The following is a 56,060-nucleotide window of genomic DNA, read 5'->3' on the forward strand; positions in this document are numbered from 1 at the left end:
GTTATATTTAACCACCTTTATCCCAACAGAGCAACGACCTAGGCTGCCCCCCTCCGCGGCACTGCCGCATGTCATCAGGTCCTCGCCATGAAGCTGCTCCATCTCGATTCCAGCGCCCTGGGTGCCAACTCCATCAGTCGCGAACTCAGTGCTGCCGTGGTGGCGCAGCAGCGCCTGCTTCATCCGAACCTACAGGTGAGCTACCGCGATCTGGACCGGGACCCGATCCCCCATCTCACCGGCCAGTCGCTGGTGCAGGCCGATGCGGCCGAGGCTGCCGCCGCCGAGCAGGTGATGCAGCAATTTCTGGAGGCCGACGTCATCGTGATCGGGGCGCCGATGTACAACTTCAGCATTCCCTCCACGCTGAAGGCGTGGATCGACCGGATCGCGGTGGCCGGGCGCACGTTTCGCTACACCGCCACGGGAGCGGAAGGCTTGGCCGGCGGCAAGCGCGTCATCATCGCCAGCGCGCGTGGTGGCATCTATCCCGAGACGAGCAACGATTTCCAGGAACCGTACCTGCGACAGGTATTCGGCTTTCTGGGCATCGCCGAGGTGAGCTTCGTGCGTGCGGAAGGCGTTGCCTACTCGCCGCAGCATCGCAGCGACGCGCTTGCGCAGGCACTGGCAGCGCTGCGGCAGCCGGAAGAAGTGCTGGCTTGAGCGCGCAGTTTCAAAGCCATCGTCACAGCACTTCGCGCACTGCGCGAATCGCGTGATTCATGTGCGGATGCGCGCCCCTGGGCTGCCCAAGTGGCATCAACCGATCTTTTCCAGCCCACCCATGTACGGACGCAGCACCTGCGGCACGTCGATCGAGCCATCGGCGTTCTGGTAGTTCTCCATCACCGCGATCATGGCGCGGCCCACCGCCGTGCCCGAGCCGTTGAGGGTATGCAGCAGTTCCGGCTTGCCGCTGGCCGGGTTGCGCCAGCGCGCCTGCATGCGCCGCGCCTGGAAATCGCCGCAGTTGGAGCACGAGGAAATTTCGCGATAGGTGTTCTGCGACGGCAGCCAGACTTCCAGGTCGTAGGTCTTGACCGCGGAAAAGCCCATGTCGCCGGTGCACAGCAGCACCTTGCGATACGGCAGGCCGAGCTGTTCCAGCACCACCTCGGCGCAGCGGGTCATGCGCTGGTGTTCGGCATCGCTGTGTTCCGGCGCGCAGGCGGTGACCAGCTCGACCTTCTCGAACTGGTGCTGGCGAATCATGCCGCGGGTATCGCGGCCACCGCTGCCGGCTTCGGCGCGAAAGCATAGCGAATGCGCCGTCATGCGCAGCGGCAGGCGCTCGGCATCGATGATCTCCTCGCGCACGATATTGGTCAGCGGCACTTCGGAGGTGGGGATCAGATAACGCCGCGAGTCGCCCACTTCGGTCTGGAACAGATCCTCTTCGAACTTGGGCAACTGCCCGGTGCCGCGCATCGAATCGGCGTTGACCAGCAGCGGCACATTGGTTTCTTCATAGCCGTGCGCGCCGACGTGCAGGTCGAGCATGAATTGCGCCAGCGCGCGGTGCAGGCGCGCGATCGGCCCGCGCAACACGGTGAAACGTGCGCCCGAGAGCTTGGCGGCGGTTTCGCCATCCAGCCAGCCGTGCGGCGCGCCGAGTTCCACGTGGTCCTTGACCGCAAAGTCGAAGGTGCGCGGGGTGCCCCAGCGCGACTGCTCCACGTTGTCGGCCTCGTCCTTGCCGTGCGGGACATCGTCGGCCGGCAGGTTGGGCAGGCCCAGCGCGATGGTTTCCAGCTTGGCGCGAATCATCTCCAACGCGTCTTCGGAGGCCTTGAGCTCATCGCCGAAACCGGCCACCTCGGCCATCAGCGCAGTGACATCCTCGCCCTTGGCCTTGGCCTGCCCGATCGCTTTGGACTTGGAATTGCGCTGACTCTGCAATTCCTGCGTGCGCACCTGGATGCGCTTGCGCTCGCTCTCCAGCGACTCCAGTTCCGCGGTATCCAGGGAGAAGCCGCGCGTGCTGCGCAGGCGCTCGGCAAGGTCGGCGGGATGTTGGCGAAGCAGGGCCGGATCTAGCATCGGAAGTCTGTGTGTCGGTGGGAGCCTGGGATTATCGCCTGTTCCGCCACCTGCTGCGATCGATTCACCGGGGCTATGCCAGAATTGCGGCGATCCTTCAGGTGAGTCCTATGCCCGCGCCCCGCCCTGCGTCCGATCGCCAGATCGTCCTGCGTCTGCCCCGCCATACCCTGAAAATTGCCGGCATTGCCTTCGGCGCCGGCCTGCTGCTGTTCCTGTTGGTCTGGGCCACCGGCCGCAAGGACGACTTCTACAAGGCGGCGCCGGCGCCGCCGAGCGCCAGCGCGCCGACGGACGCGCAAGCCATCCAACCGCTGCCGGCGCCGTTGCCCGCGCAGGATGGCGCCAGCGATATGCCGCAGGCCAAACCGCCGGAAGACACCCCCGCCCTGGTGGAAACCGCGCCCCCCCCTCCGCCAGCACCGGCCCCGCTGCCCGAAGACGCGGTTGCTGGTGCGCCAGGCACGCCGACCGCCGCGCCGGTGGCCGGCGGCCACCGTCCGGTTCCGATGCAGGGCCAGATGCCGCCACCGCGCTATCCGTCGGCAGCATTGCGGCGCGGCGATGCCGGCGAGGTGGTCGTGCGCGTGGATGTGGACGCAGCCGGTAATCCGGGCGGGGTCACCCTGGTGCAGCGCAGCGGCTCGCGCGACCTGGACCGCGCGGCGATGGAGGCGGTGCGGCACTGGCGTTTCCATCCGGCGCAGAACAGCGGCCAGCCGGTGGCCGGTAGCCTGGATGTCCCGTTCCAGTTCAAGCCGGCGCAGTAAGCTGGGCTAACAGCGCGCGTAGTGCGAGTTCGAAGCCGGCAAGCGTCGGCAACCGATGCTCGGTAAAAGACTGTTAAAACGTGAACTGAAACGGTTACCGCACGCTGCGCCGGGTGTCCCGTTAGCGTCACTAAGCTGAATCCCGACCCCGCTTGCGTGCATCGACACGGCCCTCGCCTTAGCTGCCCCTCAGGCAACGCCGAACAGACTGGCCCGGTCATCCCACCGATGTGCCAGGAGGCCGGCCATGTCCTTCACCTCGAATCCCTCATCGCATCGCCCCGCTTTGCCAAGGGCCGCCACCGCGCGCAGGCAGGAGACGCCCAGTGACGGGGCCTCACCGTGGCTGTGGGCGACCCTGGTCGCGTTGCTGGTGGTGATTCCCAGCTGGTGGTGGGCACGACATGCCGACGAATCGTTCGCCACCGATACCGCCCCTGCGCCGGCGGCCAGCCGTCAGATCCTGCCTAGCGCCGATGGACCCCACGCGATGACCATGGTGCCGCACCAGCCGGCGCGCGCGCCGGTCAGCAGCGGGGAGGCAATTCCGCTACCCGGCAATGCATTGCCAACCTACCCGGCCGAGCTGGCGCGTGCGGGTCTGCAAGGCAGCCGGACTGCGCGGCTGCAGCTGGATGTGCAAGGACGCGTGAATGAGGTGACCATCGTCGAGCGCGCGGGCAGCAACGACCCTCGTCTGGATGCGGCGGTGGTGCGCAGCCTGCAGCAATGGCGTTTCGAGCCCGCCACGCGCGACGGGCATGCGGTGGTCAGCACCGTGCAGGTGCCGGTGGAATTCAGCGCGCAGCGCTGAGTCCGAAACCGGTGCCCTGCGCCAGGGTGTCGAAATCCGGGAACGAGGTGGCCACGTTCGCCACATCGTTGATCTGCACCTTGCCGGTAGACAGCTGCCCGGCAATCGCAAAGGCCATTGCAATGCGATGGTCGCCATGACTGTCGATCACGCCGCTGCCGATGGCCCCGCCATGAATGGTGGCGCCATCGGGCGTTTCGTCCACTTGAATGCCCAGCTTGCGCAGTCCGGTCGCCATCGCGGCCAGACGGTCCGATTCCTTGACCCGCAGTTCGGCCGCGCCGCTGACCACGGTCTGACCGGAGGCTGCGGCCGCTGCCACGAAGAGCGCGGGAAACTCGTCGATCATGTCCGGCACCAGCGCTTCGGGAATCTGCGCGCCATGCAGCGGGGCATAACGTACGCGCAGGTCGGCGACCGGCTCGCCGCCATGTTCGGCATGGTGTTGCTCGCTGATATCCGCGCCCATCAGGCGCAGCGCTGCCAGCAGCCCGGTGCGGCGTGGATTCAGGCCCACCGCACGCAACACCACCTCCGAGCCTGGAACGATGCTGGCGGCGACAATGAAGAACGCCGCCGACGAAAAATCGGCCGGCACCGCGATGTCGGTGGCACGCAGGCGCTGGCCACCGCGCAGGCGCGCCTTGCCGGGCGAAAAGTCGATCTCCACGCCGAACGCCGACAGCATGCGTTCGGTGTAATCGCGCGTGGGATGCGGCTCGCTCACCGAGGTCTCGCCCTGCGCGTACAACCCGGCCAGCAGCACCGCCGATTTGACCTGGGCACTGGCCACCGGCGAGACGAAGTCGATGCCGTGCAATGCCTGCCCGCCCTGCACCTGCAACGGTGGCGTGCCATCGTCCCGGGTCTGGATCTTCGCGCCCATTTGCGCCAGCGGGCCGGTCACTCGCCGCATCGGCCGCTTGGACAGGGACTCGTCGCCCACCAGCACGCTGTCGAAGCGTTGCGCCGCCAGCAGGCCGGCCAGCAGCCGCATGCCGGTGCCGGCATTGCCGCAGTCCAGCGCCTCGAACGGCGGCTGCAAGCCATCCACACCCACGCCATGCACGATGCGCCGCGAGGCCGATGGCGTTTGGATACGCACACCCAGCTTGGCGAAAATGGCTGCCGTTGAACGCGTATCTTCGCCTTCCAGAAAGCCGTCGATCTGCGACACGCCATCGGCGAGTGCGGCGAACATCACCGCCCGATGCGAGACCGACTTGTCGCCGGGAATGGCCAGGGTGCCGCGCAAGGCACTGCCTTGCTGCGCGATCCAGTGTTGGGTGCTGCTGCTCATGCAAATGATCCGAATGCTGCGGCATCGCCGTATAGGGCGATGCGCTTGATAAGAAATGGCGGCGCCGTCATCGCCGAAGCGCCAGCGCGCCGGTGACTGCCCGGAACCGGGCATGCAGGCTCAGGGGATGGCCACCGGATACGAACCCAGCACCTTGATCTGTGCCGAATGCGCTTCCAGCTCGGCCAGCGCCTGCATCATCGCCTCGTCGTCCACATGGCCGACCAGATCGATGAAGAAGCCGTATTCCCACTTGGCCTGATGCGAAGGCCGCGATTCGATGCGGTTCATGCTGATGCCATGCCGCGCGAACGGGCTGAGCACGTCGAACAAGGCGCCTGGCTTGTCGTGGATGAACACCAGCACCGAGGTGCGGTCGTGCCCGGACGAAGGAAAGATCTGCCGGCCGATCACCAGGAAGCGCGTGGTGTTGTCGTCGTCGTCTTCGATCGACTTCATGATGACCTTCTTCAGGCCATACACATGCGCGGCGCTCTCGCCGCCGATCGCCGCCGCGTCTTCGGCGTTACGCGCGCGGCGCGCACCTTCGGCATTGCTGGAGACCGCGATCTTTTCCACCTTGGGCAGGTGCGAACGCAGCCAGCCGGCGGTCTGTGCGAAGGATTGCGAATGCGCGTAGATGCGTTCGATATCGTCCAGCCGGCCGTTGCGCGAGAGCAGGTACTGATGCACGCGCAACTCGACTTCGCCGCAGATCTTGAGGTTGGAGGTCAGGAACATGTCCAGGGTGACCTGGATGGTGCCCTGGCCGGAATTTTCCACCGGCACCACGCCGAAATCGGCGTTGCCGGCTTCCACTTCCTGGAACACTTCTTCGATGGTCGCCATCGGCAAGCCCACCGCCGAGCGCCCGAAGTGCTTGAGCACCGCCTGCTGGCTGAAGGTGCCTTCCGGCCCCAGGTAGCCGATCTTCAACGGCTCCTGCTGGGCCAGGCACGCGGACATGATTTCGCGGTACACGTGCACCAGCACTTCATCGCTGAGCGGGCCTTCGTTGCGGTCCACCACCATGCGCAGCACCTGCGCTTCGCGCTCGGGGCGGTAGTAGTCCACGGCAGCGGCCAGCTTGCCCTTGGCCTTGCCGACCTGATGGGCAAAGTTGGCGCGCTCGGCGATCAGCGCCTGGATGGTGCGGTCGATCTCGTCGATCTTGGCGCGCACATCGGCGAGCACCGGTGCCGCGGTGACGGGCTTGCCGGCCGGCTTGGCCGGCTTGGCCACCGGCGCGCGCGCTGTGGCCTGCCCGGCGGCATCTGCCGACTGACGCTTGCCGCCGGTGGCGGGCCTGGATTTGCTGGATTTGGGTGCCATTGCTGGGCGTTCCTCGAAAAGACGGCGCGTGCGCCTGCGCGGCCTGCGCCGCAGTTGGAAATGGGCTCAGCCGTGACGCTGCCGGAAGTCGTGCATGAAGGTCACCAGCGCCTGCGCGCCGGCCACTGGCATGGCGTTGTAGAGCGAGGCGCGAATACCGCCCACCGCCTTGTGGCCCTTCAATGCGAGCAGGCCGGCGGCCTTGGATTCGCTGACGAACAACGCATCGAGTTGCTCATCGGGCAGAAAGAACGGGATGTTCATGCGCGAGCGCACCGCCGGCTTGACCAGGTTGCGATAGAAGCCGCCGGAACGATCGATGGCGCCATAGACCAACGCGGCTTTTTCCGCATTGCGCCGCGCGAATTCGTCCACCCCGCCCTGCTCCAGCATCCACTTCACGGTCAGCCCGAGCACATACCAGTTCCAGGTTGGCGGCGTGTTGAGCATCGAATCGCGTGCCAGGTGCGAGGCATAGTTGAAGATATCCGCGCGCGGCTGGCCGGCGCGTTCCAGCAGGTCGCGCCGCACGATCACCACCGAGATCCCCACCGGCCCCAGATTCTTCTGCGCGCCGGCATAGATCAGCCCGTAGCGCGAGATCTCCAGTGGCTCGGAGGCGATGGAGGAACTGAAATCGGCGAACAGCGGCAGCGTTCCCACGGCCGGAACGTCGCGGAATTCGACGCCGTGGATGGTCTCGTTGGCGGTGATGTGCACATAGGCCGACTGCGGCGACAGGGTCCAGCTGGCCACCGGCGGAATGTCGATAAAGCCTTCGGCCTGCGCATCGGCGGCGATGCGCGCATCCACGTACGGCGCGGCCTGCTTGATTGCGGTCTTGCCCCAGTGCCCGCTGATGACGTAGTCGGCGGCCTGGCCGGGCGCGGCGAAGTTCAGCGGCAACAGTGCCTGGATGGTGGTGGCGCCCCCGGCGGTGAACAGCACCGCATAGTCATCGGGAATCGACAACAAGCTGCGCAAGTCAGCCTCGGCTGCAGCTGCAACGGCAATGAAATCGGCGCTGCGGTGGCTGATTTCCACGATCGAGGCGCCCACGCCATTCCACTCCATCATCTCCGCCTGCGCCTGGCGCAGGACCGATTCCGGCAATGTCGCAGGGCCGGCACTGAAATTGAACGCGCGAGTCATGGCACACCTTGTCGAGCTAGCCTTCTAGTATGCCGCAGTGCTTCAGGCTTGGCAGCGGCTAAACAAGTTGCAGCTGCATCCTTTTGACCAGGCATGACGTAACGTGATGGTGCGCCGGAGCGAACTTTTGTCCCGGTTGGTTACTCTCACGTTGCAGCCACTGCCGGAGCCTGCCATGTCGTTTCGCGATGCCTTCCAACTGCCCGCCAGCCAGATCACCGATGAGTCCGTCTACCGCGAGCGGCGTCGGCTGCTGCAACTGATGGCGTTGACCCCGGCATTGGGCGTGGCCGGCTGCGCCGACGCCGATCCGCCACCGCCGCCCAAGACCGTGGTGAGCCCGGCGCAGGCGCGCAGCGGCTTCCGCACCGCTGAAGAACTGACCAAGCTGGAGGACGTCACCAGCTACAACAATTTCTACGAGTTCGGCACCGACAAGACCGACCCATCGAAGGCGGCCAAGACGCTCAAGCTGTCACCGTGGTCGGTGAAGGTCAGCGGCGAATGCGAAAAGCCCGGCAGCCTGTCGCTGGATGAGCTGCTCAAGGGCACTGCGTCGGAGGAGCGCATCTACCGGCTGCGCTGCGTGGAAGGCTGGTCGATGGTGATTCCGTGGACCGGCATGCCGCTGGGCGAGGTGCTCAAGCGGTTTGCGCCGACCTCCAAGGCCAAGTACGTGGCCTTCACGACGTTGGCCGATCCGCAGCAGATGCCCGGCGTACGCTACCGCTCGATCAACTGGCCGTATCGCGAAGGCCTGCGCATCGACGAGGCGATGCACCCGCTGACCCTGCTGGCCACCGGCCTGTACGGCAAGCCGCTGCCGCAGCAGAACGGTGCGCCGCTGCGCCTGGTGGTGCCGTGGAAGTACGGCTTCAAGAGCATCAAGTCGATCGTGGAAATCCGCTTCGTCGAGAAGATGCCCGAAACCGCCTGGCACGATCTGCAGCCGTCCGAATATGGGTTCTTTTCCAACGTCAATCCGGCCGTGGATCACCCGCGCTGGAGCCAGAAGACCGAGCGCCGCATTGCCGGCACCGCCAGCAAGCTGTTTGCCGAGCGGATTGCGACCAAGCCCTTCAACGGCTACGCCGATCAGGTGGCGTCGCTGTATGCGGGCATGGATCTGAAGAAGTGGTTCTAGGCAGTCGACCTGTCGTAGGAGCGCACCCGGGCGCGACAGGCATTTCCGGGAAAGCCCTGTCGCGCCCAGGTGCGCTCCTACGCCTCATCTTCTTTTTCGAGATCGCATGGCCAAGACCTCCACACCGCTGATCGCCGCCAAGACCCTGGTGCACGGTGCCGCGCTGCTGCCGATCGCCTTGCTCGCCTGGCAGTTCTGGCAGGTGTGGCAGACCGGCAGCGATGCGCTGGGCGCCGACCCGGTGGCCGAGATCGAGCACCGCACCGGGCTGTGGGCGCTGCGCTTCGTGTTGATGACCCTGGCGATCACCCCACTGCGCCAGCTCACCGGCCATGCGGTATTGGTCCGCTTCCGGCGCATGCTGGGGCTATATGCGTTCTTCTATGCCAGCGTGCATCTGGCGGTGTACCTCAGCCTGGACCTGCGCGGCTTCTGGACGCAGATCCTCGAAGAGATCCTCAAACGCCCCTATATCACGGTGGGCTTTGCCGCGTGGCTGCTGTTGCTGCCGCTGGCGATCACCTCCACCCAGGGATGGATGCGCCGGCTCAAGCGCAACTGGGGCCGGCTGCACCAGCTGATCTACCCGATCGGGGTGCTGGCGGTGCTGCACTTCTGGTGGCTGGTGAAATCCGACATCCGCGAGCCGGCGCTGTATGCCGGCATTCTTGCGGCCCTGCTGGGCTGGCGGGTGTGGAAAAAACTCAGCGCGCGCCGAACCACAGCAAGGCGCTCAGCGCCGCCGCCAGCAGCACCGCGCTGAGCAGCAGCCACGGCCAGCGGGCGACCTTCATCGGCGCACGCGCCGGTTCGGCAGCCACGCGCGGCGACGGTGGTGGCGGTTCGGGATCGGGGAGATCCCAGGTGGTGCCGTGATGGATGCGCGGCACTTCCACCACGAACCGGTGGCGGGCATCGAACACCACCTGGTCGCCGGCCTGCAGCCAGCCATCGCGCACCTGCACGCCATTGATCCAGCTGCCCTCTTCCGAGCCGAGATCGCGAATCAGCACGCGATCGCCATGACGTTCCAGGCGCGCGTGCTGGGCAGCGAAGGCCGGGTCGTCGATGACGATGTCCGCAGCCGGGTCGCTGCCGACCAGGCGCGGGCGATCCAAGGTGAAACTGCGCCCGTGATGGCGCCCACCCAGCCCGCGCAGCAGCAGGCAGACTTCGCTCAAGCCGGCATCGTCGGCCGGCAGATCGTTGGCTGGCGCACTGGACGGCGCACTGCGCAGCAGCATCTCCACGCCATCGGCATAGATCGCATCACCGGGCCGCAACAAGGCCATGCGGCGCACCGGGCGTCCGTTGACGTGGATGCCGCGGATGCCATTGGCCACCTGCAGCCACAGGCCGCGCTGGTCCAGGCAGAACTGCGCCAACAGCAGCGCCCCCTGCGCATCGGCCACCACCCGCACGCTGCCGGAGGCATGCCGTACGATCCGGTGGACGCCGGGCTTGAGGGAATGATCCGGCTGCTGCCGGTGGGTGAAATGAACTTGCAGGTCGCGCACCGGCCGCAGCCTAGCAGGTTTGCCGTTCAGAGCGGCCATCGACCTCACCACACCGGCGCGGCGGTGGCCAGTGCGTGTCGATGATGCGCCGTGCAGGCAGCCATCCCTGAGCCTTGCGACTATTCGAAGCATCCGCTGGCGAGGCGCCATGTACCGCCGCACTTGGAGCCGGGCGCGTGCATGCGCACAATGCGCGCCTACGTTCCGTCTCACCCAGGCCGCTCATGTCCAGCATCGATCTCCGCCACGACCATTCCCTGACGCCGGCACAGGCCCGCGCGGCGATCGACGAGGCGGCGCGCAAGCTCACCGATCGCTACGGCGTGGCCTCGCACTGGGAAGGCGACACCTTGCGTATTTCACGGTCCGGCGTGGAGGGCGCGATCGCCTTGCTGCCGCAGCAGGTGCACGTAACGGCCGAGCTCGGCTTCCCGCTGTCGGCGATGCAGCCGATGGTGGAATCGGAAATCCGTCGGCTATTGTCGGAAAAGCTGGCCTGAGCACGTCGTCGCTGCCGCTGCTTCAGCGCCAAGTCACCCGCCCCTCGCCGGATGGGCGGATGCTTGGATAGGCTTGCCCGCGCCACGTTTCACTTGCCCGATGCAGGGCCGGCACTAGGGTGAACCCAACGTCACTTCGGCAATCGACAGGAGCATCGCATGACGACCGGATACGATCAGAACGGTAACCGCGACACCGCCGCTTCGGGCTTCCAGGCCCAGGCGGAGCAGATTTCGCGCCGGCTCGGCGAATCGGCGCAAACCGTGTGGCTGGCCGGGCTAGGTGCACTCGGGCGCGTGCAAAGCGAGGGCGGCAAGTTGTTCGACTCGCTGGTGCGCGAAGGCGCCGCCTACGAGCGTACCGGCCAGCGCAAGGCAGCCGAGAGCGTGGACGAGCTGCGCGAAGAGGTGGAAACCCAGTTCGAACAGGCCCGCGACACCGCGGTGCGTGGCTGGGACAAGCTGGGCAAGGCCTTCGACGAGCGCGTCAAGGGCGTGCTGCGCACGCTCAATATCCCCGAGCAGGAGGAGCTGGAAAACCTGCGCCGCGAGGTCGAATCGCTGAAGGCCCAGGTGCGCGCCAATACCGCGGCGACCAAGCGGGCCAACCGCACCGCCAACCAGGCCGCGCAGGCCGCCGGTGGTGATTCCGCAGGCAGTGGCCCGGCCGGTCCCAGCGGTGCCTCCACGTCCGGCAATGCGGCGGCTTTCGACGGGGAATAAGGCCTGCTTGGTACCGGAGGCGGTGCGAGCGTTCGCTCCGCCGCCGCGCCTGGAACCGGGCGCGGCGGCGGGTGCTGCCGTCTTCATGGAACAGCGGAGGCAGCGCCACCGCCTTTGATGTTGCAAAGCAACATGGTTTTTTGGACAATCGGGCACGGCCCGCCAGTCCTGCTTCACGAAGTCCGTTTGCTCCCCTCCCCTCACGGCTTCGGACTGGCGGGTCTTTCGCTGCCTGGGTCACGGCGCGTGATATCGCCGCTCGCGATCCATTGACGAATCCCGCCTGAAGGATTCTTCTAAGAGCATCGACTCGTAATACGCGTCATACCTTGATGCTTATGCCTTCCTGGATTCTGGCGCTGATCGCTGCATTGCTGCTCTGGCTGGCGGTGTGCGCCTATGTGTGGTTGGTGCGGCGCCGCGCCGACGAAACCACCGAAGGCATCCGCGCCCTGGCGGCCATGCATTGGCGCGACTTTTCCGCCGTGGTGCTGCGTGTCCTGCAGGACCAGCGCGGCTGGCAGCCGACCCATGTACCGCAGGACGGCCTGCCGACCGCCGACTTCATGATGCAAACCGACCATGGCACCCGCCTGGTGGCCTGCAAGCACGGCCGCGGTTACCGCATTGGCGTGGCCGCGGTGAATGAGCTGGGCGCGATGGCCCGCCTGGCCGGCGCCAGTGGTGGCGTGATGGTGACCGAAGGGCGCATGGAGCGCGAAGGCCTGGCGGCGGCCGAAAAGCAGTCCATCGAAGTGCTGGACGGCACGCGTCTATGGCCCTTGCTCAAGCCTTATCTGCCGGGCGATGTGGAAACCGGCGTGGTGGGCAAGGCCAGGCGCCGCGCCATCCGCCACAGCAGCATCGCCGGTGCCGCACTGGCGATGCTGGCGCTGGCGGCAGTGCTGGGACTACGCGCGCCGCAGCCCACCTCGACAGCGATGCCCAGGGCGGCGGCGGGCAAGACACCACCTGCGCAGGCAGCTGCGCCCACCGCGCAAGCTGTTCCGGCCACACCGGCTCTAACCACCCTGCCGGCAGCGGCCGCCGGCGAACCGGATGCGGCAACGTTGCAAGGCTACCGGCGCGACGTCTCCAGGACGCTGGCGCAGACACCTGGCCTGGTGCGCGGCATCTGGATCACGCAGGCCACGCTGGCGGTGGATCGCACTGTCGAGGACAGCGCGGCCTGGCCACTGATCTGCGAGGAACTCAAGCGTTACCCGTATCTGCGCACCGTGCGCGTGCAGCTCAATCCCCGCGCAGGGGTGGCCGAACCGGTGCGCTGGCGGCAGTGCACGACGATTTGAATCGGGAATCGGGAATCGGGAATCGGTGCAGTCGGACACAGCTGGCGCCAGTGCCTGGTACTGGCCTCAGCGCATTCCCGGCGCGAACCGCGCCACCAGGTCGTAGGAGCCGCCCAGGAACCACTGCCGCACGTAGGTTACCGGCTGTTCGCCGCGCCAGGTGTGGCGGTCGATGACCAGGCAGGCGGCGCCTTCGTCCACCTGCAATTGCCTGGCCTGTTCGGCATCGGCGCCGACGGCGCTGATGCGGTGTTCGGCGCGCGTCCACGGCACGTTGCGCAGCAGCCAGCTGCCTGGCGCCACCTCGGTGAACGGCTGCGCCAGGGCATCGGGCACGGTGGTGATATCGATCACGCGCTGCTCCAGTGCGAACGGGCTGCCATCGGCCAGATGCACGCTTTCCAGCGCCAGCAGCTTGCCGGTGCTGCCCAATGCACGCTCTTGCGGCACGCGCTGGCGCACGCTGCGCAGCCGCCGCGAGAGCAGCGAAAACCGGTAGGCGTGACCGCGCGTGGTCATTTCCACCTCGATGTCCGGGATCGACAGCGCCACCTGTTCCAGATGCGGATGCGGCCGCGCCACGAACGAGCCGGTGCGGCGGCGGCGTTCGATCATGCCGGCGTCGGCCAGCAGGCCGAGCACCTTGTTGACCGTCATGCGCGAGCAGCCGTAGTGCGCCATCAACTCATGCTCCGGCGGAATACGGTGCCCGGGCGGCCAGTCGCCACTGTGAATCCGCTGCTCAAGATCCTGCCGGATGCGTTGGTGCAAGGTGCCGGGCGCGGCGATGGGGATGGCGGTCAAAGCGGAGGTCTCCAGTCAGGCCTGCATTGTGCGCGCATCCGCTTAGAGCAGCTAACAGAACGACGGCGCTCACCGCCAGGCGGGTGCGGCCGGTGCCCGGAATCGGCATTGACCACTCGTAACACTCCGGTTCCTGCGCGCCGTCCGCATCCAGCTGACGACTGCTCGCTACGGTGTGTTAGCCGCGCTCATTGACCCAGCACGGTGCGCAGGATTTGCGCAAAACGCGCGGCGATCCGCGCACGGTCCACATGCCGTCCGTCGCGTACCACAGGCTGGCCGTTGCGCCAGACGTTGCGCACCGCCGTGCCGCGCGCGGCAAACAGCCAACTGTCCAATAGGGCATCGTCACTGCGCGCCAGCAAGGCCGGGTGCGTCAGATCCAGTTCCACCAGATCGGCCGCCGCACCGACCCGTATCCCTTGCTGCGCGACACCCAACGCCTGCGCTGCGCCGTTACCTGCGCGCTCGTACAACCAGCGGCCGCTGGAAACCTCCGCCGGCGCCAGCACATTGCGCGCCTGCAGCGTCAAGCGCTGGCCGTATTCGAGCAGGCGCAGCTCTTCGGCGGCATCGATCAACACGTTCGAATCCGAGCCGACGCCGAAGCGACCACCGGCCGCGGCAAAGGCCTGCATCGGAAAGATCCCGTCGCCCAGGTTGGCCTCGGTGATCGGGCACAGCCCGACCACCGCGCCGCGTTGCGCCATCGCCTGCACCTCGCTGGCGGTGACATGCGTGGCATGCACCAGACACCAGCGCGTATCCACCGGTGCATTGGCCAGCAGCCACTCCACCGGCCGCTGGCCCGACCACGCCAGGCAGGCGTCCACCTCGCGCTGCTGCTCGGCGATATGGATGTGGATCGGCCCATCGGTGAGCGGCATCAACTCCGCCAGTTGCTGCGGCGTGACCGCGCGCAGGCTGTGCGGCGCCAGTCCGAGCACGGCATCCGGTAGCGTCTTGAGGCTGTGGCGGCAGTCGTCGAGCAGGCGCGCGAAACCGTCGATGTCGTGGATCAACCGCCGCTGCGCGACGTTCGGTGCGGCACCGCCGAAGTCCGAATGCGCGTAGAACACCGGCAACAGGGTCAGTCCGATCCCGGTATTGGCGGCGGCCGCTGCGATGCGCCCGGACATTTCCCCGGCCTGCGCGTAGGGCGTGCCGCCGGGGCTGTGGTGCAGGTAATGGAATTCGCCCACCCGGGTGAAGCCGCTCTCCAGCATTTCCACGTAGGCCTGCTCGGCGATCGCCTGCAGGCTGTCCGGGTCCAGCTGGTCGACGAAGCGGTACATCAGCTCGCGCCAGCTCCAGAAACTGTCGCCGCTGCGCCCGCCGACTTCGGTCAGCCCCGCCATGCCACGCTGGAAGGCATGACTGTGCAGGTTGCCCAGGCCGGGCAGCAGCACCTCGCAGCGGAGGTCGGCACCGCCGGGCGCGGCCTCCGGCTGCACCGCGACGATGCGCCCTTGCGCCAGCGTGATCCGCACCTGGCTGGCCCAGCCTTCCGGCAGCAAGGCCCGGGCGGCCCAAAACACCTGCGCATGTGCCTGCTCGTCTGCCACTGGACACCTCCGATCGACGACTCTATTGTATATACATATCAGACACCCTGAGCCTGCGCCATGCATTGCGACGTTCTCTGGCACAACGCGCAACTGATGACCCTGGACGCCGCCGATGGTGGCCTGGGCATCGTGGACGACGGCGTGGTCGCCTGCCAGGACGGTGGCATCGTCTACGCCGGCCCGGCCGCGCAGGCGCCGGCATTGACCGCCGGCATCGCGCACGACTGCCAGCGGCGCTGGATCAGCCCGGGCCTGATCGATTGCCATACCCACCTGGTCCATGCCGGCAACCGCGCCAACGAGTTCGAGCAACGCCTGCGCGGCGCCAGCTATGCGCAGATCGCCGCGGCCGGTGGCGGCATCGTGGCAACCGTGCGCGCCACCCGCGCTGCCGACGATGCGGCGCTGCTCGCATCCAGCCTGCCGCGCCTGGATGCGCTGCTCGCCGAAGGCGTGACCACGCTGGAGATCAAGTCCGGCTACGGGCTCACCCTGGAAGACGAAATCAAACAGCTGCGCGTGGCACGCCAGCTCGCCAGCTTGCGCCGGGTCGAGGTGGTGCCCACCTTTCTGGGTGCGCATGCGGTGCCGCCGGGCAGCGATGCACAGGCATATATCGATGTGGTCTGCACGCAGATGATTCCCGCCGTGGCCGCGCAAGGGCTGGCCGAGGCGGTGGATGTGTTCTGCGAGCATCTGGCGTTCTCGACCACGCAAGCCGAACAGGTGTTCGTCGCCGCGCAGGCGCACGGCCTGCAGGTCAAGATCCACGCCGAACAATTGAGCAACCAGCACGGCGCAGCGCTGGCCGCACGCCATGGCGCCTTGTCGGCTGACCATATCGAATACCTGGACCAGGCCGGCATCGAAGCGATGGCCGCCGCCGGCACGGTCGCGGTGCTGCTGCCGGGCGCGTTCTACTTCACCCGCGATACGCAACTGCCGCCGATCGCCGCGCTGCGTGCGGCCGGCGTGCCGCTGGCCTTGGCCACCGACTGCAACCCGGGAACCTCCCCGCTCACCAGCCCGTTGCTGGCGATGAACATGGCCGCCACCTTGTTCCGCATGACGGTGGACGAATGCATCGCCGGCTTCACCCGCGAAGCGGCGCGCGCGCTCGGCCGCAGTGCGCGGCTGGGACGGCTGCGCGCCGGCATGGACTGCGACCTGGCGATCTGGGACATCGAGGCGCCGGCTGACCTGGTGTATCGCATGGGCTTCAACCCGCTGCATGCCCGCGTCTGGCGCGGGCATTGAACCTGTTTACCTCTGGAGTTGTCATGAGTGCTTCTGTTGTTCTGCACCCCGGCGCTGTCACGCTGGCACAGTGGCGTGCGCTGTATCGCGGCGCCGAGGCGGCGCTGGATCCGGCCTGCGCGGCGGCGGTCTTGCGCAGCGCGCAGACGGTGGAAGCGATCGTCGCGCGCGGCGAACCGGTCTACGGCGTCAACACCGGCTTCGGCAAGCTGGCCAGCGTGCGCATCGAGCGCGACGACCTGGCGACCCTGCAGCGCAATATCGTGCTCTCGCATGCCGCCGGCGTCGGCGAGCCCACGCCGGTGCCGGTGGTGCGGCTGATGATGGCGCTCAAGCTCACCAGCCTGGCCCAGGGCGCCTCGGGTGTGCAGCCGGACACGCTGGCCCTGCTCGAGGCGATGCTGCGCGCCGGGATCACCCCGGTGGTGCCATGCCAGGGCTCGGTGGGCGCATCAGGCGATCTGGCGCCGTTGTCGCATCTGGCTGCGGTGATGATCGGCGTGGGCGAAGCCTTCGTCGGTGGTCAACGGCTGCCGGCGGCCGACGCCCTGGCGCAGGCGCAGCTGCAACCGCGCGTACTCGGCGCCAAGGAAGGCTTGGCATTGCTCAACGGCACCCAGTTCTCCACCGCCTGCGCGCTGGCCGGCCTGTTCGAGATCGAGACCGTGTTGCAGGCGGCACTGGTCACCGGGGCATTGTCGGTGGAAGCGGCCAAGGGTTCGGATACGCCGTTCGATGCGCGCATCCATGCCCTGCGCGGGCAGCCGGGGCAGATCGCCACCGCTGCCGCGCTGCGCGCCCTGATGGCCGATTCGGCCATCCGCGAATCGCACCGGCTTGGCGATGTGCGCGTGCAGGACCCGTACTGCCTGCGCTGCCAACCGCAGGTGATGGGCGCGGCGCTGGATGTGATGCGCCAGGCTGCGCGCACGCTGGAAATCGAAGCCAATGGTGTCTCCGATAATCCGCTGGTCTTCAGCGACACCGGCGAAGCCTTGTCTGGCGGCAACTTCCACGCCGAGCCGGTGGCGTTTGCCGCCGACATGCTGGCAATGGCGGTGTGCGAGATCGGCTCGATCAGCGAACGCCGCACCGCGATGCTGGTGGACCCGGCCTTGTCCGGATTGCCGGCGTTTCTCACCCCGCGCCCGGGCCTGAACTCGGGCTTCATGATTCCGCAGGTCACTGCGGCGGCATTGGTATCGGAAAACAAGCAGCGCGCCTATCCGGCCAGCGTCGATTCGATTCCCACCTCTGCCAACCAGGAAGATCATGTGTCGATGGCCGCGCACGGCGCGCGCCGCCTGCTGGCGATGGCAGAGAACGCCGCGCATGTGATCGGCATCGAGTTGCTGGCTGCCGTGCAGGGCTGCGATTTCCATGCGCCGCTGCGCTCCAGCACCGCGCTGGAAGCCGCACGCGCCCTGCTGCGCGCACAGGTGCCGACGCTGCAGGACGACCGCTACTTCCATCCGGACATGCTGGCCGCCAGCGCCTTGGTGCGTTCCAATGCGCTGGCCTCGGCGGTGGCGGTGGCGGTGGCCTTGCCCGGCGTGGAGCAGGACGCATGAGCCCGCGACGTGCCCCGTGGTTGCCGATCGTCACGCCACGGCATGGCGCGACGTCGGTGGGTGCCGCACGCGCGTGCGTGCCCACAGCAGCTCTTGCTGCCGAATGCCTAGAGCGCGCTGACGGCGCACACGCGCATCGCCGGCGCAGGTCAACCCGCCGTCCCGCACGCAGAGCCCAGCCATGAGCGCCCTGCCCGACTGGCTGGAGATTCACCGTGGGCAGGCGCCGTTGCTCATCAGCTTCCCGCACACCGGCACCGAGCTGCCCGATGACGTGGCCGATCGTTTCGTGTCGCCGTGGCTGGCGCGGCGCGATGCCGATTGGTGGGTGCATCACATGTACGACTTCGCCCAATTGCTGGGCGCCACCACGGTGCGCACCGCGATCTCGCGCTCGGTCATCGACGTCAATCGCGACCCCAGCGGCGCATCGCTGTACCCCGGCCAGAACACCACCGGCCTGTGCCCGCTGACCACCTTCGACAACCAGCCGCTGTATGCCGACGGCCTGGCGCCGGACCAGGCGCAGATCGATCAGCGCCGCGCGCGTTGGTTCGACCCGTATCACGCCGCGCTTGCCGAAGAGATTGCGCGCCTGCGCCAGCTGCACTCCAGCATCGTGGTGTACGACGCGCACTCGATCCGCTCGGTGATTCCGCATCTGTTCGACGGCGAGCTGCCGCAGTTCAACATCGGCAGCAACGACGACCGCAGTTGCGACCCGGTGCTGGTCGAGGCCGTAGAACAGCTCTGCCGCAGCAGCGGCTCCAGCACGGTGCGCAACGGGCGCTTCAAGGGCGGCTGGATCACCCGCCACTACGCGCACCCCGAGCACGGTGTGCACACGCTGCAGATGGAGCTGGCCTGTCGCGGCTACATGCGCGAACCGGACACCCTCACTCCGGACAACTGGCCCACGCCGTGGCAGCCGGTGCACGCGGCCGCATTGCGCGCAGTGCTGCGGCATGTGCTGCTGGCCTGCCTGCAGTTTGCCAACGCGCCCTCACCCGATACCGCGCCACCCGCGGCCCACCGTTGATTGCAAGGAACCCGGCATGACCCGTCACGATGCAACCCGCGTCATCCGCGCCGCCACCGGCAGCACGCTCACCGCCAGGAGCTGGCTGACCGAAGCGCCGTTGCGCATGCTGATGAACAACCTGGACCCGGACGTGGCCGAACGCCCGCAGGAACTGGTGGTCTACGGTGGCATCGGCCGCGCCGCGCGCGACTGGGAATCCTTCGATGCGATCGTCGCCGCACTTACCCGCCTGGAGGACGACCAGACCCTGCTCGTGCAGTCCGGCAAGCCGGTCGGCGTGTTCCGCACCCACGCCGATGCGCCGCGCGTGCTGATCGCCAATTCCAACCTGGTGCCACGCTGGGCCAATTGGGACCACTTCAACGCACTGGATAAGAAGGGCCTGGCGATGTACGGCCAGATGACCGCCGGCAGCTGGATCTACATCGGTGCGCAAGGCATCGTGCAGGGCACCTACGAAACCTTCGTGGAGATGGGCCGCCAGCATTACGGCGGCAACCTGGCCGGCAAGTGGTTGTTCACCGGCGGCCTCGGCGGCATGGGCGGCGCGCAGCCGCTGGCCGCGGTGATGGCCGGTGCGTCCTGCCTGGCGGTGGAATGCCGCCGTTCCAGCATCGACATGCGCCTGCGCACCGGCTACCTGGATACCTGGACCGACTCGCTGGACGAGGCGTTGCGCCTGATCGAGGAGTCATGCACGGCGAAGAAGCCGCTGTCGGTCGGCCTGCTCGGCAATGTGGCCGACGTGCTGGACGAACTGCTGGTGCGCGGGATCAAACCGGACCTGCTGACCGACCAGACCTCCGCGCACGACCCGGTCAACGGCTACCTGCCGCAAGGTTGGAGCGTGGAGCAATGGGACGACAAGCGCGTGAGCGCGCCGCAGGAGGTGGAAGCCGCCGCACGCGAGTCCATGGCCAACCACATCCGCGCCATGCTCACCTTCCACGCGCTCGGCGTGCCCACCGTGGATTACGGCAACAACCTGCGCCAGATGGCACTGGAACACGGCGTCGCCGATGCGTTCGACTTCCCCGGCTTCGTGCCCGCCTACATCCGCCCGCTGTTCTGTCGCGGTATCGGCCCGTTCCGCTGGGTGGCGCTGAGCGGCGATCCGGAAGACATTGCCAAGACCGACGCCAAGGTCAAGGAACTCATTCCCGACGATGCACACCTGCATCGCTGGCTGGACATGGCTGCGGAAAAAATCGCCTTCCAGGGCCTGCCGGCGCGGATCTGCTGGGTCGGGCTGGGCGACCGCCATCGGCTGGGCCTGGCTTTCAACGCGATGGTGCGCAGCGGCGAATTGAAGGCGCCGGTCGTCATCGGCCGCGATCACCTGGACAGCGGCAGCGTGGCCTCGCCCAACCGCGAAACCGAAGCCATGGCCGACGGCTCCGATGCGGTGTCCGACTGGCCGTTGCTCAATGCCCTGCTCAACACCGCATCGGGCGCCACCTGGGTCTCGCTGCATCATGGCGGCGGCGTCGGCATGGGCTTCTCGCAGCACGCCGGCATGGTCATCGTCTGCGACGGCAGCGAAGCGGCCGACAGGCGTCTGGAGCGCGTGCTCTGGAACGATCCGGCCACCGGGGTGATGCGGCACGCCGATGCCGGGTATGCCATTGCCATCGATTGCGCCAGAGCGCAGGCGTTGGATCTGCCGAGCCTCTGAACAACCGCACCCAGTGGCCTGGCGCCTTCCACCGGCCCGACACTACATGACCTCGTCACCCGGGCCGCACTCGGCCCGGTCCATTGCCAGGTGAACACCCACGCCGAGATCGCGCGGCCGCAGCCCTGCCACACCATCCAGTGCGCCGACCAACGACGGCCGGGCCCAGCGTTTCCATCGGTTGCCCTCAAGACTGGCCGCTGCAGGCCGACAAGGTATGCAACGTTTCGGGGAAACCTCCATGGGCATCTTGATCTACCTGGTGCCTGCCTGCGCACTCTGGGCGCTGATCGCCACCACACTGGCGTTCGTGCGCGGCCGGCAACTGCGTGCCGAATCCGGGCAGCTGGCCAGCACCCAGGACAGCCTGAGTCGCTACCAGGCAGCGGTGTCGCAGTTGAAGGCACGCGCAGCGGCCAGCGCGCTGGAGCTGGAATCCTTGCAGCGCAGCTATACCGTGCTCAAGCAATCACTGGAGCAGCACGAACACAACGCCGCCGAGCAGCAGGATGCGGGCAACGGCCAGGTGATTCCCACGGCGATGGTGCAGCAGCTGGATATCGCCAACGAGATCGGCACGCTGTTCACGCATGTGGCACGGGTGGCGCGCAGCCTGCGCCGCTACAGCGCCTACAGCCGCGGACACAACGCGCCCGAGCCCGCCACCGCCCGCTACGACCTGCATTGGCTGGCCGACTGCCTGCACAGCTTCGATCAGGTGGGCCACGCGCTGTTGCGCGGAAACATCGCCGCGCTAATCACCGCCTGCCAGGATCTGCTGTCGATGTACGACCACTATCTGAAGGACGGCTCCGGCTACAACAGCCGCGACACCTTCCAGCGCCTGAGCAGCGATGTCCCGTTGGCCGAAGCCACCGATGCCATCCGCTCGATCATCGTCAAGGCCACCCTGGCGCAGGATGTGCGGGATGCAGTGCAGGACGAGGCGGCGGCGGTGGCGCCGTGATTCGGGATGGGTCACCGTCATTGCGCTGCGGCGGGTACACGGTGCCGTGCTGAGCCGTAACGAACCTGGCAGGCGACCATGAAGAACGCCGGCTTGCGCCGGCGTTCTTGTTCAACGGCAGCGATGACACCGCTTGCTCATTCCTGACTCGGCGGCGGTAGTGCGGAAGCGACGGTAGCGGCCGCGTCCACCATCTCGTCGGCCTCCTCCAGCGAGGCATCCAGGCGTTCGACCGCCTGCAGCTTCTCGCCCTTGGACAGGCGGATCAGCGTCACGCCCTGCGTATTGCGACCCACGCGCGAGATTTCCGAACCGCGTGTACGCACCAGGGTGCCGCCGTCGGAAATCAGCAGCACTTCGTCGGTGGCGCCCAGCAACACCGCACGCACCAGCTTGCCGTTGCGCTCGGTGGTCTGGATGCCGATCACACCCTGCGTGCCGCGCCCCTTGCGCGGGTATTCGGCCAGCGGGGTGCGCTTGCCGTAGCCGTTCTCGGTGGCGGTGAGGATGTAGGCCACCTCGCCATCGTCGGCGACTTCGACCATCTCGGCGCCATCGATGGCCTCCACCACGTCCTCGCCAGTGTCTTCCTCGGCCTCGTCGTCAACGCCGCCGGCACGCTCGGCCACGATCAGGCTGACCACTTCCTCGCCCTTGGTTAGACGGATACCGCGCACGCCGGTGGCGGTACGGCCCATCGAACGCACGGTGGCTTCGCCAAAGCGCACGGTCTTGCCGTTGGAGGCGAACAACAACACGTCGCGGTCGCCATCGGTCAGCGCCACGCCAACCAGTGCATCGCCTTCATCCAGGTTGATCGCGATCTTGCCGCGCGCCAGGCGGAACGCGAACTCGCTCAGCGGTGTCTTCTTGACCGTACCGTTGCGGGTAGCGAAGAACACATAGCGGTTGTCGGCGTATTCGCGCACCGGCAGCACCGCCTGCACGCGCTCGCCGGCTTCCAGCGGAATCCAGTTGATGATCGGGCGGCCACGCGCATTGGAGCCGGCCTCCGGCAGCTGATGCACCGGCAGCCAGAACACCTTGCCGCTGCTGGTGAAGGTCAGCAGCGTGTCGTGGGTGTTGACCAGCCACAGCTGGTCGATGAAATCTTCTTCCTTGGTCGCCGCCGCCGAGCGGCCACGGCCACCACGGCGCTGCGCACGGTAGGCGCTCACCGGCTGACGCTTGGCATAGCCGGCGTGCGACAGCGTCACCACCACGTCTTCGGGTGCGATCAGATCCAGGATATCCAGGTCTTCTTCGCTGTGACGGATCTCGGTGCGACGCGCGTCGCCGTATTCTTCGCGTACGTTCTCCAGCTCGTCGCGGATCACCTTCAACAGCACATCCGGGTTTTCCAGGATGCGGATCAGGCCTTCGATGACGCCGAGCAGCTGCTTGTACTCGTCGGTCAGCTTTTCCTGTTCCAAACCGGTGAGGCGATGCAGACGCATTTCCAGGATCTGCGAGGCCTGTACTTCACTGAGCTGGTAGAACCCGCTGATGAGGCCCACGCCCGGCGGCAAGTCTTCCGGCTTGGACGCTTCGGCACCCGCAGCGCCCAGCAGCGCACCCACCAACCCCGGCTCCCAGGTCTTGGCCAGCATGCGCTCGCGCGCTTCCTGCGGATTGGCCGAGGTCTTGATGAGCTCGATCATCTCGTCGATGTTGGCCAACGCGACGGTCAGGCCTTCCAGCACGTGCGCACGCGCACGCGCCTTGCGCAGTTCATAAATCGTGCGGCGAGTGACCACCTCGCGGCGGTGGCGGATGAACGCCTCCAGCATCTGCTTGAGGTTCATCAACTGCGGGCGGCCGTCGATCAGCGCCACCATGTTGATGCCGAACACCGACTCCATCTGGGTTTGCTGGTACAGGTTGTTGAGCACAACCTCGGCCGACTCGCCGCGCTTGATTTCGATGTAGATGCGCATGCCGTCCTTGTCGGACTCATCGCGCAGCTCGCTGATGCCTTCGAGCTTCTTTTCCTTGACCAGCTCGGCGATCTTTTCGATCAGCCGTGCCTTGTTGACCTGGTACGGGATCTCGGTGACGACGATCGCCTCGCGGCCGTTGTCGGCCACTTCCACATCGGCCTTCGCACGGATGCGCACGCGGCCACGGCCGGTGCGATAACCGGCGGCGATGCCGGCGGTGCCGTTGATGATGCCGGCGGTGGGGAAATCCGGGCCAGGGATGTATTCCATCAGGCCTTCGACATCCAGCTCCGGGGTGTCGATCAGCGCGATGCAGGCATTGATCGCCTCGGTCAGGTTGTGCGGCGGGATGTTGGTGGCCATGCCCACCGCGATACCGGCCGAGCCGTTGACCAACAGGCTCGGGAACCGCGTCGGCATGACCGTCGGTTCCAGTTCCTTTTCGTCGTAATTGGGCTGGAAATCGACGGTTTCCTTGTCAATGTCGGCCATCAATTCATGCGCCAGCCGCGACATGCGCGACTCGGTGTAACGCATCGCCGCGGCAGAGTCGCCGTCGACCGAACCGAAGTTACCCTGGCCGTCCACCATCATGTAGCGCAGCGAGAACGGCTGCGCCATGCGCACCAGCGTGTCGTACACCGACTGGTCGCCGTGCGGGTGGTATTTACCGATGACGTCGCCGACGATACGCGCCGACTTGAAATAGGCCTTGTTGCTGTGTGCGCCCAGCTCGTGCATCGCGAACAACACGCGTCGGTGCACCGGCTTGAGGCCGTCACGGGCATCGGGGAGTGCGCGGCCCACGATCACGCTCATCGCGTAATCGAGATAGCTCTTGCGCATCTCGTCTTCCAGGTTGACCTGGATGATTTCCTTGGCGGTTTCTGCCATTCGGGTTCCGTAAGTGAGGTGGCGGGCGAGCCGGAAAGCCGCGTCGGGGGCGCCCTGGTGACAGGCTGCCGACCCCACGCTCCCGCCGATCGATTCAAGCGCCGGATTGTACCATGAAGGGCCACCCGGATGCCGCCGGTTTAGCGGCCAGAAACAAGCACTTGCGGGACTTTACGCGACGTTTGCGGCGCCCCGCCCCGACGCCGGGCTCAGCGGCCGAACGCGGCCTGCATGCGCCCCTGGTCGGGCTGCTCGATCACCCCGCGCTCGGTGACGATGGCATCGATCAGGCTGCCCGGGGTGACGTCGAACACCGGGTTCCAGGCATGAATGCCCTCGGCCACGGTGAGCACCCCGCCCACGCCGAACAATTCGCCCGGATCGCGCTGCTCGATCTCGATCTGGTCGCCGCTGGCGGTGGCCATGTCCACCGTGGACGAGGGCGCCACCACCATGAACCTGACCCCGTGGTGGCGGGCGGCAATGGCCAGCTGGTAGGTGCCGATCTTGTTGGCGGTATCGCCATTGGCGCAGATCCGGTCGGCACCCACGATCACCCACTGCACCAGGCCGGACTTCATCAGGTGGGCGGCGGCCGAGTCGGCGATCAGGGTGGCATCGATGCCGTCCTGCTGCAGCTCCCACACGGTCAACCGTGCGCCCTGCAGCCACGGCCGGGTTTCGCCGGCAAACACCTTGGCGATGCGCTGCTGCGCCACGCCGGCGCGGATCACGCCCAATGCAGTACCGAAGCCGGCGGTGGCCAGCGAGCCGGTGTTGCAGTGGGTCAGCACGCCGCTGCCCCGCGCGATCAGGCCGGCGCCCAGCGCGCCCATCTGGCGATTGGCGGCCAGGTCTTCATCGGCGATGGCCTGCGCCTCGCGCGCGATCACCTCGCGCCAGTCGGCGCCGGCCGCACCCAGCACCCGGCGCATGCGCATCAATGCCCAGGCCAGGTTCACCGCGGTCGGGCGCGCGGCGTTGAGCCGCAGCAGCGCCGGTTCGAGCTTCTGCAAGGCCGCACTGCCGTCGTCGGCCTGCACATCGCGTGCGGCCAGCAGCACGCCCCACCCGGCCGCAATGCCGATCGCCGGCGCACCGCGCACCGCCAGCGCATGGATGGCCTCGGCCACCGCATCGCTGGTCTGACAACGCAGGTGCTCCACCACGAAGGGCAGCTTGCGTTGATCGAGCAATTCCAGGGCATCGCCGGTCCACAGCAGCGGACGGATATGGTCGTAGCGGGCGTAATCGATGTGGGCGCTGTCGTTCATGCCGCCATTGTAAGGCGCGCGTACCGCGCCTGCGCCGGCACGCAGGCGGCGCGGCGTCAGTCGACGATGAATTCGGCCCGGCAGCCGTCGTTGACCCACACCCCATCGCGGCTCCAGCCCCAGGTCTGGCCTTCCACGCAGGGATTCCTGGAGATCTGCCGGCTCATCCGCACGCTGCGCTCCACCGAGACGCCGCAGGTGCGGCGTGCGCTCTTCTTGGATTCGCAGGTGACCAGCCGCGGCACCGCCACGAAGCCGGAACCATCCTCGGCGCCCACTTCGAATTCACCATCGCAACCGCGCGACACCCAGATCTCGTTGCGGCGCGTGCCCCAGGTAAATCCCTCCTTGCACGGCCACATAGAGCGCTGGCGCAACAGCCGTACCGGCGCACCACGCAGCACCACCGGGCACACCACCTTGCCGCCATTGGAATCGCAGCGCACCACCCGGCGCATCACGGTGGCCGCCGGTGCGGCGGTGGCGAACTCGGCACGGCAGCCCTGCTGGACCCACACGCCATCGTGGTCCACATCCCACTCGCTGCCACGGATGCAGTTGGTCTCGGACAGTTGGCGCACCAGCTGGACGCCATCGGCAGTCTCCATTGCACAATGCATGCGCGCCATGTCCCTGGACTCGCAGCGCACCACGGCAGTGCCGCGCTCGGCGCGCGCGTCGGCGACCATCAGCAGCGGCAAGCACCACAGACCGCAAAAGCCGATCAGCCATTTCATGCCGACAATCCTCACCCCGAAACGATCTAACGTCGCGCCCCCGTGGACGTGAAGATGAGAACATCTTCGATGTGAAGATCGCAATACGGCGGTTATGACAAGGCCATGGCAACCCAGCGTGGCCGGCCTGCTGCATCGCCAGGTATCAACTGCGGTAGGCGTGCGAGGCAACCGTCGCGGCGTGCGCACACTGCGCAGCAGCGCGAGCGTTCGCGCTGACTGCTGCCGGCACGGCTCAGGCGCGGGCGAACTCGAAGGCCAGCACGTCGGCAATCTGCGCGGTGCCGCGCAAGGCCATCAACAACCGATCCACCCCCACCGCCACGCCGGCGCAATCGGGCAGTTGCGACAACACCGCCAGCAACGGTTCGTCCAGCGGCAGCTGCGGCAGGCCGCGTGCGGCACGGACGGTATTGTCGCGCTGGAAACGCGCGCGTTGCTCCTGCGCATCGTTCAACTCGTGGTAGCCGTTGGCCACCTCGTAGGCCCCCAGATACAGCTCGAAGCGCTCGGCCACCGGTGGGCTGTCGTGACGGACCCGCGCCAGCGCGCATTGGCTGGCCGGCCAGTCGTGCACCACCGTCACCGTATCGGCGGCGAAGCCGGGCTGCAGGCAGTGGGTCATCAGCAGGTCCAGCCAATCGTCGCGCGTAAGCCCCTGCGGATCGATGGCGATCGCCTGCAACGGCGCGCGTAGCGTGGCAATCGGGTCCAGCAACGGGTCGATGCCCAGCCGCTGAACGAACAGCTCGCGGTAGCTCAACACCTGCACGCTGGCTTCGCGGTCGACCAGGGCCAGCGCACACTGCACCAGCGCGATGGTTTCCTGCGCCAGCGCACGGTCGTCCCAGCCCACCCGATACCACTCGAGCATGCTGAACTCGGGATTGTGGCGACCACCGGCTTCGCCATTGCGGAACACCCGCCCCAGCTCATAACAATCGCCCAGGCCGGCGGCGAGCAGGCGCTTGAGCGGGTATTCCGGCGAGGTGCGCAACCAGCGCACCGGTGCACCGGCATCCACGTGCCCGCTGAAGCGGGTGCTGAAGCTCTCGATATTTGGCTCGGTGTTGCCGGCCTGCGACAGCACCGGTGTTTCCACTTCCAATACGCCGCGTTCGGCGAAGAACTCGCGGATCGTGGCATTGAGCCGCGCGCGCAGCCGCAATGCCGCCAGATCGATCCGCGCTGCTGTCATGGCTGTTGCCCGTGTTCGCCCAGGAAGGCCAGCAGACGCGCTTCCTCCCAGATTTCCACGCCCAACGACTGCGCCTTGTCCAGCTTGGAACCGGCGTCCTCGCCCGCTACCAGAAACGCGGTCTTCTTCGATACGCTGCCGGCGACCTTGGCACCGAGTGCTTCGAGTCGCTGCTTGGCGCCATCGCGGGTCAATGCCGCCAACGTTCCCGTGATGACCACGGTCTGGCCGTCGAGCGGCCCGGCCTGTACAGCATCGGCCTGTGGCAGACGCGCCAGCAGCGTGTCCATCGCGCATTGCGCAGCAGCCGCCAGGGCGGCATTTTCCGGGCGATCCAGCCATTGCAGCAGCGCAGCCACCACCGGCGCCGGCACGCCGGCCTGCTGCAAGGCATCGGCGCCTGCAGTGCGCAAGGCATCGAACGAGGACACCGCAGCCGCCAATTGCTGCGCGCGCACCGGCGTCACTTTGGGGATGTCCATGTCGTCCAGCACGTTGGCAAAGCTCAGCTCGCCACGTAGCTTCGGCGAGGGCGGATGGGTGTCGCCGATGCGCACCTTGCGCGCCAGCAGATCATCGATGGCCTGCTGATTCCCAGGTTGATCGAAGAAATGGCCGAGCGAGCGCGCCACTTCGCCGCCGATATCGGGCACCCGTTTGAACAGCGGCCACGGCAAGTGGCGAATCAGTTCCAGATCGCCGAACCACGCCGACAAGGCCTTGGCGGTGCTTTCGCCCACATGCTCGATACCCAGTGCGAACAGGAAGCGCTCCAGCGTGGTGTCGCGCGATTTCTCGATCGCCTCGATCAGGTTCTCGGCCCACTTGGTGGCGATCTTGCGGCGGTTCCAGTCGAAGCCAGGCAGCCCTGCGCGTAGCAGATCGGCCTGCCAGGTGGGCGGGGCTTCGCGTTCGCCGGCCAGATCCACACCGATGCTGGCCACGGTGGCTTCCAGCTGCGCATACGCGCCACTGGCCAGATGCTCGCGCGCCTCGCGCAGGAACGCGTACGGACTGTCGGCGGTGCTGATCAGGCGCAACTGCAACAGTTGATCGACAGTGAGCAGATACAGATCGGCCACACCCTGCACCAGTCCGCTATCGACCAGCACCTCGATGAATTTCTCGCCCAGGCCGTCGACATCCATCGCACGCCGCGAGACGAAATGCCGGAACGCCTCCTTGCGCTGCGCCGGGCAGGTCAACTCGCCCGAGCACCGCCACACCGCCTGGCCCTCCTCGCGCACGATCTCCGAACCGCACACCGGGCATTGGGTGGGCATGCGCCATTGCTGCGTGCCCGCCGGGCGCTGCTCGGCCACCACGCCGGCCACCTCCGGAATCACATCGCCGGCCCGCCGTACGATCACCGTGTCGCCCACGCGCACGTCAAGCCGCGCGATCTGGTCGGCGTTGTGCAGGGTCGCGTTGGTGACGATCACCCCGGCCACATGCACTGGCGTGAGACGCGCCACCGGCGTGGCCGCACCGGTCCGGCCGATCTGGATCTCGATCGCCTCTACCGTGGTGGACTGCTCCTGCGCGGGGAACTTGTGCGCAATCGCCCAGCGTGGCGCTCGCGAGACAAAGCCCATTTCGCGCTGACCGGCCAGATCGTCGAGCTTGTAGACCACCCCGTCGATATCGAAGGCCAGCCCGTCGCGCGCGGCGCCGATGCGCTGGTAATACGCCAACAACTCTTCGCTGCCCTGCACCACCTCGACCAGCTGGCTGACCGGAAAGCCCCATTCGCGCAACTGCGCCAGGATGGCCGAATGCGTCTGCGGCAGCGTCCCGTCGCGTACCTCGCCCACGCCGTAGGCGAAGAAGCTCAACGGGCGCTGCGCGGTGATGCGCGCATCCAGCTGACGCAGCGAGCCGGCCGCACCATTGCGCGGATTGGCCAGCACCTTGCCGCCCTGTGCGCGCATCTGCGCGTTGTAGGTTTCAAAGGCCGCGCGCGGCATGTAGACCTCGCCGCGCACCTCCAGCACCTTCGGCCAGCCCTGCCCGCGCAGGCGCAGCGGAATTGCCTTGACCGTGCGCAGATTCGCGCTGACATCCTCACCGGTGGCACCGTCGCCGCGGGTGGCACCCTGCACGAACTCGCCGTCTTCGTAGCGCAGGCTGATGGCCAGGCCGTCGAGCTTGGGCTCGGCGCAGAACACCGGCTGCCTGACCTCCAACCGTTCGCTGATGCGGCGCACGAATTCGCTCACTTCTTCGTCGCTGAAGGCATTGCCCAGCGACAACATCGGCAGCGCATGCCGCACCTCGGCAAAGCGCGATGCGGCCAGGTAGCCCACGCGCTGGGTCGGCGAATCGGCGCTGGCCAGCGCCGGATGCTCGGCCTCCAGCACCTCCAGCTCGCGCATCAGGCGGTCGTAATCCACGTCGGCCATCTGCGGCTCGTCAAGCACGTGATAGCGGTAGTTCGCGTCGTCGATGCGACGGCGCAGGGCATCGATGCGCTGGGCGGGATCCGGGCTGGCAGTCATACGAGGGCGGCAACGGCGTAGGCGGTCGCATAGTCTACCGGCGACGGCCAATCGTGGCCGTGGACGCCGCCCGCGTGCCTCAACCTGCGCGCGCTGGCCGCACGAGACAGTCGTCAGCGCATGTTCCGATAGGCAGACCGGCGCAAACCCGCTAGCGTGGCGCCCTGTTCACCGCGCCCTGCTCTGGAGTTCATCGTGTCGCTGCCCGTTTCGCGCCGTTCGTTTCTTGGTCTTGCCAGCTCCGGGCTGGCGGTGTCCGCACTCGGGTTGAGTTCGCCTGCCGAGGCCGCCCGCAAGCGCGCCGCCGCGCCCGCTGCCCCCGGCGTGGCGCCTGCCGCCGGTACCGTGTACCTCAACTACAACGAACATCCGCTGGGGCCCTCCCCGGCCGCGCTGGACGCGGCCACGCGGTCGCTGGCGCGTGCTGGCCGCTATCAGTTCGAGATGGAGCAGGATCTGCGCAACCTGATGGCCGGCGAATTGCAGCTGCCGAACGATCACATGGCGTTTTTCCCAGGCTCCAGCGACCCGTTGAATCGCACCGGCACCCTGTTCACCTCGCCGCGCGCAGGTCTGGTCATCGCCGACCCGACCTTCGAAGCGCTGGCCGATGTCGCTATCGCACATGGCGCACCGGTACGTCGCGTGCCCTTGCGGGCCGATGGCGCGCACGACGTCAAGGCAATGGCCAAGGCCGATCCGACCGCTGGCCTGATTTACGTGTGCAACCCCAACAATCCCACCGGTTCGATCACGCCGCGCGCAGACATCGAATGGCTGTTGGCAAACAAACCGGCCAGTGCGGTGCTGGTGGTCGACGAGGCCTATATTCAGTACAGCAACGAGACCTCGGTGGTGGACCTGGTGCGCCAACGCCAGGACCTGATCGTGCTGCGCACGTTTTCCAAGTTGTACGGCATGGCCGGGCTGCGACTGGGCGCGGCCATCGCCCCGCCGGGCCTGTTGACCAAGCTCGCCACGCTGGGCGGTAACCCGCTGCCGGTACCCGCCATGGCGGCCGGCATCGCCAGCCTGCGCGATCCCTTGCTGGTACCGACACGTCGCGCCGAGAACGCGCGCGTGCGCGAGGACACCATCGCCTGGCTCAAGGGCAAGGGCTACACCTGCCTGCCATCGCAGGCCAATTGCTTCATGGTGGACATCAAGCGCGATGCCAAGGTGTTTGCCGACTCGATGCAGAAGCAGGGTGTCATGGTTGGCCGCAGCTGGCCGATCTGACCCAAGCGCGTCCGCGTGACCGTGGGCACCGAGGCGGAAATGCTGCGCTTCCGCGAGGCGTTCACCAAAGCCAAACGCTAACTCGCGAAGCGTTCGATAAAGCCGACGCGGACCCTTCTCCCATCGGGACATTGTCCCCCTTTATGGGGGAGAAGGTGCCCCGAAGGGGCGGATGAGGGGGCGCCTCGGGAATCTGCCAGCATCTGTAATGACAAACGCATCGCCACGCGCCGTCAGAATTGAATCACCGACTGCTCCGCTTCCACGCCCCGTACCCTCACCCCAACCCCTGCTCCGTGCCCCGCGCTTGCGGCGCGGGCGCTCCAAGGCCCGCGCGCCTACGGCACGAGAGCCGTGCCTTCTCGCCCCGCAGGGAGAGGGGCTTTCGTGCGCAACGTGCGCCGGATCCACAGATAGCTGATGACGAAGGTCAGCACCATCGAGCCGGCATTCCACAGCAGCAGCTCGCGCAGCATCGGCGCGCCCTGCAAGATGTGGGCGTAATAGCGGGAATCGATCAGCGCGATCGCATGCGGCATGAACACGCTGATGAACGGTGTTGGCACCGGCGCAACCAGCAAGGTGATCGCGACCGCAAAGCCAGCCACCACCCTGGGTGAGTTGCGCGGGCGTGCGCGCAGACGCGCGGCGACCCGTGTAACGATCCACAACAACGGCATCGCCAGGATTGCCCACAGCATCAACAGCAATGCCACCGCCAACATGCCCTGCAGGCTCAGCATGGGCTCAACTCACCAGCGCGGCGGTTTGGTCAGTGGCGGGGCCTGGTGCTGGCGGTCGTAGGCGCGCAGTTCGTCGCGGATATGCGCCACCCGCTGCCGACCCAATGCATTGCGGCTGTCGTCCAGCACCACACCATCCAGCAACTCGGCGATGCGCTGCACGGTGGGCAGCATCTTTTCCCAGGCATCGAGCGCGGTCATCGGCGCCGGCAAGGTCAGGAAGAAAGCGATCGCCGGCGTCTGCATCTCGCGGATGTTGGCCATGTCGAAGCTGCCCGGCTTGAGGATGCTGGCCATGCTGAAGATCGGCCCGCGCTCGGGGTGGCCCTCGACCAGGCGATGGAACACATTCATATGGCCGAATACCAGGCCGGTCTTTTCGGCCGCCACCACCACGTCTTCGCCGCGCAGGATCTGGCCCGCCTTGGCCGCGACGAACAGCGACACGATCTTGTCGAAATCCTGGTTCGGGCGCTTGCCAACATCGCTGCCGCCGGTGCTGTCCTGCGCATCCAGCTCAAGTTCGCTCTGTTCGGCACTGCGCTCGAACACCTCGCCCTGCACATCGGCATCGCCGGAAATCGACGGCTCGCGGCGCTCGCGCGGTTGCCCCTCGTCCTTGTCCACCCGGCGCCCCTGCGGCGACTTTTTCGGGCGGCCGAACAGGAAAATGGCCGCGACCAGCAGCAGCCCGGCGATCAGGATTCCGATCCGGATCATGGCCATGTCGGACATTCAGCGTGCCTCCGCAATAAAGTGACAGGTGTCGTCATTCTGACAAGCATGGCACGTCATGCCGCACCCGCCAAACGGGCGGCCTCTTCCAGGTCCACGCTGACCAGGCGGCTGACGCCCGGCTCGCGCATGGTCACGCCAGACAGCTGCCGCGCGGCTTCCATGGTGGCCTTGTTATGGCTGACGAACAGGAACTGCACCTTCTCGCTCATCTCGCGGACCATGTTGGCCAGCCGGCCGACGTTGGCCTCGTCCAGCGGCGCATCCACCTCGTCCAGCAGGCAGAACGGCGCCGGATTGAGCTGGAAGATCGCAAACACCAGCGCCACCGCAGTCATCGCCTTCTCGCCGCCGGACAGCAGCGAAATGCTGGATACACGCTTGCCGGGCGGACGCGCCATGATGGTCACGCCGGTATCGAGCAGGTCCTCGCCGGTGAGTTCCAGATATGCGTGACCGCCGCCGAACAGGCGCGGATACAGCGCCTGCACACCGGAATTGACGCGATCGAAGGTGTCCTTGAAGCGGCCGCGGGTTTCGCGGTCGATCTTGCGGATGGCTTCTTCCAGCGTTTCCAGCGCGGTATTGAGGTCCAGGTTCTGCGCATCCAGATATTCCGAGCGCTGCGCGGCCTCGCCGTATTCCTGGATCGCGGCCAGGTTCACCGGCTCCAGGCGCCGCATGCGGCCATCGATCTGGTTCACCGCCGCCTCCCACTCGGCGCTATTGGCCGCCTCGGGCAGCCCGTTGACCACGTCCTCGAGCACGAAGCCGGCCTTGACCACGGCAGCAGAAAGTTGCTCGGCGTTGAGCACCAGCGCCTGCTGATCGAGCTTGCGCTGGTTGATGCGCTCGCGCTGCGCCAGCGCCTGCTCGTCGCGCTGCTGGCGGGTCTGCTCGAAGCTGCGCAGCTCGCCGTCGATGCTGTCCAGCAGCGTGCGCGTCTCGCCAAGCACGCGCTCGGTCCGTACGCGCTCGCTCAGCGCGGCCTGGTGTTCGTGCTCCAGCGTTTCCACCGGGGAATCGCCTTCACTGAGCTGGGCCACCAGGTCTTCCAGGCGCGTATCCAGCTGGCCGCGCTGGCTGTCCATGCGCTCCAGGGTCTGGCTGAGCGAAGTGATCTGGGTGCGCTGCGATTCCAGCGTGAGCGCCAGCGCATGCATCGCATCTCGCACGCCGCGTGCAGCATCGCGCGCCTGATCGCGGGCATCGGTGAGCTGGCGGCGCTCGTTTTCCAGCGCCTGCCGCGTGCCCTGCAGGTCGCCCATCAGGGTGATGGCGTCTTCGAGTTTTGCACGTGCCTCGCGGGCTTGTTCGCGGCTGGTGTCCAGGGTTTCCAGCAGCTGCGACAACTCGGTTTCGATGCGCTCGATGCGCGTGCGCGCCGCATCGACCTTGCCCTGCTGGCTCTGCAACTGGCCGGCCAGTTCGGAGACGCTGCGGTGGGCCATGTACAACTGGCGCTGCGCATCTTCGCGCTGCTGCTCGGCCGCCAGCGACTGCTCGCGGAAGCCGGCAAGCCGATGTTCGAGATCGGCCTCGCGCTCCTGCAGGGTTTCGATCTGGGTGCGTAGCTCCTGGATCTCGCGCTCGCGCAGCAGCGCGCCTTGCTTGGCCGCGCCCGAGCGCGACACGCGCACCCAGCCTTCGCCCAGGCGTTCGCCGTTGCGGGTGATGACTGAATCGCCTTCGGGCAGGCTAGGTTGCAACGCGCGCGCGGCGTCCAGATCCTCGGCGGTGTGCAGGCGCGCCAGCAGGCGACGGATCGCCATCGGTCCCTGCACCTTGGCGGCCAGCGAGGTCGGCGCGAAGTGCGCGCCGTCGATAGCATTGGACACCAGCGCGATGCGGCCCTCGCCCAGCTCGCCCAGCGCATCGACCAGTTGCTCGGGCGCGTCCACCAACACGCCTTCGATCAACTGCCCCAGCGCGCTTTCGACCGTGTTTTCCCAGCCGCCTTCCACCGTGATGCGTTCGCCCACGCGCGCCGCCGAATCCAGCCGGCGCGCCTTCAACCATGCCACCGCTGCGCCCTGCTCCTGGCCCAGCGCCGCCTGCTGCAGGGTTTCCAGCGAAGACAGCCGGCCACGCGCGGCCTGGGCCTGCTTGCGCACCTCGGCCAGCTCGCCCTGGCTGGCGCGTTGCTGGTCCTGCAGCGCGGCCAGCGCGTGCTTGCGCGCCTCCACCTGCTCGTTCAATCCGTCCAGCGAGGTCTTCTGCGTTTCATGCCGCAGCTCGATCTGTTCGAACGCCTCGGCCAGCGCGTCCAGATCCAGCCCGGCACGTTCGTTGACCAGCGCTTCGCGGCGGCGCTCGGCCTCCAGCGACTGGCGGTCCAGATAATCGACGCGGGTACGCTCCACTTCGCCGGCACGCGAGGCTTCGCCGGTGTCGCGGTTGTGGGTTTCCCAGCGCTGCTGCCAGTCGGCCAGCCGCGCTTCGGCCTCGCGCAGCGCTTCCTGGCGGAATTCGTGGTCTTCGCGCAATTGCTCCAGTTGCGGTTCGGCATCGGCCACGGCCTCGCGCAGGACGCTCAACTTCGCCGAGTCACCACTGATGTGCTGGGTCAGCTCCTGCAGCTGGCTGTGCGCCTCGTCGCGCGCCTTGTGCAGGCGATGCGAGAGTTCGCGTTGATGCTGGATCTGCTGTTCGATGCGCGCCAGCGCGCTACCCACCTGGTAGACATCGGCCTGCGCCTTGGCCACCGCCTCGGCCGCCTCTTCGCGGCGCACGCGTCCGGTTTCGATGCGCGCTTCGGCATCGCGCTGGTCGGCGATCAGTTGCTGCAGGCGTGTCTCTTCCTGATTCAATTTTTCGCGCAGGCCTTGCAGCTGCCCGTCCAGGCCACGGTATTCCAGCGCCTTCCACTCGGCATCCTTGATCCTGCGCTCTTCCTGCAACGCCTGGTACTGCTCGGCCTGGCGCGCCTGGCGCTGCAGATGCGCCAGCTGCTTGGTGATTTCCTCGCGCAGGTCGCCCAGTCGGTCGAGGTTTTCGCGGGTGTGGCGGATGCGGGTTTCGGTTTCCTTGCGGCGTTCCTTGTACTTGGAGATGCCGGCGGCCTCTTCCAGATACACACGCAGATCTTCCGGGCGCGCCTCGATGATCTGACTAATCATGCCCTGCTCGATGATCGAGTAGCTGCGCGGCCCCAGGCCGGTGCCCAGGAACAGGTCGGTGATGTCGCGGCGGCGGCACTTGGTGCCGTTGAGGTAATAGGCGCTGTTGCCGTCGCGGCTGACCAGGCGCTTGACCGAGATTTCGTTGAACGAGGCGAACTCGCCGCTGATGGTGTGATCGGAGTTGTCGAAGATCAGCTCCACCGTTGCCTGCGACACCGGCTTGCGCGCCGAGGAGCCGGAGAAGATCACGTCGGTCAGCGAGTCACCGCGCAGGCGGCTGGCCGAGCTCTCGCCCATGACCCAGCGCACCGCATCAATGATGTTGGACTTGCCGCAACCATTGGGACCGACGATGCCGGTCATGTTGGTGGGCAGGTGCAAGGTCGTCGGGTCGACGAACGACTTGAAACCGGACAGCTTGATCGTGGACAGGCGCATGGGACGGGCGGGTTCCGGGCACTGCGCGGACACGTCCGGCAGGCGCTTTTCCTGTGAAGCCAGCGCCCAAGCCCTTGATCGACAAGATCTGCGGGCCCTGGAACCGACAATGGGGCATGAGTATAACGGGCGCCGTCGCCGCCCTGCGGCTGGGCTTAAAAGACGAAGGGCGCCTAACCAGGCGCCCTTCGGGTACTGCGTGTTGCGGCAATCAGGCGTCGGATTCGACGATGACCTTGACCGAGGTTTCCACATCGGCGTGCAGGTGCAACACGACGTCGTACTCGCCGACGTTGCGGAATGCGCCTTCGCCCAGGATGACTTCGCTCTTTTCCAGCGGCAGGCCGGCGGCGGTGAAGGCCTCGGCGATGTCGCGCGGGCCAACCGAGCCGTACAGCTTGCCTTCCGTGGATGCATGCGCACCGATGGTGACGCTGGCGCCTTCGAACTTGGTCGCGCGGCCCTGCGCGTCGGCCAGGATGGTGTTGGCCTTGGCTTCGTACTCGGCGCGCTTGGTCTCGAACGCTTCGACGTTGGCAGCGGTGGCCGGCACAGCCTTGCCCTGCGGCACGAGGAAGTTGCGGCCGTAACCCGGCTTGACGCTGACCTTGTCACCCAGGTTGCCCAAGTTGGTCACTTTCTGCAGAAGAATCAGATCCATGGTGGTACTCCGTTATTCGTTAGCGCCGGCACGATGGCGGGCGCAACGGGTGCTGTCCGAAAAGACGGGAATCGGGAATCGGGATTTGGGAATCGTAACAGCACGATCAACACCGCATCTCGAATGACCGACCTCTATCTGTTAACAACCCGCACATGAATGTGCGGGCTCTTCCGAGGGACTCGGATTAAACGTCGTGGTTGTCCGTGTACGGGATCAGCGCCAGGAAACGTGCGCGCTTGACGGCCGTGGCCAGCTGGCGCTGGTACTTGGACTTGGTACCGGTCACGCGGCTCGGCACGATCTTGCCGTTCTCGGTGAGGTACTGACGCAGGGTGTTGAGATCCTTGTAGTCGATCTCCTTGACGCCCTCGGCGGTGAACTTGCAGAACTTGCGACGACGGAAGAACTTGGACATGACAGCGCTCCTTAAGCGGCTTCGGCGTTGTCGCCGTCGGTATCGTTGGCGGCCGGGGTTTCACCCTCTTCGTCATCACGACGACGACGATCGCTACGCTCGGGGCGGTCGCCCTTCTCGTCCTTGCTCTTCATGATGAGCGACTGCTCGGTGTCGGCGCCATCGCGCTTGACGACCAGGTGACGCAGCACCGCATCGTTGAAGCGGAAGCTTTCCACCAGCTCGCTCAGCACGGCCTGGTCCACTTCGATGTTGAGCAGCACGTAGTGCGCCTTCACCAGGTTCTGGATCGGGTAGGCCAGCTGGCGACGGCCCCAGTCTTCCAGACGGTGGATGGTGCCGTTACCGCCTTCGATCAGCGACTTGTAGCGCTCGATCATGGCCGGAACCTGCTCGCTCTGGTCCGGGTGGACCAGGAACACGACTTCGTAATGACGACTCATGTTGTTTTACCTTTCGGATGTGGCCACGTGGGCCGGACAGCTCCCCGGTGGTCCGCGCAAGCGGCCGGTGGAGCAAGGGATCCCACCCGGAATCGGGCAGGAAGCAGGAAAGTATGGCAGTTCAGGGGCTTAGCTGCAACTGGGCCGAGCCTATGAACAGGACATCTGCGCGGCACCGCTTGAGCCCCTCTCCCGCCGGGAGAGGGGTTGGGGTGAGGGTACGGGGCGAAGCCTCTCGCGTCGTTCAACTCCACGAGGCTTCGCCCCGTACCCTCATCCGCCCTTCGGGCACCTTCTCCCGATGGGAGAAGGAATAACGCGCGCCGACCGGCTCAGCGATGCTCTGCTGCAGTCGTGAAGCTCTCCCCGCAACCACACTCGGCGGTCGCGTTGGGGTTATTGAAGGTGAACGTCTCGCTCAGGCCGTGCTTGCCGAAGTCGATGCAGGTGCCATCGACCAGGGGCAAGCTGACCGGGTCGACGAAGATATGCACCCCGCCCTGCTCGAACACCGCATCGTCGTCGCGCTGTTCGCGCGCCAGGTCGGTGATATGGCCCCAGCCGGAGCACCCGGTCTTGGTCACGCCAAAGCGCAGGCCCAGCGCACCCGGGGTCTGCTGCACGAAACGCTGCACGCGCTCCAGCGCGGCGGGGGTGAGACTGATGGCCATGCAGGCACTCCACGATCAATAGCGGCAAGTATACCGACGCAACCATGCGCAATCGGCGTCAATGGCAGATGGGGGTTACCACGCCGTCACACAAGCCAGACCACCTGGCGACCGGCCAGAACGCTCGCACCGGCGCGGCCGCAGCCAGTAAACTCGCAGGTCATCAAGGTCGCAATGGCGGGGAACAGGTATGACGGTGGTCAGCGTTGAACATGCGCTTGCGGGCAAGCTCCCCGAAGGCGGCGAAGTCACGGTACGGGGGTGGGTGCGCACGCTGCGTGGATCTGCCGGACTGGCCTTCATCAACGTGACCGATGGCTCCTGCTTCGCGCCGATCCAGGTGGTGGCCAACGACACCCTGCCCAACTTCGACGAGATCAAGCGGCTGACCAGTGGCTGCTCGCTGATCGCCAAGGGCGTGCTGGTGAAGTCGCAGGGCAAGGGCCAGTCGTTCGAGATCCAGGCCAGCGGCGTGGAGATTGTCGGCTGGGTAGAGGACCCGCTGACCTACCCGATCCAGCCCAAGCCGATGACGCCGGAGTTCCTGCGCGAAGTGGCGCACCTGCGCCCGCGTACCAATCTGTTCGGCGCGGTCACCCGCATCCGCAACTGCCTGGCGCAGGCGGTGCACCGCTTCTTCCACCAGAACGGCTTCAACTGGATCAGCACGCCGATCATCACCACTTCCGATGCCGAAGGCGCCGGGCAGATGTTCCGCGTCTCCACGCTGGACATGGTCAACCTGCCGCGCGATGCCAGCGGCAATGTGGATTTCAGCCGCGACTTCTTCGGCAAGGAAACCTTCCTCACCGTGTCCGGCCAGCTCAACGTGGAGGCGTACTGCCTGGCGCTGAGCAAGGTCTACACCTTCGGGCCGACCTTCCGCGCCGAGAACAGCCACACCACGCGCCACCTGGCCGAGTTCTGGATGATCGAACCGGAGATTGCCTTCGCCGATCTGGCCGAGGACGCGCGCCTGGCCGAACAGTTCCTCAAGTACCTGTTCCGCGCGGTGCTGGACGAACGTGGCGACGACCTGGCGTTCCTGGCCGAGCGCGTGGACAAGAACGCGATCAGCAAGCTGGAAGCCTTCATCAATGCGCCGTTCGAGCAGATCGACTACACCGATGCGGTGAAGCTGCTACAGGCCTCCGGCAAGAAGTTCGACTTCCCGGTCGAATGGGGTCTGGACCTGCAGACCGAGCACGAACGCTGGCTCACCGAGGAACATATCGGCCGCCCGGTGGTGGTCACCAACTACCCAGAGCACATCAAGGCGTTCTACATGCGCCTGAACGACGACGGCAAGACCGTGGCGGCGATGGACGTGCTGGCGCCGGGCATCGGCGAGATCATCGGCGGCAGCCAGCGCGAAGAGCGCCTGGACGTGCTGGACGCGCGCATGGCGCAGTTCGGCCTGGATCAGGAGCATTACAGCTGGTATCGCGATTTCCGCCGCTACGGCTCGGTGCCGCATGCCGGCTTTGGCTTAGGGTTCGAACGCCTGGTGGTGTACGTGTGCGGGCTGAGCAATATCCGCGACGCCATCCCCTACCCGCGCGCGCCCGGCAGCGCGGAATTCTGAGATGCCCGTGCCGGCCGCCGTCCCCATGCTGCAAGCGCTGGCCTTCGGGCTGGCGGCGATCATGGGCGGGCTGACAGCGACACGTAGCGTGTTGCTGGCGCGGCCGGCGTCGCGCCAGCAACACCCGCAACGCTGGTGGCAGACCTACACCGCGCGTGCCGCAATCCGGCATGCCACGGCTCCAATGCGCTGGACCATCGCGGCGTTGCTCCTTGGCATGGCACTCCCCAAACTCGCACTGATGCTGGCGGCCACATGACCTTGTTCTTTGCACTGTGTTTTGTCGGTGTTGCCGTCGCCGGCCTGACCGCGCTCCTGATCTTCTGGCCGCTGACCCTGGTGCACCTGCACGACCGCCATCCGGAGGCGCTGGCCAGCTTTGGCGACCCGGCCTTTATCAGCCCCGTTGCGTTGCGCTGGTTGCTGGCGCGCCGCTACCGCAGCTTCCGCGACAGTGCGCTGTCGGGTCTGGCCACGCCTGCCTGGCTCTCGCTGCTGACCATCTTCTTCGGCCTGGGCATGGCGGCCCTGCTCGGCCTGCTTTCCAAGGTTCTGACATGACGCACGCTGCTCCCGAGACCGACCTCGATCGCGACCAATGGTGGCTGGCCACCATCGGCCTCACCCTGATCTGGGCACGCCTGCGCATCAAGGCCGCCGGCACCGCCGAAGTGCTGGACAGCGACGGCAAGACGCTGCCCTACGACAGCGAAGACAGTGCCCGCGCCGCATTGTTCGATGCGGAATTCGTCGCACTGGACGGGCTGGACGAAGAAGACGCACTGATCCGTGGGTTTTCGCTGCACGAGATTTCACCGCCGCAGGGCGATGACGATGCCGACCTGCGCGAACGCATGGTCATCCGCATGGGCGGCCGCGCCTGAGATGTACGCACCGCGCGCCTTCGCCCAGACCGATCTGGCGCTGTTGGACCGGCTGTTCGCACACGATCCATTCGTCACGCTCATCACCCAGGGCCAGGACGGCCCACCGCTGGTGTCGCATCTGCCAGTACTGTACCGGCGCGACGCGCAGGTGGTGACGATCGAAGGCCATTGGGCACGCCCCAATCCGCAGGCGCGCGGCGCCGGCGATGCGTTGCTGATTGCGCATGGGCCGCATGCCTATGTCTCGCCCAGCTGGTATCCGGACAAGGAGGCTGCTGCGCGCGTACCGACCTGGAACTACGCCGTCGCCCACCTGCACGGCCACTGCGAGAGGATCGACGACGAGCAGGCGCTGGGCGATCTGATCGCCCGAATGAGCCAGCAGTTCGAGCAGGGCGTTGGCAGCGACTGGCAGTTCGAGATGCAACGCGACAGCCATCGCCGCCAGTTGCGCGGGCTGGTGGGGTTTCGCTTCGTGCCCAGCCGCATCGAACTCACCTTCAAGTTGAGCCAGAACCACCCACCTGCCAATCGCCGCAGCGTCAGTCAGGCGCTGGCGCAACAACCGGGCGAGAACGCGCGCGCGGTTGCGGCATGGATGCGCGACACGCAGGACGACCACGGCACGCCTTGACACGGCACCGCAGGCCGGTGGCGATGCATGCGCCATACCGCGCCCGATTGCAGCGCTGCGATGGCGCGCCCCTGCCCGAGCGGCATGGCAGTCAGTCGATGCCGTCGAGCCAATGCGGCTTGCGCCGGAATCCTACGTGGTAGCACACCCACTGCTGCACCACCTGCTCGGTTCCCGCCGCCTGCACAGCGACGTGTTTTTCCACGGCGATGATGCGCCCTTTGGGGCTGTCTGCCAGGCAGCGATTGAGCAGGGCCAGCGCCTGCGCATCCCGCTCGTCGGCAGCCAGCCGGTCGCCGCCGGCATGGCCGACCGCGATTCGCTTGACAAAGGCAATATCGCTCAAGTCGCTCATGGCGTTACCCGTCGCTTGCTGCGTCGATGAGGGCTCCAGGGTCATGACAGTTCCGGGAAACTGGCGATGCGGGTGAGCCATCCTTTCAGAAAACGTTGCAGGAAGGGGCGCGCTGCAACCAACCGGGTGTAGTAATCCACGCAACCCTGCTTGTAGCGCAGGTAGAGCTGGGTCTGGTCCACCTGTTGCAGCGCCGCCAGCGTCTGCGCGGAGAATGTGCCGTCGATGGGAACCTGCTGCCCCATCTCACCCAACAGCGTCTGCAACAGCTTCGCCGCCGCGGAGCCCGCTTCGGTATAGAAATAGAACAGGATGTCGGCCAAGGGTTGCAACTGGATCGCATCGCCCTGCAGCTTGTCCCAGTACAAGGTCTTGTAGAACGTGGCGGCCTGGGCGACCGTCAACTGCTGCAAGGTTTCCAGCGACGGCTGCACACCAAGCGTGGCCTGGGCAGACTGGCTGAACGCCGCCAGGCTGATCCCCATGTTGGTTGCCCCACCGGGGTCGTCGGGCGCATCGACGAATCCGCCCTGGAAGCGCAGGAACGTGGGGAGGAACTGCATGAAGTCGGCCATGGAATGGGATCTGTCCGGGGTTGGCACACTGTACTGCCGCAGCCGTATCCCAACCTCGGCGCCGGTTCCAGTTTCAACCTGGCAAGGCCCTGGCCGCGGCCATGACACCCGCTGCACAGGCTTCTGGGATAATCCAGGCCATGAACGAACTCAACCATTTGCTGGACAACAACCGCGCCTGGTCCGAGCGCATCCGCCGCGAAGATCCGGAATTCTTCTCCAAACTATCGACCCAGCAGACGCCCGAATACTTGTGGATCGGCTGCTCGGATTCGCGCGTGCCGGCCAACCAGATCATCGATATGGCGCCGGGCGAGGTGTTCGTCCACCGCAACATCGCCAACGTGGTGGTGCACACCGATCTGAACTGCCTGTCGGTGATCCAGTTCGCGGTCGACGTGCTCAAGGTCAAGCACGTCCTGGTGGTGGGCCATTACGGGTGCGGTGGCGTGTTCGCCAGCCTTACCCAGAAGCGCATGGGCCTGGTGGACAACTGGATCCGCCACGTCACCGACGTGGCCGACAAGCACGAAACCTGCCTGCACGAGGCCGGCGACCTGCCGGTGCAGCACGCGCGCCTGTGCGAGCTCAACGTGCTGGAACAGGTGGTCAACGTCTGCCGCACCACCATCGTGCGCGATGCCTGGGACCGCGGCCAGCCGCTGTGCGTGCATGGTTGGGTGTACAGCCTGCGCGATGGCCATGCGCACGACCTGGGCATGTCGATCGATCGTCCCGAGGTGTTGCAGGAACGCTACGACGCCGCGCTGGCAAAAATCCAGGCCGACCACGCCGAACGCTGAGTCGCCGCCGCGCGCGCAAGCCACGGCGACGCCCACCGGCGCCGCTGGTTGGCTATGCTGGGCGCCTTATCTGCCAAGGAACGTCGATGCTGGTCCCGCCGATCAATCTGCACGCCTGGATCGCGCAGCACCGCCACCTGCTCAAGCCGCCGGTGGGCAATAAATGCATCCAGCAGGACGGCTTCATCATCATGATCGTCGGCGGCCCGAATGCGCGCACCGACTATCACTACGACGAAGGCCCGGAGTGGTTCTTCCAGCTGGAAGGCGAGATGGTACTGAAGGTGCAGGACGACGGCGTGGCACGTGACATCCCGATCCGCGCCGGCGAGATCTTCCTGCTGCCGCCGAAAGTGCCGCATTCGCCACAGCGCGCCGCCGGCTCGGTCGGCCTGGTGATCGAGCGCGAGCGCCTGCCACACGAACGCGACGGGCTGCAGTGGTATTGCCCGCACTGCAACCACAAGCTGTACGAGGCGCTGTTTCCGCTGCGTAATATCGAAACCGATTTTCCGCCGGTGTTCGATCACTTCTATCGCTCGCTCGCACTGCGCACCTGCACGCAGTGCGGGCAGGTCCATCCGGCGCCCGAACGCTATGCCGCGGCCGGCGACTGAGTGGACGAGGGCATGCGCCGGCTGCAGGCAGGTCTGGCGCGATGCGGTGGGTCGCCCGTGCGCGAGGGCAAGACGCGCAAACGCCATCCCCATGCCGCACGCTGATCCCTGCATGAAGCCACCCAAGCCCGCTCGCCCACCGGCATCATCGCCGACATGCTGCGCACACTGATCGACCTCAAGCCGCGCGACGTGCCGCTGCGCGTTGCCTTGCGCAACACCGCTGCGGTGGTGCTGCCACTGGCGGTGGGCGTGGCCACCGGGCATGTCGCCGCCGGACTGGCGGTGTGCAGCGGCGCGCTCAACACCATGTTTACCGACCAGCCCGGCCCGTACCGCGCGCGTCTGCAGCGCATGCTGATGGCCGCACTGACGGCGGGCCTTGCGGCCTTGCTCGGCATCTGGGTTGGCCAAGACACCCCGGCGTTGGTAATCGCCGGGCTGCTGCTCGGCCTGGGTGGCGGCCTGTTGGTCGCGCTGGGCCCGGTGGCGGCGCGGGTCGGTCTGACCAGCATGATCCTGCTGGTGGTCAGCGCCGACATGCGGTTGCCGGTGGAGCAGGCGCCCGGCGTGGCGGCGTTGATCTTTGCCGGCGGCCTGTTGCAGGTGCTGCTGGCACTGGCGGCGTGGCCGTTGCAACGCTATCGCCCGGAGCGGTTTGCACTGGCCGAGCTGATGCGCCAACTGGCCGGCATCGCCCGGCAACGTCCGGAAGCCAGCGCCGCACCACCGGCCACCCAGGAAGTGCTGGACGCGATGGTGATGCTGCACGGCGAGCATCGCTCGCGCGCGATCGCGGTGCAGAGCTTTCGTATCATCGCCGAGCTCTGCGACCGCGTGCGGCTGGAGCTGCTGTCGCTGTCCGACGCCGACACCCGATTGAGCGATTCCCAGGCGCGCCCGGCGATCGAGCGCGTGCTGGAACGCAGTGCCATCGTGCTGGAACAGCTGGCGCACGCCATGACGGTGGGCGAAGACCCGAACGCAGCCGATGCATCGATGACCGGCTTCGACGATCTGATCGCCGCACTGGCGCAGTTTCAGCACGACAACGCCGACACCCGCGAGCGCCGGCTGGTGCGCGTGGCAGTGGCCCGTGCGCAAGGCCTGGGCGGGCAGTTGCGCGCCCTGGTCCGCAATGCGCACTGGGCCAGCAGCCGCGGCGAGATCCAGGCGCAGCTGGCCGAAGCACGGCTGCCTGCGGCACTGCGACCGGCCGCGACCTGGGCCACCCTGCGTGCGAATCTGGATCTGTCCTCGGTGGCATTCCGGCATGCGTTGCGCTGCGGGGTGTGCCTGGCTCTGGCGATCGCCTTCCAACGTTGGCAGCAGATTCCGCACGGTTTCTGGATCCCGATGACCACCGCCATCGTGCTCAAACCGGATTTCGGCGGCACCTTCAGCTTCGGCGCGCTGCGCGTGGCGGGCACCTTCGTCGGCCTGCTGCTGGCCACCTTGCTGGCGCACCTGGCGATGGATGGCGCCAGCATCCGCCTGGCCCTGCTGGCCCTGTTTTGCCTGGGCTTCCGCTTGCTGACCCAGGTCAACTACGGCATCGGCGTGGCCTTCCTCACCGGCATGCTGGTGCTGCTGCTGTCCTTCGAAGGCGTCACGCCCGGCGAAGCGGTCGGTGCGCGCCTGCAGGCCACCGTGGCCGGCAGCGCCTTGGCGTTGATCGCCTATGCGCTGTGGCCCACGCGCGAACGCCGGCATATCCGCAGCGCGCTGGCGCAATTACTCGGCGCCTACCGCGAGCATCTGCACAACCTGCTGCTTGGGCAGATGGACCGCCTGAGCGACAGCCGCGCTGCGGCGCGCGTGGCGCGCACCAACACCCAGGCCTCGATCGAGCGCCTGCGTGGCGAGCCGCGCAGCCGGCGCAACCTGCAGGAACTCAAACTGGCCGAGTCGCTGCTGGCCAACGGCAACCGACTGATCCGCGCGACCTTGCTGCTGGAAGCGGTATTGCGCGATGGTCACCCCTTGCCCACGCTGGACGCGCTGCCGGCATTTGCCGAACGCGCCGACCAGGCAATGGCCGAGCTCATCACCTGCCTGGCCAACGGCGGCACACCGGCGGCGGCCACCCTGCGCAGTGCCGAGCGCACGCTCTCCGATGCGCTGGCCGCCTTGTCCGACAGCTCGCCGACCACTGCCGCGCTGGCCGACACCATCGACCGCGTCACCGACAGCATCGACACGCTCACCCATCTGCTACGCCCCGCCCGAGCGACCTCGACCGACGCCGCGCTAGCGCATGACGGCGCCCGTGGAGCCGGCGGGTAAACTGGCGCATCGATTCAGACCACTGCGAGCCCGATGACCACCGACTCCCTGTCCCGCTCCCACGCCGCAGCACTGGATGCCGCCGACCCGCTACGCGCGCTGCGCGAGGCCTTCGTGTTCCCGCAGCATGCCGGCGCGGACCAGACCTACTTCGTCGGTAATTCGCTAGGCCTGCAGCCGCGCAGCGCACGCGCGATGGTGAGCGAAGTGCTCGACCAGTGGGGCGCATTGGCGGTGGAGGGCCACTTCACCGGCCCCACCCAGTGGCTGACCTATCACCAGCTGGTACGCGACGGGCTGGCGCGCGTGGTCGGCGCGCAGCCTGGCGAAGTGGTGGCGATGAACACCCTCAGCGTCAACCTGCATCTGATGATGGCGAGCTTCTATCGCCCCACCGCCGAGCGGGGCGCGATCCTGATCGAAGCCGGCGCGTTTCCCTCCGACCGCCATGCGGTGGAGTCGCAGCTGCGGCTGCACGGGCTGGATCCGGCCACCCACTTGATCGAGGTGCAGGCCGACCAGGCCGATGGCACCCTGTCGATGGCCGCCATTGCGCAGGCCATTGCCAGCCATGGTCCACGGCTGGCAATGGTGCTGTGGCCCGGCATCCAGTACCGCTCCGGCCAGGCCTTCGATCTGGCCGAGATCGTGCGGCTGGCGCGTGCGCAAGGCGCGGCGGTGGGCTTCGACCTGGCGCATGCGGTGGGCAACCTCCCGCTGTCCCTGCACGACGATGGCGCCGATTTTGCGGTGTGGTGCCACTACAAATATCTCAACGCCGGCCCCGGTGCGGTGGGTGGCTGCTTCGTGCATGCGCGTCACGCCAGCAGCGATCTGCCACGCATGGCCGGCTGGTGGGGACACGAGCAGCAGACCCGTTTCCGCATGGACCCGCAGTTCGTGCCCTCCCCCGGCGCCGAAGGCTGGCAGCTGAGCAACCCACCGGTGCTGGCGCTGGCGCCGCTGCGCGCGTCGCTGGAGTTGTTCGACCAGGCCGGCATGGCCGCATTGCGCGCCAAGTCCGAACAGCTCACCGGCCATCTGGAACAGCTGATCCACGCGCGCCTGCCGCAAGTGCTGCAAATCGTCACCCCGGCCGAACCGGCGCGGCGCGGCTGCCAGCTGTCGCTGCGGGTGGCCGGCGGGCGCGCACAGGGACGCGCACTGTTCGAACATCTGCGGGCAGCCGGCGTGCTTGGCGACTGGCGCGAACCGGACGTGATCCGCATTGCGCCGGTGCCGCTGTACAACCGCTTCACCGATCTGCATACCTTTGTAGAGCAGGTGGAAGCCTGGGCCGCCACCTGAGCGCGGCAGGCTGACTAAAGCACCACCAGGCCGCGATGCCGGCACGCGGAATCACGGCATGCCCACGTACACTCCGAACCCCGCCCCTGGCTGATGCCAGGGCGGCCGCCATTGCCAGTGGCTGCCTCCCCCTTCTCGCCGGCACTGCGTCCGGCTGCTGCCGGACATTGCATTGAGCCCAGTCTCCCCTCGCTCCCTGACCCTGATCGGCGCCGGACTGGCCGGTAGCCTGCTGGCCATCCTGTTGTCGCAGCGCGGTTGGCAGGTCACCGTCTACGAACGCCGTGGCGACCCGCGCATCAAGGGCTACGAGTCCGGGCGCTCGATCAACCTGGCGCTGGCCGAACGCGGCCGCCACGCGCTGCGCCAGGCCGGTGCCGAAGACGCGGTGATGGCCAAGGCGGTGATGATGCGCGGGCGCATGGTGCACCCGGTCAGCGGACAGCCACAGCTGCAGCGCTACGGCCGCGACGACAGCGAGGTGATCTGGTCGATCCACCGCGCCGCCTTGAACGTTGCGCTGCTGGATCTGGCCGAACAGGCCGGCGCACGCGTGCACTTCTATCGTCGCCTGCACACGGTGGACTTCGATGCCGGCTACGCGCGCTTCATCGACGACCGCGACGACCAGCCGCACGAAATCCATTTCCAGAGCCTGATCGGCAGCGACGGGGCCGGCTCGGCGCTGCGCGCGGCGATGCAGCGCAAATCGCCGCTGGGCGAGCGCATCGAATTCCTGGATCACTCCTACAAGGAGCTGGAAATTCCGCCGCTGCCCGATGGCGGCTTCCGCATCGAACGCAACGCGCTGCACCTCTGGCCGCGCGGGCGCTACATGTGCATCGCGCTGCCCAACGATGGCGGCACCTTTACCGTCACCCTGTTCCTGCCCAACGCCGGCGAGCCCAGCTTCGCCACCACCCGCACCGGCGAAGAAGCGCATGCCCTGTTCGCCCGCGACTTCCCCGATGCGCTGCCGCTGATTCCGCAGCTGGAAGAACACTGGGAAGAACATCCGCCGGGCCTGCTCGGCACCCTGACCCTGGAGCGCTGGCATCTGGACAGCCGCGCATTGCTGATCGGCGATGCTGCGCATGCGATGGTGCCCTTCCACGGCCAGGGCATGAACTGCGCGTTCGAAGATTGCGTGGCGCTGGCCGAGCAGATGGATGCGCACGACGACATCGGCAGCGCGTTCGCTGCGTTCGAGGCCGCGCGCCGCGACGATGCCGCCGCGATCCAGCAGATGGCGCTGGAGAACTACCTGGAAATGCGCGACCGCGTGGGCGATGCCAACTTCCTGCTGCAACGCGCACTCGAACAGCAATTGCAGGCGCGCTGGCCTACTCGCTTCGTGCCGCACTACACCATGGTGACCTTCCTGCGCACGCGTTATTCGATCGCGTTGGCGCGCAGCGAGATCCAGCGCGAAATCCTGGTCGAGGCCACGCGTGGGCACAACGACCTGTCGCGGATCGACTGGGCCGCGCTGGAGACGGTGGTGCATGCACGCCTGCAGCCGCTGGACGGCGCGCACTGAGGCTAGCCGGGAACTGCAAGCCGGCGCGCAGCGACAGCCCGCGCACTGCCGCGCCTCAGCGTGCGGGCACGGCGATGAGGGATACTAGCGGCCACTGGCGGCGCATACGCCGTGCGCCGCGGATCCGGAGATCGCCACCGCATGCCTGACAGCTTTCTCTTCTACGACCTGGAAACCTTCGGCCAGGACCCGCGCCGCACCCGCATTGCGCAGTTCGCGGCCGTGCGTACCGATGCGCAGCTGCGCGTGATCGAAGAGCCGATCAGCTTCTTCGTGCAGCCCGCCGACGACCTGCTGCCCTCGCCCTACGCCACCATGGTCACCGGCATCACGCCGCAGCATGCGCTGCGCGAAGGCGTGACCGAAGCCGAAGCGTTCGCCCGGATCGCCGAGCAGATGAGCCGCCCGCAGACCTGCACGCTGGGCTACAACTCGATCCGCTTCGACGATGAGTTCGTGCGTTGCGGTCTGTTTCGCAATTTCTACGACCCGTACGAGCGCGAGTGGCGCGGCGGCAATTCGCGCTGGGACCTGCTGGATGTGCTGCGCCTGGTGCATGCCTTGCGCCCGGACGGCATCGTCTGGCCGCAGCGCGAGGACGGCGCCACCTCGTTCAGGCTGGAACATCTGGCCAATGCCAACGACGTGCGCCAGGGCGATGCGCATGAAGCCTTATCCGACGTGTACGCCACCATCGGCATGGCGCGCAGGTTCCAGCAGCACCAGCCGAAGTTGTGGGACTACGCGCTGCGCCTGCGCGACAAGCGCTTTGCCGCCACGCTGCTGGATGTGATCGCCATGCAGCCGGTGCTGCACATCTCCCAGCGTTATCCGGCCTCGCGCCTGTGTGCGGCCGTGGTGTTGCCGCTGACCCGCCATCCACGCATCGACAGCCGGGTGATCGTGTTCGATCTGGACGGCGACCCGGAAGTGCTGTTGCGGCTGAGCCCCGACGAGATTGCCGACCGGCTGTATATCCGCGCTGCCGACCTGCCCGAGGGCGAACAACGCATTCCGCTGAAAGAAGTGCATTTGAACAAATCGCCCGCGCTGGTGGCCTGGCAACACCTGCGCGCGGCGGATTTTCAGCGCCTGGGTGTCGATCACGACGCGGTCGTGGCCAAGGCAGCGCGGTTGCGTGAACTTGGCCCGGCGCTGGCCGAGAAAGTGCGCCAGGTCTACGGTAACGAGCGCGCGGCAGCAGCGGCGGTCAACGATGCCGACGCCTCGCTTTACGATGGATTCCTGGCCGAAGGCGACAAGCGTCTATTGGCCCAGGTGCGCGCCAGCGCGCCCGCCGAATTGGGCGCGCTGGAAGCGCGGTTCCGCGACCCGCGCCTGGTCGAGCTGCTGTTCCGCTACCGCGCGCGCAACTGGCCGCAGACGCTGTCGTTCGCCGAACTCGACCGCTGGAATACCTACCGCCGCCAGCGCCTGCTCGAAGACCACGGCCTGGGCGAGGTGACGCTGGCGCAGTACCACGCGCAGATCGCGGATTTACGGCTTGCTCACCCCGACGATGCTACCAAGCAAGCCCTACTCGACCAGCTCGCCGCCTGGGGTTCGGACCTCCAACGCACGCTATGACCAGCTATTTTTCCGACGCCAGTTTCAAGTTCCTGCGCGCCCTGGCCCGCCACAACGACAAGACCTGGTTCAACGACCACCGGCACCAGTACGAGGCGCATGTGCGCCAGCCGTTCCTGCAGCTGATTACGGACCTGCAACCGGCCCTGGCGCAGGTCAGCGACCATTATCGTGCCGACCCCAGGACTCAGGGCGGCTCGCTGTTTCGCATCTACCGCGATGCGCGCTTTTCCAACGACAAATCGCCGTACAAGAACTGGCAGGGCGCGCGGCTGTTCCATGCGCGGCGGCGCGAAGTCCCAGCGCCCTCGTTCTACATCCATCTGCAGCCGGGCGAGAGCTTCGTCGGCGCAGGCCTGTGGCATCCGGAACCGGACACCCAGCGCAAGCTGCGGCAGTTCATCTTCGACAACCCTGGTAGCTGGAAAGCGGCCGCGCACGACCCCAAGCTGCGCCGCAAGTTCGCGCTGGACGACAGCGAAAAGCTGGTGCGCGCACCGCGTGGCTTTCCCAACGATTTCGAGTTCATCGACGATCTCAAGCATCGCAACTGGGCCTATCTGCGCCACCTGGACGACGCCGTCATGACCGGGCCACGCCTGCGCCAGACCATCGAGGCGGACCTGGTGACCCTGGCGCCGTTCGTCGATTACCTGTGTGCGGCGCTGGATCTGGAATTCTGAGGTGGCAGGCGAGACGAACAGTCGCTCGCCTGCACCTGCGACGCGTTATCGGCAACGCCCATCGCGCCCGGGTGCGCTCCTACATCCTCCCGTAGGAGCGCACCCGGGCGCGACCAGGCATTCCCGGTGAGGCAGGATGACCTGCGCGATTCATCCCACGCCAACATCGGCCGGCTGCGCGCTGGCACCTCCCACATGGCAACCGAGTGCGAACGATGAAACAGCGTTGGTGGTTAGTGCCCTTGGCAATGGTGGTCCTGCTGGCCAGCTATGTGGTGGCCGGACCGTATCTGGCCATCCGTGGCATCAGCCAGGCCATTGCCGAGCGCGATGCCGCACAGCTGGACCGCTACGTGGACTTTCCCAGCCTGCGCGTGAACCTCAAGGCGCAGCTGGACGATTACCTGGTGCGCCAGGCCGGTAGCGGGCTGCAAGCGAGCCTGCTCGGCGGCTTCGCTCTGCAACTGGCCAGCGGCATCAGCAGCGCTGGCGTGGATACCCTGGTGACCCCGCTGGGCATCGGCGCACTGCTGCAAGGCCATAGTGTGTGGAATCGCATGATCGGCGAGACCGTCAGCGCCGATACCTATGCGGCGCCGGCACCGGCGCGCCCGCTGCAGGGCGCCAGCCAACGCTTCGAATCCACCCGCCGCTTCACCGCCACCACGCAGACCGCAGCCGGGGCACCGGTCGTGTTCGTGCTGACCCGCCAGGGCCTGCGCTGGCGGCTGACCGATATCCAGCTGCCGCTGACCGACGCCACCTCACCGCCAGCGCGGTGATGCGTGGCGTGACCCGCCGTCACCGGTTGCGCACAAGGCACGCGGCGCAGTGATAGCGGCCCTACAGGCGCATCAACCCGGCGGATCGTTGGCCACGCCATGCGGCACATGACCGGCCGCCACATGCTGATGCTGACGTGCGCTGTCGATGTTGTGCTGCGAATCGTCGAAGAAGATATCCGCGCCGAAGGCTTCCAGGAACGGGCCCTTGTGGCGGCCGCCGAGAAACAGTGCTTCGTCCAGGCGCACGCCCCACTCGCGCAAGGTACGGATCACCCGCTCGTGTGCCGGCGCCGAACGCGCGGTGACCAGCGCGGTGCGGATCGGCGAGGCTTCGCCGGGTGGGAACGCGGCCTGCAGCGTATGCAGTGCCGCGAGAAAATTGCGGAACGGGCCCACCGACAACGGCTCGCGCGCACGTTCGCGCTCATGCCGCCCGAAGGCTTCCACGCCCTGCTCGCGCGAGATGCGTTCGCTCTCGTCGCCAAAGATCACCGCGTCACCGTCGAAAGCGATGCGCAACTGCGTGGACAGCCGGCTTTCGTCGTTGTCCACGATCGCTGCAGCCGCCTCCGCGCGTTCGCCCGGCGCACGCGGCATGATGGTGGCTGCGGCAATGCCATGGGTGAGCGCGCGTCGCACCGAGTCCGGGTTGGCCGACAGGAACAGGTCGGTACCGAACGGTTTGACGTATGGCCAGGTCGGCTCGCCGGAGGTGAAGGTGGCGCGCACGATGCCCAGGTTGTAATGCTGAATCGAATTGAAGATGCGCAAGCCGGTGTCGGCCGAATTGCGCGACAGCAGGATCACCTCCACGCGCGGGGTTTCTTCGGGCACGTCGTGGTTGAGCGCCAGTAGCTTGCGCACCACCGGAAACGCCACGCCCGGCTGCAGGATGTCGTCTTCGTGCTCGCGCTGGAACGCCGAATACGCCTCCACCCCGCTGGATTCGAACAAGGCATGGCCCTCTTCGAGATCGAACAGCGCGCGCGAGGTCACTGCGATGGTCAATAGCCTGGGGGAGTTGTCAGCCATTTTGGTGCCGGGAATGGGGAATGGGGAATGGGGAATCGGTAGAAGCAGTAACGCGAGATCGGGATTGCATCGGACATCCGTGCAGCATCGTAGTGTGTGCGTACACGTCTAACGCGCGCGTGCGGTGCCCGTGCCGTTGCCAATCGCCCATCTCCAGAGCCCCATCCCGGCCCCTCACACTGCAAACTGCTCGCTGAAGATGCGTTCTTCCAGGTTATGTTCCGGGTCGAACAGCAAGGTCACGCGGCGTTGCGTGGATTCGCGGATGGTCACTTCCACCACGTCACGGATCTCGTGCGAATCGGCGGTGACGCTGACCGGGCGCTTGTAGGGATCGAGCACGCGGAAGCGCACTTCGGTATCGGCCTTGAGGATGGCGCCGCGCCAGCGCCGCGGGCGATACGGCGCGATCGGCGTCAGCGCCAGCGTGTGCGAGCCCAACGGCAGGATCGGGCCATGCGCCGAATAGTTGTAGGCGGTGCTGCCAGCCGGGGTGGCCACCATCACGCCGTCGCCGATCAGCTCGGCAATGCGGGTCTGGCCGTTGAGGTCCACGCTCAGGTGCGCGGCCTGGCGGGTCTGCCGCAGCAGCGAGACCTCGTTGTAGGCCAGCGAGCCGGCACTGGTGCCCGATTCGGTCTGCACCTGCATTTCCAGCGGCCGCAGGTGGGCGGGTTCGGCGCGTTGCAGACGGGCCAGTAGATCGTCTTCGTTGTCGCGGTACTGGTTCATCAGGAACCCGACCGACCCCAGCTTCATGCCGAATACCGGTTTGTCGGCCGCACCGTGGCGATGCAGGGTCTGCAGCATGAAGCCGTCCCCGCCCAGGGCGCAGACCACCTCGGCCGTCTCCAGCGGATGATCGCCGTAGCGCTGCACCAGGCGCGCGCGCGCATTGGCTGCGGGCTCGGTCGGGCTGGCCAGGAAAGCGATACGGGGCGGTGCGGTCATCGTCGACTCCAGAACATGCGAATCAGCATACCGCAGCCCCGTGGCGGGCTTGGTGCCGCTGCGCCCTGCCCTCGCCTGCGCGGCCGTGATTGCGTGTTGGCAAACGATGCCGGCCAGCAACCTGCAACAGGCCGCACGACGGGCTGGCCTCGCCTCAGGCCGTCAACCGCCAAGCTCGGTGAATCCGCGCATGCCGCTCGAAATCCGGGTCGATGGTGCGCGGGCTGATCTCCTCGCACTGCGCAAACTCGGCCACGGCCGCCTCGTCCAGCTTGAAACGGCGGAAGTTGTTGGAGAAATACAGCACGCCGCCCGGCGCCAGCCGCGCCACCGCGGCACGCAGCAAGCGCACATGCTCGCGCTGGATATCGAAATCCTCGGCGCGCGCAGAGTTGGAGAAGGTCGGCGGATCGCAAAAGATCACGTCGAAATGCGCACGCTCGGCTTCCAGCCAGGCCAGCGCATCGGCCTGCACCAGCTTGTGCTTGCTGCCGGCCTGGCCGTTCAAGGCCAGATTATCGGCGCACCACTGCAGGTAGGTACCGGACAGATCCACGCTGGTGGTGGCGCTGGCGCCGGCCACCGCCGCTTCCACACTGGCCACGCCGGTGTAGCAGAACAGGTTGAGGAAACGCCGCCCCTTGGACTGCTGCGCCATGGTGCCGCGCAACGGGCGGTGATCCAGAAACAGGCCGGTATCCAGATAATCGAACAGGTTCACCCGCAGCAGCGCGCCGTGCTCGCGCACGTTGACGATTTCGTTGCGCTGCTCGAAGCGGCCGTACTTGCTGCCGCCCTTGCCGCGCTCGCGCGACTTCAGCGCCACCCGCTCGGCCGGCACCTCGAACACCTCGCGCGCCGCCGCCAGCAGTTCGCCCAGACGGCGGCGCACATCCGCCTCGGGAATGGTCGCCGGCGCAGCATATTCCTGCACATGCAGGAAGATGCGCCGGTCGCCATCGGCTTGCTGATACACGTCGATGGCAGCGGAATATTCCGGCAGGTCGGCGTCGTAGACGCGGAAGCACTCGATGCCTTCGCGCGCGCGCCACTTCTTGAACTTCTGCAGATTCTTGCGCAGCCGGTTGGCCACCATCTGCGCGCCTTCGCTGAGCGCGGTCGGCGCCGCCAACGGGGTGCGGCGCGGCACCGCGATCGGGTCGCAGACGATCAGCGCGCATTCGATGGCGCCATTGAACAGCTGGTATTTCTTGCCGGCACGCAATCCGGTGGCATAGGCCAGTTCGGCGTTGCCGCACAGCAGGCTGGCACGCCACTGCGGTACCACCCGTTGCAGGGTGTCGCCAAGCTTGCGATACAAGGCCGCATCGGCAGCCAGGCGCTCGTCGTAGGGCGGGTTGCACACCACCACGCCGGCAGCCTGCGGTGGGGTCTGCAGATCGCCGACCTCGCGCACGCCGAACCAGATCGCTTCGGCCACACCGGCCACCTGCGCATTCTCCTTGGCGGCGCGGATCGCGTGCGGGTCCATATCGCTGCCATGGATCACCTGCTTCAGCGCGGCACGCCCGGCGCTGTCGCGCTCGCGCGCCTGGTTCACCAACTGCTGCCAGCCCTCGCGGTCGAAGCCGCGCCAGCGGCTGGGCACATCGCTGCCATAGCGCTGCAGGCCGGGCGCCACGTCGGCGGCCATCAGCGCAGCTTCGATCAGCAAGGTGCCACTGCCGCACATCGGGTCCAGCAGGCCGCCGCCATCGGCATGGACGCGCGGCCAGCCGGCGCGCAGCAACACCGCCGCAGCCAGGTTTTCCTTCAACGGCGCCTCGTTCTGCGCCATGCGCCAGCCGCGCCGATGCAAGGGGCCGCCGCCCAGGTCCACCGAGATGGTGGCGCGGCCCTTGCGCAGCGACAGGTTCAGGCGCAGGTCCGGGCTTTCCACATCCACCGACGGGCGTTCCAGTCCCTGCCGGC

At 66.9% G+C, this 56,060-nt stretch carries 50 protein-coding genes, 1 other RNA gene and 1 pseudogene (1 of these 52 running past the window's edge); 28 read left to right on the top strand and 24 right to left on the bottom strand.

Features of this window, described 5'->3' with window-relative positions:
- Positions 1-87 precede the first annotated feature (87 nt).
- A complete protein-coding gene (locus XcuCFBP2542_RS00530) occupies positions 88-666 on the top strand; it encodes an FMN-dependent NADH-azoreductase (protein ID WP_104601683.1) in 579 nt (192 codons plus the stop codon).
- A 96-nt stretch (positions 667-762) separates the two neighbouring features.
- Here XcuCFBP2542_RS00530 and serS read toward each other — a convergent pair whose 3' ends face one another.
- A complete protein-coding gene (serS, locus tag XcuCFBP2542_RS00535) occupies positions 763-2,043 on the bottom strand; it encodes a serine--tRNA ligase (protein WP_104601684.1) in 1,281 nt (426 codons plus the stop codon).
- Positions 2,044-2,153: 110 nt separating this feature from the next.
- Here serS and XcuCFBP2542_RS00540 point away from each other — a divergent pair, with 110 nt between their 5' ends.
- Both XcuCFBP2542_RS00540 and XcuCFBP2542_RS00545 read left to right on the top strand, forming a co-directional pair.
- Complete coding sequence (locus XcuCFBP2542_RS00540) at positions 2,154-2,813, top strand: energy transducer TonB (RefSeq protein ID WP_167526852.1); 660 nt, start codon at positions 2,154-2,156, stop codon at positions 2,811-2,813.
- A gap of 247 nt (positions 2,814-3,060) precedes the next feature.
- Positions 3,061-3,627: an energy transducer TonB gene (locus tag XcuCFBP2542_RS00545; protein ID WP_104601685.1), complete on the top strand. Its 567-nt coding sequence runs from the start codon at positions 3,061-3,063 to the stop codon at positions 3,625-3,627.
- Here the strand turns inward: XcuCFBP2542_RS00545 and aroA are convergent.
- From aroA to serC, 3 genes are all read right to left on the bottom strand, one after another.
- Entirely contained in the window at positions 3,611-4,927 is a 1,317-nt protein-coding gene (aroA, locus tag XcuCFBP2542_RS00550; RefSeq protein WP_104601686.1) for a 3-phosphoshikimate 1-carboxyvinyltransferase, read from the bottom strand. The two genes, XcuCFBP2542_RS00545 and aroA, sit on opposite strands and share 17 nt — an antisense overlap.
- A gap of 120 nt (positions 4,928-5,047) precedes the next feature.
- Positions 5,048-6,259 (bottom strand): prephenate dehydratase, encoded by a 1,212-nt coding sequence (gene pheA, locus XcuCFBP2542_RS00555; RefSeq protein WP_104601687.1) that lies wholly within the window; start codon positions 6,257-6,259, stop codon positions 5,048-5,050.
- A 66-nt stretch (positions 6,260-6,325) separates the two neighbouring features.
- Positions 6,326-7,411, bottom strand: a complete 1,086-nt coding sequence (gene serC, locus XcuCFBP2542_RS00560) for a 3-phosphoserine/phosphohydroxythreonine transaminase (RefSeq protein WP_104601688.1) — start codon at positions 7,409-7,411, stop codon at positions 6,326-6,328.
- 175 nt (positions 7,412-7,586) lie between these two features.
- Between serC and msrP the strand changes: the two genes are divergently transcribed.
- Positions 7,587-8,555 carry a protein-methionine-sulfoxide reductase catalytic subunit MsrP gene (gene msrP, locus XcuCFBP2542_RS00565; RefSeq protein ID WP_104601689.1) on the top strand — a complete coding sequence of 323 codons (969 nt, stop codon included), beginning with the start codon at positions 7,587-7,589 and terminating at the stop codon, positions 8,553-8,555.
- A 106-nt stretch (positions 8,556-8,661) separates the two neighbouring features.
- Positions 8,662-9,318: a protein-methionine-sulfoxide reductase heme-binding subunit MsrQ gene (gene msrQ, locus XcuCFBP2542_RS00570; protein ID WP_104601690.1), complete on the top strand. Its 657-nt coding sequence runs from the start codon at positions 8,662-8,664 to the stop codon at positions 9,316-9,318.
- Here msrQ and XcuCFBP2542_RS00575 read toward each other — a convergent pair.
- The gene (locus XcuCFBP2542_RS00575; RefSeq protein WP_104601691.1) at positions 9,260-10,072 is read right to left on the bottom strand and encodes an FHA domain-containing protein; all 813 of its coding nucleotides are present in this window, start codon (positions 10,070-10,072) and stop codon (positions 9,260-9,262) included. The two genes, msrQ and XcuCFBP2542_RS00575, sit on opposite strands and share 59 nt — an antisense overlap.
- 224 nt (positions 10,073-10,296) lie before the next feature.
- Here XcuCFBP2542_RS00575 and XcuCFBP2542_RS00580 point away from each other — a divergent pair, with 224 nt between their 5' ends.
- From XcuCFBP2542_RS00580 to XcuCFBP2542_RS00590, 3 genes are all read left to right on the top strand, one after another.
- A complete protein-coding gene (locus XcuCFBP2542_RS00580; RefSeq protein ID WP_104601692.1) occupies positions 10,297-10,572 on the top strand; it encodes a polyhydroxyalkanoic acid system family protein in 276 nt (91 codons plus the stop codon).
- Positions 10,573-10,731: 159 nt separating this feature from the next.
- On the top strand, positions 10,732-11,295 hold the full coding sequence (locus XcuCFBP2542_RS00585) for a phasin family protein (RefSeq protein ID WP_104601693.1): 564 nt from the start codon (positions 10,732-10,734) through the stop codon (positions 11,293-11,295).
- Between the two features lie 332 nt (positions 11,296-11,627).
- Positions 11,628-12,605: a restriction endonuclease gene (locus tag XcuCFBP2542_RS00590; RefSeq protein WP_104601694.1), complete on the top strand. Its 978-nt coding sequence runs from the start codon at positions 11,628-11,630 to the stop codon at positions 12,603-12,605.
- Between the two features lie 66 nt (positions 12,606-12,671).
- Here XcuCFBP2542_RS00590 and hutC read toward each other — a convergent pair whose 3' ends face one another.
- Positions 12,672-13,424 (bottom strand): histidine utilization transcriptional repressor HutC, encoded by a 753-nt coding sequence (gene hutC, locus XcuCFBP2542_RS00595; RefSeq protein WP_223214445.1) that lies wholly within the window; start codon positions 13,422-13,424, stop codon positions 12,672-12,674.
- A gap of 92 nt (positions 13,425-13,516) precedes the next feature.
- On the opposite strand from hutC, the gene XcuCFBP2542_RS00600 reads away from it, so the two are divergent.
- Positions 13,517-13,593, top strand: a non-coding RNA gene (locus XcuCFBP2542_RS00600) — sX9 sRNA.
- A 4-nt stretch (positions 13,594-13,597) separates the two neighbouring features.
- On the opposite strand, the gene XcuCFBP2542_RS00605 is transcribed toward XcuCFBP2542_RS00600, so the two are convergent.
- The gene (locus tag XcuCFBP2542_RS00605) at positions 13,598-14,974 is read right to left on the bottom strand and encodes a formimidoylglutamate deiminase (RefSeq protein WP_104601695.1); all 1,377 of its coding nucleotides are present in this window, start codon (positions 14,972-14,974) and stop codon (positions 13,598-13,600) included.
- Positions 14,975-15,034: 60 nt separating this feature from the next.
- Between XcuCFBP2542_RS00605 and hutI the strand changes: the two genes are divergently transcribed.
- The 5 genes from hutI to XcuCFBP2542_RS00630 all read left to right on the top strand — a co-directional run bounded on the left by hutI (position 15,035) and on the right by XcuCFBP2542_RS00630 (position 21,489).
- A complete protein-coding gene (hutI, locus tag XcuCFBP2542_RS00610) occupies positions 15,035-16,234 on the top strand; it encodes an imidazolonepropionase (protein ID WP_104601696.1) in 1,200 nt (399 codons plus the stop codon).
- A 23-nt stretch (positions 16,235-16,257) separates the two neighbouring features.
- A complete protein-coding gene (gene hutH / locus XcuCFBP2542_RS00615) occupies positions 16,258-17,805 on the top strand; it encodes a histidine ammonia-lyase (protein ID WP_104601697.1) in 1,548 nt (515 codons plus the stop codon).
- A 181-nt stretch (positions 17,806-17,986) separates the two neighbouring features.
- On the top strand, positions 17,987-18,844 hold the full coding sequence (gene hutG, locus XcuCFBP2542_RS00620) for an N-formylglutamate deformylase (protein ID WP_104601698.1): 858 nt from the start codon (positions 17,987-17,989) through the stop codon (positions 18,842-18,844).
- A 16-nt stretch (positions 18,845-18,860) separates the two neighbouring features.
- Positions 18,861-20,522 carry a urocanate hydratase gene (gene hutU / locus XcuCFBP2542_RS00625; protein ID WP_104601699.1) on the top strand — a complete coding sequence of 554 codons (1,662 nt, stop codon included), beginning with the start codon at positions 18,861-18,863 and terminating at the stop codon, positions 20,520-20,522.
- 241 nt (positions 20,523-20,763) lie between these two features.
- Entirely contained in the window at positions 20,764-21,489 is a 726-nt protein-coding gene (locus tag XcuCFBP2542_RS00630; RefSeq protein WP_104601811.1) for a hypothetical protein, read from the top strand.
- A gap of 137 nt (positions 21,490-21,626) precedes the next feature.
- Here XcuCFBP2542_RS00630 and gyrA read toward each other — a convergent pair whose 3' ends face one another.
- The 5 genes from gyrA to ligA form a co-directional block, all read right to left on the bottom strand.
- Positions 21,627-24,323 (bottom strand): DNA gyrase subunit A, encoded by a 2,697-nt coding sequence (gyrA, locus tag XcuCFBP2542_RS00635; protein ID WP_104601700.1) that lies wholly within the window; start codon positions 24,321-24,323, stop codon positions 21,627-21,629.
- A gap of 209 nt (positions 24,324-24,532) precedes the next feature.
- Positions 24,533-25,597 carry an S-methyl-5-thioribose-1-phosphate isomerase gene (gene mtnA, locus XcuCFBP2542_RS00640; protein ID WP_104601701.1) on the bottom strand — a complete coding sequence of 355 codons (1,065 nt, stop codon included), beginning with the start codon at positions 25,595-25,597 and terminating at the stop codon, positions 24,533-24,535.
- Positions 25,598-25,653: 56 nt separating this feature from the next.
- Positions 25,654-26,334, bottom strand: coding sequence for a DUF3011 domain-containing protein (locus XcuCFBP2542_RS00645; RefSeq protein WP_167526850.1), 681 nt, complete (start codon positions 26,332-26,334; stop codon positions 25,654-25,656).
- A gap of 235 nt (positions 26,335-26,569) precedes the next feature.
- Complete coding sequence (epmA, locus tag XcuCFBP2542_RS00650) at positions 26,570-27,532, bottom strand: EF-P lysine aminoacylase EpmA (protein WP_104601702.1); 963 nt, start codon at positions 27,530-27,532, stop codon at positions 26,570-26,572.
- Positions 27,529-30,030, bottom strand: coding sequence for an NAD-dependent DNA ligase LigA (ligA, locus tag XcuCFBP2542_RS00655; RefSeq protein ID WP_104601703.1), 2,502 nt, complete (start codon positions 30,028-30,030; stop codon positions 27,529-27,531). The genes epmA and ligA overlap by 4 nt, the downstream gene beginning before the upstream one ends.
- A gap of 195 nt (positions 30,031-30,225) precedes the next feature.
- Here ligA and XcuCFBP2542_RS00660 point away from each other — a divergent pair.
- Positions 30,226-31,350: pseudogene (locus XcuCFBP2542_RS00660) on the top strand (pyridoxal phosphate-dependent aminotransferase).
- A 257-nt stretch (positions 31,351-31,607) separates the two neighbouring features.
- Here XcuCFBP2542_RS00660 and XcuCFBP2542_RS00665 read toward each other — a convergent pair.
- From XcuCFBP2542_RS00665 to XcuCFBP2542_RS00695, 7 genes are all read right to left on the bottom strand, one after another.
- On the bottom strand, positions 31,608-32,012 hold the full coding sequence (locus tag XcuCFBP2542_RS00665) for a hypothetical protein (protein ID WP_104601704.1): 405 nt from the start codon (positions 32,010-32,012) through the stop codon (positions 31,608-31,610).
- Between the two features lie 9 nt (positions 32,013-32,021).
- A complete protein-coding gene (zipA, locus tag XcuCFBP2542_RS00670) occupies positions 32,022-32,747 on the bottom strand; it encodes a cell division protein ZipA (protein WP_104601705.1) in 726 nt (241 codons plus the stop codon).
- 56 nt (positions 32,748-32,803) lie between these two features.
- Positions 32,804-36,307 (bottom strand): chromosome segregation protein SMC, encoded by a 3,504-nt coding sequence (gene smc, locus XcuCFBP2542_RS00675; RefSeq protein ID WP_104601706.1) that lies wholly within the window; start codon positions 36,305-36,307, stop codon positions 32,804-32,806.
- A 211-nt stretch (positions 36,308-36,518) separates the two neighbouring features.
- A complete protein-coding gene (gene rplI / locus XcuCFBP2542_RS00680; RefSeq protein ID WP_104601707.1) occupies positions 36,519-36,968 on the bottom strand; it encodes a 50S ribosomal protein L9 in 450 nt (149 codons plus the stop codon).
- Between the two features lie 187 nt (positions 36,969-37,155).
- A complete protein-coding gene (rpsR, locus tag XcuCFBP2542_RS00685; protein WP_002804494.1) occupies positions 37,156-37,386 on the bottom strand; it encodes a 30S ribosomal protein S18 in 231 nt (76 codons plus the stop codon).
- Positions 37,387-37,397: 11 nt separating this feature from the next.
- Positions 37,398-37,829: a 30S ribosomal protein S6 gene (gene rpsF / locus XcuCFBP2542_RS00690; RefSeq protein WP_104587881.1), complete on the bottom strand. Its 432-nt coding sequence runs from the start codon at positions 37,827-37,829 to the stop codon at positions 37,398-37,400.
- A gap of 332 nt (positions 37,830-38,161) precedes the next feature.
- Complete coding sequence (locus XcuCFBP2542_RS00695; RefSeq protein WP_104601708.1) at positions 38,162-38,500, bottom strand: HesB/IscA family protein; 339 nt, start codon at positions 38,498-38,500, stop codon at positions 38,162-38,164.
- A gap of 190 nt (positions 38,501-38,690) precedes the next feature.
- Here XcuCFBP2542_RS00695 and asnS point away from each other — a divergent pair, with 190 nt between their 5' ends.
- From asnS to XcuCFBP2542_RS00720, 5 genes are read left to right on the top strand one after another with little or no spacing between them, the layout of a single operon-like run.
- Complete coding sequence (gene asnS, locus XcuCFBP2542_RS00700; RefSeq protein WP_104601709.1) at positions 38,691-40,085, top strand: asparagine--tRNA ligase; 1,395 nt, start codon at positions 38,691-38,693, stop codon at positions 40,083-40,085.
- A 1-nt stretch (position 40,086) separates the two neighbouring features.
- Entirely contained in the window at positions 40,087-40,344 is a 258-nt protein-coding gene (locus XcuCFBP2542_RS00705; protein ID WP_104601710.1) for a hypothetical protein, read from the top strand.
- On the top strand, positions 40,341-40,646 hold the full coding sequence (locus tag XcuCFBP2542_RS00710) for a hypothetical protein (protein ID WP_104601711.1): 306 nt from the start codon (positions 40,341-40,343) through the stop codon (positions 40,644-40,646). The genes XcuCFBP2542_RS00705 and XcuCFBP2542_RS00710 overlap by 4 nt, the downstream gene beginning before the upstream one ends.
- Positions 40,643-40,969 (top strand): hypothetical protein, encoded by a 327-nt coding sequence (locus XcuCFBP2542_RS00715; protein WP_104601712.1) that lies wholly within the window; start codon positions 40,643-40,645, stop codon positions 40,967-40,969. The genes XcuCFBP2542_RS00710 and XcuCFBP2542_RS00715 overlap by 4 nt, the downstream gene beginning before the upstream one ends.
- Position 40,970: 1 nt before the next feature.
- Entirely contained in the window at positions 40,971-41,606 is a 636-nt protein-coding gene (locus XcuCFBP2542_RS00720; protein ID WP_104601713.1) for an FMN-binding negative transcriptional regulator, read from the top strand.
- Positions 41,607-41,697: 91 nt separating this feature from the next.
- Here XcuCFBP2542_RS00720 and XcuCFBP2542_RS00725 read toward each other — a convergent pair whose 3' ends face one another.
- Together XcuCFBP2542_RS00725 and XcuCFBP2542_RS00730 are read right to left on the bottom strand one after the other, a co-directional pair.
- Entirely contained in the window at positions 41,698-42,006 is a 309-nt protein-coding gene (locus XcuCFBP2542_RS00725; protein ID WP_249027589.1) for a hypothetical protein, read from the bottom strand.
- Complete coding sequence (locus XcuCFBP2542_RS00730) at positions 42,003-42,536, bottom strand: glycoside hydrolase family 108 protein (protein WP_104601715.1); 534 nt, start codon at positions 42,534-42,536, stop codon at positions 42,003-42,005. Before XcuCFBP2542_RS00730 ends, XcuCFBP2542_RS00725 begins: the two co-directional genes overlap by 4 nt.
- 140 nt (positions 42,537-42,676) lie before the next feature.
- On the opposite strand from XcuCFBP2542_RS00730, the gene can reads away from it, so the two are divergent.
- The 8 genes from can (at position 42,677) to XcuCFBP2542_RS00770 (ending at position 52,142) form a co-directional block, all read left to right on the top strand.
- Positions 42,677-43,339: a carbonate dehydratase gene (gene can / locus XcuCFBP2542_RS00735; protein WP_104601716.1), complete on the top strand. Its 663-nt coding sequence runs from the start codon at positions 42,677-42,679 to the stop codon at positions 43,337-43,339.
- Between the two features lie 86 nt (positions 43,340-43,425).
- Complete coding sequence (locus XcuCFBP2542_RS00740) at positions 43,426-43,956, top strand: 3-hydroxyanthranilate 3,4-dioxygenase (protein WP_104601717.1); 531 nt, start codon at positions 43,426-43,428, stop codon at positions 43,954-43,956.
- Positions 43,957-44,112: 156 nt separating this feature from the next.
- Positions 44,113-46,242: an FUSC family protein gene (locus tag XcuCFBP2542_RS00745; protein ID WP_104601718.1), complete on the top strand. Its 2,130-nt coding sequence runs from the start codon at positions 44,113-44,115 to the stop codon at positions 46,240-46,242.
- Between the two features lie 33 nt (positions 46,243-46,275).
- Complete coding sequence (gene kynU, locus XcuCFBP2542_RS00750) at positions 46,276-47,550, top strand: kynureninase (protein WP_104601719.1); 1,275 nt, start codon at positions 46,276-46,278, stop codon at positions 47,548-47,550.
- A gap of 172 nt (positions 47,551-47,722) precedes the next feature.
- The gene (locus tag XcuCFBP2542_RS00755; protein ID WP_104601720.1) at positions 47,723-49,090 is read left to right on the top strand and encodes an FAD-dependent oxidoreductase; all 1,368 of its coding nucleotides are present in this window, start codon (positions 47,723-47,725) and stop codon (positions 49,088-49,090) included.
- A gap of 141 nt (positions 49,091-49,231) precedes the next feature.
- Complete coding sequence (gene sbcB / locus XcuCFBP2542_RS00760) at positions 49,232-50,677, top strand: exodeoxyribonuclease I (RefSeq protein WP_104601721.1); 1,446 nt, start codon at positions 49,232-49,234, stop codon at positions 50,675-50,677.
- The gene (locus XcuCFBP2542_RS00765) at positions 50,674-51,360 is read left to right on the top strand and encodes a DUF2461 domain-containing protein (protein ID WP_104601722.1); all 687 of its coding nucleotides are present in this window, start codon (positions 50,674-50,676) and stop codon (positions 51,358-51,360) included. The genes sbcB and XcuCFBP2542_RS00765 overlap by 4 nt, the downstream gene beginning before the upstream one ends.
- Before the next feature lie 215 nt (positions 51,361-51,575).
- Complete coding sequence (locus XcuCFBP2542_RS00770) at positions 51,576-52,142, top strand: DUF2939 domain-containing protein (RefSeq protein WP_104601723.1); 567 nt, start codon at positions 51,576-51,578, stop codon at positions 52,140-52,142.
- Between the two features lie 72 nt (positions 52,143-52,214).
- On the opposite strand, the gene XcuCFBP2542_RS00775 is transcribed toward XcuCFBP2542_RS00770, so the two are convergent.
- The 3 genes from XcuCFBP2542_RS00775 to rlmKL form a co-directional block, all read right to left on the bottom strand.
- The gene (locus tag XcuCFBP2542_RS00775) at positions 52,215-53,177 is read right to left on the bottom strand and encodes a 5'-nucleotidase (RefSeq protein WP_104601724.1); all 963 of its coding nucleotides are present in this window, start codon (positions 53,175-53,177) and stop codon (positions 52,215-52,217) included.
- Positions 53,178-53,351: 174 nt separating this feature from the next.
- The gene (locus XcuCFBP2542_RS00780; protein WP_104601725.1) at positions 53,352-54,128 is read right to left on the bottom strand and encodes an NAD kinase; all 777 of its coding nucleotides are present in this window, start codon (positions 54,126-54,128) and stop codon (positions 53,352-53,354) included.
- Positions 54,129-54,282: 154 nt separating this feature from the next.
- Positions 54,283-56,060, bottom strand: the 3' portion of a protein-coding gene (gene rlmKL, locus XcuCFBP2542_RS00785; RefSeq protein WP_104601726.1) for a bifunctional 23S rRNA (guanine(2069)-N(7))-methyltransferase RlmK/23S rRNA (guanine(2445)-N(2))-methyltransferase RlmL. The gene runs 358 nt beyond the window's last position; only the last 1,778 of its 2,136 coding nucleotides appear in the window; its start codon lies off the right edge, out of view; its stop codon occupies positions 54,283-54,285.

Source organism: Xanthomonas cucurbitae, from assembly GCF_002939885.1.
Taxonomy (GTDB): Bacteria; Pseudomonadota; Gammaproteobacteria; order Xanthomonadales; family Xanthomonadaceae; genus Xanthomonas; species Xanthomonas cucurbitae.

What these genes read in the sequence shown, in the direction of transcription:
- XcuCFBP2542_RS00530 (WP_104601683.1), top strand. Translation starts at nt 88, where the DNA reads ATGAAGCTGCTCCATCTCGATTCCAGCGCCCTGGGTGCCAACTCCATC.
- serS (WP_104601684.1), bottom strand. Translation starts at nt 2,043, where the DNA reads ATGCTAGATCCGGCCCTGCTTCGCCAACATCCCGCCGACCTTGCCGAG.
- XcuCFBP2542_RS00540 (WP_167526852.1), top strand. Translation starts at nt 2,154, where the DNA reads ATGCCCGCGCCCCGCCCTGCGTCCGATCGCCAGATCGTCCTGCGTCTG.
- XcuCFBP2542_RS00545 (WP_104601685.1), top strand. Translation starts at nt 3,061, where the DNA reads ATGTCCTTCACCTCGAATCCCTCATCGCATCGCCCCGCTTTGCCAAGG.
- aroA (WP_104601686.1), bottom strand. Translation starts at nt 4,927, where the DNA reads ATGAGCAGCAGCACCCAACACTGGATCGCGCAGCAAGGCAGTGCCTTG.
- pheA (WP_104601687.1), bottom strand. Translation starts at nt 6,259, where the DNA reads ATGGCACCCAAATCCAGCAAATCCAGGCCCGCCACCGGCGGCAAGCGT.
- serC (WP_104601688.1), bottom strand. Translation starts at nt 7,411, where the DNA reads ATGACTCGCGCGTTCAATTTCAGTGCCGGCCCTGCGACATTGCCGGAA.
- msrP (WP_104601689.1), top strand. Translation starts at nt 7,587, where the DNA reads ATGTCGTTTCGCGATGCCTTCCAACTGCCCGCCAGCCAGATCACCGAT.
- msrQ (WP_104601690.1), top strand. Translation starts at nt 8,662, where the DNA reads ATGGCCAAGACCTCCACACCGCTGATCGCCGCCAAGACCCTGGTGCAC.
- XcuCFBP2542_RS00580 (WP_104601692.1), top strand. Translation starts at nt 10,297, where the DNA reads ATGTCCAGCATCGATCTCCGCCACGACCATTCCCTGACGCCGGCACAG.
- XcuCFBP2542_RS00585 (WP_104601693.1), top strand. Translation starts at nt 10,732, where the DNA reads ATGACGACCGGATACGATCAGAACGGTAACCGCGACACCGCCGCTTCG.
- XcuCFBP2542_RS00590 (WP_104601694.1), top strand. Translation starts at nt 11,628, where the DNA reads ATGCTTATGCCTTCCTGGATTCTGGCGCTGATCGCTGCATTGCTGCTC.
- hutI (WP_104601696.1), top strand. Translation starts at nt 15,035, where the DNA reads ATGCATTGCGACGTTCTCTGGCACAACGCGCAACTGATGACCCTGGAC.
- hutH (WP_104601697.1), top strand. Translation starts at nt 16,258, where the DNA reads ATGAGTGCTTCTGTTGTTCTGCACCCCGGCGCTGTCACGCTGGCACAG.
- hutG (WP_104601698.1), top strand. Translation starts at nt 17,987, where the DNA reads ATGAGCGCCCTGCCCGACTGGCTGGAGATTCACCGTGGGCAGGCGCCG.
- hutU (WP_104601699.1), top strand. Translation starts at nt 18,861, where the DNA reads ATGACCCGTCACGATGCAACCCGCGTCATCCGCGCCGCCACCGGCAGC.
- XcuCFBP2542_RS00630 (WP_104601811.1), top strand. Translation starts at nt 20,764, where the DNA reads ATGGGCATCTTGATCTACCTGGTGCCTGCCTGCGCACTCTGGGCGCTG.
- gyrA (WP_104601700.1), bottom strand. Translation starts at nt 24,323, where the DNA reads ATGGCAGAAACCGCCAAGGAAATCATCCAGGTCAACCTGGAAGACGAG.
- mtnA (WP_104601701.1), bottom strand. Translation starts at nt 25,597, where the DNA reads ATGAACGACAGCGCCCACATCGATTACGCCCGCTACGACCATATCCGT.
- XcuCFBP2542_RS00645 (WP_167526850.1), bottom strand. Translation starts at nt 26,334, where the DNA reads ATGAAATGGCTGATCGGCTTTTGCGGTCTGTGGTGCTTGCCGCTGCTG.
- epmA (WP_104601702.1), bottom strand. Translation starts at nt 27,532, where the DNA reads ATGACAGCAGCGCGGATCGATCTGGCGGCATTGCGGCTGCGCGCGCGG.
- ligA (WP_104601703.1), bottom strand. Translation starts at nt 30,030, where the DNA reads ATGACTGCCAGCCCGGATCCCGCCCAGCGCATCGATGCCCTGCGCCGT.
- XcuCFBP2542_RS00665 (WP_104601704.1), bottom strand. Translation starts at nt 32,012, where the DNA reads ATGCTGAGCCTGCAGGGCATGTTGGCGGTGGCATTGCTGTTGATGCTG.
- zipA (WP_104601705.1), bottom strand. Translation starts at nt 32,747, where the DNA reads ATGTCCGACATGGCCATGATCCGGATCGGAATCCTGATCGCCGGGCTG.
- smc (WP_104601706.1), bottom strand. Translation starts at nt 36,307, where the DNA reads ATGCGCCTGTCCACGATCAAGCTGTCCGGTTTCAAGTCGTTCGTCGAC.
- rplI (WP_104601707.1), bottom strand. Translation starts at nt 36,968, where the DNA reads ATGGATCTGATTCTTCTGCAGAAAGTGACCAACTTGGGCAACCTGGGT.
- rpsR (WP_002804494.1), bottom strand. Translation starts at nt 37,386, where the DNA reads ATGTCCAAGTTCTTCCGTCGTCGCAAGTTCTGCAAGTTCACCGCCGAG.
- rpsF (WP_104587881.1), bottom strand. Translation starts at nt 37,829, where the DNA reads ATGAGTCGTCATTACGAAGTCGTGTTCCTGGTCCACCCGGACCAGAGC.
- XcuCFBP2542_RS00695 (WP_104601708.1), bottom strand. Translation starts at nt 38,500, where the DNA reads ATGGCCATCAGTCTCACCCCCGCCGCGCTGGAGCGCGTGCAGCGTTTC.
- asnS (WP_104601709.1), top strand. Translation starts at nt 38,691, where the DNA reads ATGACGGTGGTCAGCGTTGAACATGCGCTTGCGGGCAAGCTCCCCGAA.
- XcuCFBP2542_RS00705 (WP_104601710.1), top strand. Translation starts at nt 40,087, where the DNA reads ATGCCCGTGCCGGCCGCCGTCCCCATGCTGCAAGCGCTGGCCTTCGGG.
- XcuCFBP2542_RS00710 (WP_104601711.1), top strand. Translation starts at nt 40,341, where the DNA reads ATGACCTTGTTCTTTGCACTGTGTTTTGTCGGTGTTGCCGTCGCCGGC.
- XcuCFBP2542_RS00715 (WP_104601712.1), top strand. Translation starts at nt 40,643, where the DNA reads ATGACGCACGCTGCTCCCGAGACCGACCTCGATCGCGACCAATGGTGG.
- XcuCFBP2542_RS00720 (WP_104601713.1), top strand. Translation starts at nt 40,971, where the DNA reads ATGTACGCACCGCGCGCCTTCGCCCAGACCGATCTGGCGCTGTTGGAC.
- XcuCFBP2542_RS00725 (WP_249027589.1), bottom strand. Translation starts at nt 42,006, where the DNA reads ATGACCCTGGAGCCCTCATCGACGCAGCAAGCGACGGGTAACGCCATG.
- XcuCFBP2542_RS00730 (WP_104601715.1), bottom strand. Translation starts at nt 42,536, where the DNA reads ATGGCCGACTTCATGCAGTTCCTCCCCACGTTCCTGCGCTTCCAGGGC.
- can (WP_104601716.1), top strand. Translation starts at nt 42,677, where the DNA reads ATGAACGAACTCAACCATTTGCTGGACAACAACCGCGCCTGGTCCGAG.
- XcuCFBP2542_RS00740 (WP_104601717.1), top strand. Translation starts at nt 43,426, where the DNA reads ATGCTGGTCCCGCCGATCAATCTGCACGCCTGGATCGCGCAGCACCGC.
- XcuCFBP2542_RS00745 (WP_104601718.1), top strand. Translation starts at nt 44,113, where the DNA reads ATGCTGCGCACACTGATCGACCTCAAGCCGCGCGACGTGCCGCTGCGC.
- kynU (WP_104601719.1), top strand. Translation starts at nt 46,276, where the DNA reads ATGACCACCGACTCCCTGTCCCGCTCCCACGCCGCAGCACTGGATGCC.
- sbcB (WP_104601721.1), top strand. Translation starts at nt 49,232, where the DNA reads ATGCCTGACAGCTTTCTCTTCTACGACCTGGAAACCTTCGGCCAGGAC.
- XcuCFBP2542_RS00765 (WP_104601722.1), top strand. Translation starts at nt 50,674, where the DNA reads ATGACCAGCTATTTTTCCGACGCCAGTTTCAAGTTCCTGCGCGCCCTG.
- XcuCFBP2542_RS00770 (WP_104601723.1), top strand. Translation starts at nt 51,576, where the DNA reads ATGAAACAGCGTTGGTGGTTAGTGCCCTTGGCAATGGTGGTCCTGCTG.
- XcuCFBP2542_RS00775 (WP_104601724.1), bottom strand. Translation starts at nt 53,177, where the DNA reads ATGGCTGACAACTCCCCCAGGCTATTGACCATCGCAGTGACCTCGCGC.
- XcuCFBP2542_RS00780 (WP_104601725.1), bottom strand. Translation starts at nt 54,128, where the DNA reads ATGACCGCACCGCCCCGTATCGCTTTCCTGGCCAGCCCGACCGAGCCC.